Annotated in this window: 46 protein-coding genes and 2 pseudogenes (1 of these 48 only partly in view); 22 read left to right on the forward strand and 26 right to left on the reverse strand. The window is 60.6% G+C overall.

Annotated elements, in window-relative coordinates; genetic code table 11:
- Nucleotides 1–1,837, reverse strand: the 5' portion of a protein-coding gene (gene lon / locus TRP66_RS20215; protein WP_333406447.1) for an endopeptidase La. Its footprint begins 581 nt before the window's first position; the window shows 1,837 of its 2,418 coding nt (coding positions 1–1,837); the start codon lies at nucleotides 1,835–1,837; the stop codon falls past the left edge of the window.
- A gap of 264 nt (nucleotides 1,838–2,101) precedes the next feature.
- On the opposite strand from lon, the gene TRP66_RS20220 reads away from it, so the two are divergent.
- Genes TRP66_RS20220 through TRP66_RS20235 form a run of 4 tightly spaced genes read left to right on the forward strand, consistent with a single transcriptional unit; the run spans nucleotide 2,102 to nucleotide 6,416 of the window.
- Nucleotides 2,102–2,776 carry a methylamine utilization protein gene (locus TRP66_RS20220; protein WP_333406533.1) on the forward strand — a complete coding sequence of 225 codons (675 nt, stop codon included), beginning with the start codon at nucleotides 2,102–2,104 and terminating at the stop codon, nucleotides 2,774–2,776.
- Nucleotides 2,773–5,127: a putative bifunctional diguanylate cyclase/phosphodiesterase gene (locus tag TRP66_RS20225; RefSeq protein ID WP_333406449.1), complete on the forward strand. Its 2,355-nt coding sequence runs from the start codon at nucleotides 2,773–2,775 to the stop codon at nucleotides 5,125–5,127. Before TRP66_RS20220 ends, TRP66_RS20225 begins: the two co-directional genes overlap by 4 nt.
- A 3-nt stretch (nucleotides 5,128–5,130) precedes the next feature.
- On the forward strand, nucleotides 5,131–5,994 hold the full coding sequence (locus TRP66_RS20230) for a DUF3034 family protein (RefSeq protein WP_333406451.1): 864 nt from the start codon (nucleotides 5,131–5,133) through the stop codon (nucleotides 5,992–5,994).
- On the forward strand, nucleotides 5,994–6,416 hold the full coding sequence (locus TRP66_RS20235) for a group I truncated hemoglobin (RefSeq protein WP_442965237.1): 423 nt from the start codon (nucleotides 5,994–5,996) through the stop codon (nucleotides 6,414–6,416). The genes TRP66_RS20230 and TRP66_RS20235 overlap by 1 nt, the downstream gene beginning before the upstream one ends.
- Before the next feature lie 151 nt (nucleotides 6,417–6,567).
- Here the strand turns inward: TRP66_RS20235 and TRP66_RS20240 are convergent, their stop codons facing one another.
- Both TRP66_RS20240 and TRP66_RS20245 read right to left on the reverse strand, forming a co-directional pair.
- Nucleotides 6,568–9,006, reverse strand: a complete 2,439-nt coding sequence (locus TRP66_RS20240) for a glucose/quinate/shikimate family membrane-bound PQQ-dependent dehydrogenase (protein ID WP_333406453.1) — start codon at nucleotides 9,004–9,006, stop codon at nucleotides 6,568–6,570.
- 118 nt (nucleotides 9,007–9,124) lie between these two features.
- Complete coding sequence (locus tag TRP66_RS20245; protein WP_333406455.1) at nucleotides 9,125–10,486, reverse strand: carbohydrate porin; 1,362 nt, start codon at nucleotides 10,484–10,486, stop codon at nucleotides 9,125–9,127.
- 328 nt (nucleotides 10,487–10,814) lie between these two features.
- Between TRP66_RS20245 and TRP66_RS20250 the strand changes: the two genes are divergently transcribed.
- Together TRP66_RS20250 and TRP66_RS20255 are read left to right on the forward strand one after the other, a co-directional pair.
- Nucleotides 10,815–11,042, forward strand: coding sequence for a VF530 family protein (locus TRP66_RS20250; protein WP_333406456.1), 228 nt, complete (start codon nucleotides 10,815–10,817; stop codon nucleotides 11,040–11,042).
- A 67-nt stretch (nucleotides 11,043–11,109) separates the two neighbouring features.
- Nucleotides 11,110–11,769, forward strand: coding sequence for a Pr6Pr family membrane protein (locus tag TRP66_RS20255; protein WP_333406457.1), 660 nt, complete (start codon nucleotides 11,110–11,112; stop codon nucleotides 11,767–11,769).
- 544 nt (nucleotides 11,770–12,313) lie between these two features.
- Here TRP66_RS20255 and TRP66_RS20260 read toward each other — a convergent pair.
- The 4 genes from TRP66_RS20260 to TRP66_RS20275 form a co-directional block, all read right to left on the reverse strand.
- Nucleotides 12,314–13,072 carry a siderophore-interacting protein gene (locus TRP66_RS20260; protein WP_333406459.1) on the reverse strand — a complete coding sequence of 253 codons (759 nt, stop codon included), beginning with the start codon at nucleotides 13,070–13,072 and terminating at the stop codon, nucleotides 12,314–12,316.
- On the reverse strand, nucleotides 13,069–13,638 hold the full coding sequence (locus TRP66_RS20265; protein ID WP_333406536.1) for a PadR family transcriptional regulator: 570 nt from the start codon (nucleotides 13,636–13,638) through the stop codon (nucleotides 13,069–13,071). Before TRP66_RS20265 ends, TRP66_RS20260 begins: the two co-directional genes overlap by 4 nt.
- Nucleotides 13,639–13,732: 94 nt before the next feature.
- On the reverse strand, nucleotides 13,733–16,846 hold the full coding sequence (locus TRP66_RS20270) for a transglycosylase domain-containing protein (protein WP_333406461.1): 3,114 nt from the start codon (nucleotides 16,844–16,846) through the stop codon (nucleotides 13,733–13,735).
- A gap of 114 nt (nucleotides 16,847–16,960) precedes the next feature.
- The gene (locus tag TRP66_RS20275) at nucleotides 16,961–17,674 is read right to left on the reverse strand and encodes a hypothetical protein (RefSeq protein ID WP_333406463.1); all 714 of its coding nucleotides are present in this window, start codon (nucleotides 17,672–17,674) and stop codon (nucleotides 16,961–16,963) included.
- A gap of 208 nt (nucleotides 17,675–17,882) precedes the next feature.
- Here TRP66_RS20275 and TRP66_RS20280 point away from each other — a divergent pair, with 208 nt between their 5' ends.
- Together TRP66_RS20280 and TRP66_RS20285 are read left to right on the forward strand one after the other, a co-directional pair.
- Nucleotides 17,883–18,275: a hypothetical protein gene (locus TRP66_RS20280; protein ID WP_333406465.1), complete on the forward strand. Its 393-nt coding sequence runs from the start codon at nucleotides 17,883–17,885 to the stop codon at nucleotides 18,273–18,275.
- 213 nt (nucleotides 18,276–18,488) lie between these two features.
- Nucleotides 18,489–18,938: a hypothetical protein gene (locus tag TRP66_RS20285; RefSeq protein WP_333406467.1), complete on the forward strand. Its 450-nt coding sequence runs from the start codon at nucleotides 18,489–18,491 to the stop codon at nucleotides 18,936–18,938.
- Between the two features lie 42 nt (nucleotides 18,939–18,980).
- Here TRP66_RS20285 and TRP66_RS20290 read toward each other — a convergent pair whose 3' ends face one another.
- The 3 genes from TRP66_RS20290 to TRP66_RS20300 form a co-directional block, all read right to left on the reverse strand.
- Complete coding sequence (locus tag TRP66_RS20290) at nucleotides 18,981–19,643, reverse strand: hypothetical protein (protein WP_333406469.1); 663 nt, start codon at nucleotides 19,641–19,643, stop codon at nucleotides 18,981–18,983.
- 114 nt (nucleotides 19,644–19,757) lie between these two features.
- Nucleotides 19,758–20,888, reverse strand: coding sequence for an OpgC domain-containing protein (locus TRP66_RS20295; RefSeq protein WP_333406471.1), 1,131 nt, complete (start codon nucleotides 20,886–20,888; stop codon nucleotides 19,758–19,760).
- Nucleotides 20,889–21,090: 202 nt separating this feature from the next.
- On the reverse strand, nucleotides 21,091–21,456 hold the full coding sequence (locus TRP66_RS20300; RefSeq protein WP_333406473.1) for a hypothetical protein: 366 nt from the start codon (nucleotides 21,454–21,456) through the stop codon (nucleotides 21,091–21,093).
- A 342-nt stretch (nucleotides 21,457–21,798) separates the two neighbouring features.
- On the opposite strand from TRP66_RS20300, the gene TRP66_RS20305 reads away from it, so the two are divergent.
- The 3 genes from TRP66_RS20305 (at nucleotide 21,799) to TRP66_RS20315 (ending at nucleotide 23,713) form a co-directional block, all read left to right on the forward strand.
- Nucleotides 21,799–22,080 carry a type B 50S ribosomal protein L31 gene (locus TRP66_RS20305; protein WP_333406475.1) on the forward strand — a complete coding sequence of 94 codons (282 nt, stop codon included), beginning with the start codon at nucleotides 21,799–21,801 and terminating at the stop codon, nucleotides 22,078–22,080.
- A 134-nt stretch (nucleotides 22,081–22,214) separates the two neighbouring features.
- Nucleotides 22,215–23,306 carry a D-alanine--D-alanine ligase gene (gene ddlA, locus TRP66_RS20310; RefSeq protein ID WP_333406478.1) on the forward strand — a complete coding sequence of 364 codons (1,092 nt, stop codon included), beginning with the start codon at nucleotides 22,215–22,217 and terminating at the stop codon, nucleotides 23,304–23,306.
- Nucleotides 23,303–23,713, forward strand: a complete 411-nt coding sequence (locus TRP66_RS20315) for an NUDIX hydrolase (protein WP_333406480.1) — start codon at nucleotides 23,303–23,305, stop codon at nucleotides 23,711–23,713. The genes ddlA and TRP66_RS20315 overlap by 4 nt, the downstream gene beginning before the upstream one ends.
- A gap of 40 nt (nucleotides 23,714–23,753) precedes the next feature.
- Here TRP66_RS20315 and metR read toward each other — a convergent pair whose 3' ends face one another.
- On the reverse strand, nucleotides 23,754–24,671 hold the full coding sequence (metR, locus tag TRP66_RS20320) for a transcriptional regulator MetR (protein WP_333406482.1): 918 nt from the start codon (nucleotides 24,669–24,671) through the stop codon (nucleotides 23,754–23,756).
- Nucleotides 24,672–24,778: 107 nt separating this feature from the next.
- Between metR and TRP66_RS20325 the strand changes: the two are divergent.
- The 3 genes and pseudogenes from TRP66_RS20325 to TRP66_RS20335 all read left to right on the forward strand — a co-directional run.
- Nucleotides 24,779–25,735, forward strand: a pseudogene (locus TRP66_RS20325) (5-methyltetrahydropteroyltriglutamate--homocysteine S-methyltransferase); the annotation flags it as partial.
- Nucleotides 25,736–25,907: 172 nt separating this feature from the next.
- Nucleotides 25,908–26,900: an alpha/beta fold hydrolase gene (locus tag TRP66_RS20330; protein ID WP_333406484.1), complete on the forward strand. Its 993-nt coding sequence runs from the start codon at nucleotides 25,908–25,910 to the stop codon at nucleotides 26,898–26,900.
- 51 nt (nucleotides 26,901–26,951) lie between these two features.
- On the forward strand, nucleotides 26,952–27,599 hold the full coding sequence (locus TRP66_RS20335) for a DsbA family oxidoreductase (protein ID WP_333406486.1): 648 nt from the start codon (nucleotides 26,952–26,954) through the stop codon (nucleotides 27,597–27,599).
- 133 nt (nucleotides 27,600–27,732) lie between these two features.
- On the opposite strand, the gene TRP66_RS20340 is transcribed toward TRP66_RS20335, so the two are convergent.
- The 7 genes from TRP66_RS20340 to TRP66_RS20370 all read right to left on the reverse strand — a co-directional run bounded on the left by TRP66_RS20340 (nucleotide 27,733) and on the right by TRP66_RS20370 (nucleotide 34,600).
- Nucleotides 27,733–28,071, reverse strand: a complete 339-nt coding sequence (locus tag TRP66_RS20340; protein ID WP_333406488.1) for a GlpM family protein — start codon at nucleotides 28,069–28,071, stop codon at nucleotides 27,733–27,735.
- Between the two features lie 32 nt (nucleotides 28,072–28,103).
- Nucleotides 28,104–29,432 (reverse strand): sigma-54-dependent transcriptional regulator, encoded by a 1,329-nt coding sequence (locus TRP66_RS20345; protein ID WP_333406489.1) that lies wholly within the window; start codon nucleotides 29,430–29,432, stop codon nucleotides 28,104–28,106.
- Between the two features lie 10 nt (nucleotides 29,433–29,442).
- Entirely contained in the window at nucleotides 29,443–31,359 is a 1,917-nt protein-coding gene (locus tag TRP66_RS20350; protein WP_333406491.1) for a sensor histidine kinase, read from the reverse strand.
- Nucleotides 31,360–31,422: 63 nt separating this feature from the next.
- Nucleotides 31,423–32,157 carry an amino acid ABC transporter ATP-binding protein gene (locus tag TRP66_RS20355; protein ID WP_333406493.1) on the reverse strand — a complete coding sequence of 245 codons (735 nt, stop codon included), beginning with the start codon at nucleotides 32,155–32,157 and terminating at the stop codon, nucleotides 31,423–31,425.
- Complete coding sequence (locus tag TRP66_RS20360; RefSeq protein ID WP_333406538.1) at nucleotides 32,154–32,822, reverse strand: amino acid ABC transporter permease; 669 nt, start codon at nucleotides 32,820–32,822, stop codon at nucleotides 32,154–32,156. Before TRP66_RS20360 ends, TRP66_RS20355 begins: the two co-directional genes overlap by 4 nt.
- Nucleotides 32,819–33,565 (reverse strand): amino acid ABC transporter permease, encoded by a 747-nt coding sequence (locus TRP66_RS20365; protein WP_333406495.1) that lies wholly within the window; start codon nucleotides 33,563–33,565, stop codon nucleotides 32,819–32,821. The genes TRP66_RS20360 and TRP66_RS20365 overlap by 4 nt, the downstream gene beginning before the upstream one ends.
- Nucleotides 33,566–33,685: 120 nt before the next feature.
- Nucleotides 33,686–34,600, reverse strand: coding sequence for a glutamate/aspartate ABC transporter substrate-binding protein (locus tag TRP66_RS20370; protein ID WP_333406497.1), 915 nt, complete (start codon nucleotides 34,598–34,600; stop codon nucleotides 33,686–33,688).
- A gap of 578 nt (nucleotides 34,601–35,178) precedes the next feature.
- Here TRP66_RS20370 and TRP66_RS20375 point away from each other — a divergent pair.
- The 4 genes from TRP66_RS20375 to dsdA all read left to right on the forward strand — a co-directional run bounded on the left by TRP66_RS20375 (nucleotide 35,179) and on the right by dsdA (nucleotide 40,576).
- A complete protein-coding gene (locus TRP66_RS20375) occupies nucleotides 35,179–36,414 on the forward strand; it encodes an MFS transporter (RefSeq protein WP_333406499.1) in 1,236 nt (411 codons plus the stop codon).
- 206 nt (nucleotides 36,415–36,620) lie between these two features.
- The gene (locus tag TRP66_RS20380) at nucleotides 36,621–37,532 is read left to right on the forward strand and encodes a LysR family transcriptional regulator (RefSeq protein ID WP_333406501.1); all 912 of its coding nucleotides are present in this window, start codon (nucleotides 36,621–36,623) and stop codon (nucleotides 37,530–37,532) included.
- Between the two features lie 110 nt (nucleotides 37,533–37,642).
- A complete protein-coding gene (locus tag TRP66_RS20385; protein WP_333406503.1) occupies nucleotides 37,643–39,175 on the forward strand; it encodes an amidase in 1,533 nt (510 codons plus the stop codon).
- Nucleotides 39,176–39,232: 57 nt separating this feature from the next.
- A complete protein-coding gene (gene dsdA / locus TRP66_RS20390) occupies nucleotides 39,233–40,576 on the forward strand; it encodes a D-serine ammonia-lyase (RefSeq protein ID WP_333406505.1) in 1,344 nt (447 codons plus the stop codon).
- A gap of 97 nt (nucleotides 40,577–40,673) precedes the next feature.
- Here the strand turns inward: dsdA and glpD are convergent, their stop codons facing one another.
- The 4 genes from glpD to TRP66_RS20410 form a co-directional block, all read right to left on the reverse strand.
- Nucleotides 40,674–42,212 (reverse strand): glycerol-3-phosphate dehydrogenase, encoded by a 1,539-nt coding sequence (gene glpD, locus TRP66_RS20395; protein WP_333406507.1) that lies wholly within the window; start codon nucleotides 42,210–42,212, stop codon nucleotides 40,674–40,676.
- Nucleotides 42,213–42,538: 326 nt separating this feature from the next.
- Entirely contained in the window at nucleotides 42,539–43,294 is a 756-nt protein-coding gene (locus tag TRP66_RS20400; protein ID WP_333406509.1) for a DeoR/GlpR family transcriptional regulator, read from the reverse strand.
- Between the two features lie 93 nt (nucleotides 43,295–43,387).
- Complete coding sequence (glpK, locus tag TRP66_RS20405) at nucleotides 43,388–44,893, reverse strand: glycerol kinase GlpK (RefSeq protein ID WP_333406510.1); 1,506 nt, start codon at nucleotides 44,891–44,893, stop codon at nucleotides 43,388–43,390.
- 29 nt (nucleotides 44,894–44,922) lie between these two features.
- Nucleotides 44,923–45,783 carry an MIP/aquaporin family protein gene (locus tag TRP66_RS20410; protein ID WP_333406540.1) on the reverse strand — a complete coding sequence of 287 codons (861 nt, stop codon included), beginning with the start codon at nucleotides 45,781–45,783 and terminating at the stop codon, nucleotides 44,923–44,925.
- 351 nt (nucleotides 45,784–46,134) lie between these two features.
- On the opposite strand from TRP66_RS20410, the gene ybaK reads away from it, so the two are divergent.
- Nucleotides 46,135–46,605 (forward strand): Cys-tRNA(Pro) deacylase, encoded by a 471-nt coding sequence (gene ybaK, locus TRP66_RS20415; RefSeq protein WP_333406513.1) that lies wholly within the window; start codon nucleotides 46,135–46,137, stop codon nucleotides 46,603–46,605.
- A gap of 30 nt (nucleotides 46,606–46,635) precedes the next feature.
- On the opposite strand, the gene TRP66_RS20420 is transcribed toward ybaK, so the two are convergent.
- Nucleotides 46,636–47,706, reverse strand: a complete 1,071-nt coding sequence (locus TRP66_RS20420; protein ID WP_333406515.1) for an ABC transporter ATP-binding protein — start codon at nucleotides 47,704–47,706, stop codon at nucleotides 46,636–46,638.
- Entirely contained in the window at nucleotides 47,703–48,620 is a 918-nt protein-coding gene (argF, locus tag TRP66_RS20425) for an ornithine carbamoyltransferase (RefSeq protein ID WP_333406517.1), read from the reverse strand. The genes TRP66_RS20420 and argF overlap by 4 nt, the downstream gene beginning before the upstream one ends.
- Before the next feature lie 439 nt (nucleotides 48,621–49,059).
- Here argF and TRP66_RS20430 point away from each other — a divergent pair, with 439 nt between their 5' ends.
- The 3 genes from TRP66_RS20430 (at nucleotide 49,060) to grxD (ending at nucleotide 52,023) form a co-directional block, all read left to right on the forward strand.
- A complete protein-coding gene (locus tag TRP66_RS20430; protein WP_333406519.1) occupies nucleotides 49,060–49,353 on the forward strand; it encodes a hypothetical protein in 294 nt (97 codons plus the stop codon).
- Nucleotides 49,354–49,503: 150 nt separating this feature from the next.
- Nucleotides 49,504–51,624, forward strand: coding sequence for a molybdopterin oxidoreductase family protein (locus TRP66_RS20435; protein ID WP_333406521.1), 2,121 nt, complete (start codon nucleotides 49,504–49,506; stop codon nucleotides 51,622–51,624).
- A gap of 75 nt (nucleotides 51,625–51,699) precedes the next feature.
- Nucleotides 51,700–52,023: a Grx4 family monothiol glutaredoxin gene (grxD, locus tag TRP66_RS20440; RefSeq protein ID WP_333406523.1), complete on the forward strand. Its 324-nt coding sequence runs from the start codon at nucleotides 51,700–51,702 to the stop codon at nucleotides 52,021–52,023.
- Nucleotides 52,024–52,117: 94 nt separating this feature from the next.
- Here the strand turns inward: grxD and TRP66_RS20445 are convergent, their stop codons facing one another.
- Nucleotides 52,118–52,855, reverse strand: coding sequence for a hypothetical protein (locus TRP66_RS20445; protein WP_333406525.1), 738 nt, complete (start codon nucleotides 52,853–52,855; stop codon nucleotides 52,118–52,120).
- Nucleotides 52,852–54,304, reverse strand: a pseudogene (locus TRP66_RS20450) (hypothetical protein); the annotation flags it as partial. The pseudogene TRP66_RS20450 and the gene TRP66_RS20445, both read right to left, overlap by 4 nt.

A 54,304-nucleotide genomic window follows, 5' to 3' on the forward strand; every position in this document is an offset into this window, starting at 1 on the left:
AGGCTTCCAGGTCCTTGGGCCCGATCTTGATCACCGATTCCGGTGCGTCGAGCAGCTTCACCACGGCCTTGCGCACCAGTTTGCCCAGCTGCTTTTCAAGCTGCCGGACCCCGGCCTCGCGGGCATAGCCTTCGATCACCGCACGCAGCGCGGCGTCGTTGATCGACAGGCGCGCTTTGGCGACGCCGGCCTTGGCCAATTGCTTGGGCCACAGATGGCGCTTGGCGATCGCCAGTTTTTCCTCGGTGATATAGCCGGACAGACGGATGATTTCCATCCGGTCCAGCAACGGGCCAGGAATGGAGTCCAGGGTGTTGGCGGTGCAGACGAACAGCACTTTCGACAGGTCCAGACGCAGGTCCAGATAATGATCGAGAAACTCGACGTTCTGCTCGGGATCGAGGGTTTCCAGCAGCGCGGACGCGGGATCGCCCTGGTAGCTTTGGCCCATCTTGTCGATTTCATCGAGCATGATGACCGGGTTCATCACCTCGACATCCTTGAGCGCCTGCACCAGCTTGCCCGGCTGGGCGCCGATGTAGGTCCGGCGATGGCCCTTGATCTCGGCTTCGTCGCGCATCCCGCCTACGCTCAGACGATAGAACGGACGGCCGAGCGACTCGGCGATCGAACGGCCGACGCTGGTCTTGCCCACGCCCGGCGGTCCGACCAGCAACACGATCGAGCCACTGATTTCACCTTTGTAGGCACCGACCGCGAGAAATTCCAGAATGCGCGCCTTGATATCGTCCAGACCGGCATGGTGCGCATCCAGCACCTTGCGCGCGTGGCCGAGGTCCAGCTTGTCCTCGCCATACACGCCCCACGGCAGGGAGCTGGCCCAGTCCAGATAGTTGCGGGTCACGGCGTATTCGGGCGAGCCGGTTTCCAGCACCTTGAGCTTGCCGATTTCCTCATCGATTTTCTTGCGAGCCTGGGCAGGCAGGGTCTTGCCTTCCAGACGCTGCTCGAACTGTTCGATGTCGGCGCTGCGATCATCCTTGCTAAGGCCCAGCTCCTGCTGGATGACCTTGAGCTGTTCTTTAAGGAAGAACTGCCGCTGGTGCTCGCCGATCTTGCGATTGACCTCGGCGGAAATCTCTTTCTGCAGGCGCGCGACTTCGACTTCCTTGCGCAGCATCGGCAGGACCTTCTCCATGCGCTTGAGCATCGGCACGCAATCGAGCACTTCCTGGAGCTCCACGCCCGTGGCCGAAGTCAGCGCGGCGGCGAAGTCGGTCAAGGGCGACGGATCGTTGGGACTGAAGCGATTGAGATAATTCTTCAGCTCTTCGCTGTACAGCGGGTTCAGCGGCAGCAACTCCTTGATCGCATTGATCAGCGCCATGCCGTAGGCCTTGACCTCGTCGGTCGGCTCGTTGGGCTGGTGCGGGTATTCGACCTCGACCAGATACGGCGGGCGATGGTGCTTGAGCCAGGTGCGGATGCGCACGCGGCTCAGGCCTTGGGCCACGAACTGCAGGCGGCCGTTTTCGCGACTGGCGTGGTGCACTTTCACCAGCGTCCCGTATTCGGGAAGCGCGCCGGTATCGAAATGACGAGGATCTTCCTGGGGCGTGTCCATGAAGAACAGCGCCAGCGAATGATGCTCGGACTTGCTGACCAGCTCCAGCGTCTCGGCCCAGGGTTCTTCGTTGACGATAACCGGCAGCACCTGCGCCGGGAAGAACGGGCGGTTGTGGATCGGAATGATATAGACCTTGTCCGGCAGGTTCTGGCCGGGCAGGGCGAGCGAGGTGCTGTGGGAGCTCAAGGACCCATCATGCTCGGCGGCATCATGTGGCAAATCTGGCGAGTCAGTCGGCTGGTCGCTCATAGAACACCTGCAAAATTGGACATGGGCTTTAGATGGGGCGGGCGGCCTCAGGTTTCAATGGTTGCGGTCGATAGTCTTGTCAGGAGCGAAAAGGCTCCACGAGGGCAGGGACGGTTTCCAACCTTTCGTCACGATCGACTGACTCGGGCTTACAGCTCGTTCGTTTACCTGTATCGGGGGCGGGCAGGTCGATCCGCGCGCGGGACACATCGCTGCCAGGGCTGGCCTTCAATTACCGGCAGTGCCGTTGTGGATCGAATGAGTATGACTAACCTGGTGTTTCGTACCTGGCTGGCCGGATTGCTGCTGGCAATGACCACCTTTGCCTCGGCGGCAACCTTTACCGCGCAGGTTTTCGACCAGCAGGGCAAGCCCCTGGCGGATGCCGTGGTCACGCTCAAAGGCCCGGCGAACGTTGCGGCGGGAACGCCCAAGGCCGACATGGACCAGCGCGATCAGGAGTTTTCGCCCAGGGTACTGGCGGTACATACCGGCACCCAGGTGAAATTTCCCAACAGCGACAACATTCGTCATCAGGTCTACTCGTTTTCGCCGGCCAAGCGCTTCGAACTCCGGCTGTACGAAGGCACGCCGTCCGAGCCGCTGCTGTTCGACAAACCGGGCGTGGTAGTGCTGGGCTGCAACATTCATGACTGGATGGTCGGCTACATCTACGTGACCGACGAGCCGCTGTTCGGCGTGACCGACAGCAACGGCATGCTCAGGCTCGACCAGGTGCCGGCGGGTCGCTACCAGGCAACGCTCTGGCACCCGCGCAGCGAAGACATGCAGCCAACCGTCGGCGGCAGCATCGAGGTGCCCGCCGCCGGGCTTGAACAGCGCTTTGACCTCGTGGTCCAGCCGAGCGCTGATGATCAACCGGGCAAACCGGCCTTGGGTGGATTTGGCGATGCCTTCCACAAGGCTGTGCATGAATGAATCTCAGGACCAGCTTTCAGGCGCGGATTGCCGGCGTGCTGATCGCTTTGCTGCTGGTGGTGATCGGCGCGGTATACGCGGCGGTCAAAGTGGCGACCGGCGATGCGGTGCACTCCCAGGCTCAGGCGCAGCTGGAAGTGGGCAGCCGGGTGTTCGAGCGTCTGGTGGATCTGCGGGGCAAGCGGCTACGCGACGCCGTGCAGTTGCTCGCGGCCGACTTCGGTTTTCGCGACGCGGTGGCCAGCGCCGATTCGGCGACGATCCGCTCGGTGCTGCTCAACCACGGTAAGCGGATCAACGCCAGCGACATGTTTCTGCTGGGCATGGACGGCACCGTGATCGCCAGCACCGAAGCCGCGGTCGCCGAGGGCTCGCGGTTCATCTATGACCAGGCCTTGCGCACCGCCAAACGCAACAACCAGTCGATGCTGATCGTCCCGGGCGGCGGCATCCCGCATCTGCTGATCGAAAGCGTGGTCTTGGCACCGCTGCCCCTTGGCCGCGTGGTCATGGGTTTTTCCATCGACAGCGATATTGCCCAGGAACTGCGCTCGCTCAGTGGACTGGAGGTCTCGTTTCTGACGGTCGAAAACGGCCGTCCCGGCAAGCTGATCAGCACCCAGCCCCAGACGCTGCACGCCGGTCTGATCGAGTACATGCGCCACGCCAATGGCGAGCAGACCAGTGTTACCGAACAGTCGAACCAGAATTTTCTCAGTCAGTCGTTGATGCTCGCCAATGCCGGTACGGCCAATGGCGGGCAGGTGGTCGCGCTGTTGCAAAGCCCACTGGACGAAGCCATGCGGGCGTTCGCGCCGCTGGATGAGAAGATTTTCTGGATTACCGTGGCCGCCTTGCTCGCTTCGCTGGCCGGCACCCTGGCCCTGGCACGCAGCGTTTCCTTGCCGGTGCGCGCCCTCGCGGTGGCAGCCAAGCGGATCGGCGACGGCGACTATGAAACGCCCGTCGCCATGACGCGCAGCGACGAACTAGGCGTGCTCGCCGACGCAATTAACACCATGCAGCACGGCATATCGGTCCGCGAAAGCCAGCTGGCGCACAACGCCCTGCACGACGCGGTCACCGGCCTGCCCAATCGCGCGCTGGTTATGGAGCGCCTGGGCAGCTCGATCGCGGCCCATCGATCCGTGGCATTGATGTATCTGGGCATCGAGAACCTGTCCGCCATCAACGAAACCTGTGGCGCGGCGGGGGTGGACCAATTGCTCCGCCAGATCGGCCAGCGCTTGCAGCACGGCGTGAAGTCCGGCGACACCGTAGCCCGACTGACCGCCAACGAGTTCCTGTTGCTGCTCGATCACACCACCAGCGACGGCGCCGTGGCGATGGGCGATACCGTGCAAAGACTGCTCGGCGAGCCGCAGCGTATCGACGACCACGCCGTGGTGCTGGACAGCTGTATCGGCATCGCGGTGTATCCGGAGCACGGCGATGAACCGCTGGAGCTCATCAGTCGGGCGGCCATCGCTCGCAAGGATGCTGCTGGCATCCCGGGTCGTCTGCAAATCTACGAGGACGGCCGCGATCTGGCGCACCAGCGCCAGATCCGTCTGATTCGGGACCTGCGTACCGCAGCGAGCAACGGCGAACTGCTGTTGCACTATCAGCCCAAACTGGACGTGCGGCAGGGGCGGGTGCGCCAGGCCGAAGCGCTACTGCGCTGGAATCACCCGCAGTTCGGCAACGTGTCGCCCGCCGAATTCATCGTTCTGGCCGAGCGCACGGGCAGCATTCAGCTGTTGACCGGCTGGGTCATCGAAGAGGCCATGCGCCAGTTGGCCGAATGGAATCAGCGCGGGCTGGTGCTACAGCTGTCGGTCAACATTTCCGCGGACGATCTGCTGGGCGACGATCTGGTCGGCTTCGTGACGCGATTGCTCAACCGGTACGCGGTGCCTGCCGAGCAACTGATTTTCGAGATCACCGAAAGCGCGGTCATGAGCGAGCCGGAGCGGGCGCTGGTGGTGCTGCACCGCCTGCGCGAATGCGGCATCAGCCTGTCCATCGACGATTTCGGGACCGGTTACTCCTCGCTGGCGCACCTCAAGCGCATGCCTGTGCAGGAACTCAAGATCGACCAGTCATTCGTGCGCAATCTCGATGCCACCAGCGAAGACGCGGTGATCGTGCGCTCGACCATCGAAATGAGCCACAACCTGGGGCTCAAAGTCGTCGCCGAAGGCGTCGAGTATCAGCACAGTCTCGACCTGCTGGGACGCTGGCACTGCGACACCGCCCAGGGTTACCTGATCAGCCGGCCGCTGACCGCGGGCGCGTTCGAAACCTGGATCGCTCAATCTTTTTCTTCCCCCAGCCTGACGGTTAACTGAATCATGTCTTTGCGAACTTCATTGTTGTTGGGCGTCCTGCTGGCCATCGCCAGTTCCATTGCGCTGGCCGACAACGGGCGGCTGATCGCCACGGGCGGCGCCAGCAGTATCGAAGGCAGCGCCGGCGGCGGCATCACACCCTGGGCGGTAATCAGCGGCTACGGCGAGCAGGATGAATGGGGCGCGACCGCGTTCGCGACCCACGTCAATCTGCGCAACTACAACCTGGACGTGGCGGGACTGGCGCTCGCCTATGGCAACCGGATCGAACTGTCGTATGCGCACCAGCGTTTCGATATCAGCACGCTGCAACATCGTCTGAGCCTGCCGGACGACAATCTCAGCCAGGACGTGTTCGGCGCCAAGGTGCGGCTGTTCGGTGACCTGATCTACGACAGCCTGCCGCAAGTCTCGCTGGGCATTCAGTACAAGCATCAGAATGACTTCCTCATTCCCAGCCTGGTCGGCGCCGCGCGTGATTCGGACGTCGAAGGCTATCTGACCGCCAGCCGCCTGTTCATGGGCGCGGCCTTCGGCTACAACCTGGTGGTCAACGGCGGGGTGCGCTACAGCCGCGCCAACGAGACCGGACTGCTGGGCTTCGGCGGGGACCGGCGCGACACGCGCAGCCTGCTCAAGGAAGGTTCCATGGCGGTACTGTTCAACCCGCGCTGGGCGATGGGCTTCGAGTACCGGGAAAAGCCGGACAATCTGTCGTTTGCCGGCGAGAGCGACTGGGCGGACGTGTTTCTGGGTTACTTCCCCAACAAACATCTGTCGGTGGTGCTGGCCTATGCCCGGCTAGGCGAAATCGCGACGCTGGAAGATCAGAACGGCACCTATCTTTCGATACAGGGGAGCTTCTGATGATGCGCTCGTTCGCTGTTCTGATGTTCGCCCTGCTGGTGGGCTGCGCGCAGCAGCCGCCAGGCGATGACAGTCTCTACCATGCTCTGGGGGAGCGTGCCGGCATCCAGCGTATCGTCGAAGGCATGCTGCTCAATGTGGCCCGGGACGACCGCATCGTCGAGCATTTTCGCAAGGTCGATATCGAGCGTCTGCGGGACAAGCTGGTCGAGCATCTGTGTGTCGAGGCGGGCGGCCCTTGCCGCTACATCGGCGACAGCATGGAAGAAGCCCATAAAGGCCAGAAGCTCACCCGCAGCGATTTCAACGCGCTGGTGGAAGATTTGATCGCCGCGATGGATGCGCAGCACGTTCCCGTGCCGACGCAGAACCGGCTGATCGCAAGGCTGGCGCCCAAGCGCGGGCAGGTGATCGAGAAGTAGGAGCCAGCTTGCTGGCGATAGCACTGTTGCAGACGCAGAATCTGTGCTGAATCTACCTTTTATCGCCAGCAAGCTGGCTCCTACAGGTCGGGTGGCGACAAAAAAGGCGGCTATCGAAGGATAGCCGCCTTTTTCATGGCTCAGACAACGGTTACTTCGGCAGTTTGAACGCCATGACGTAGTCGCCTTGCTTGGTGCCCAGCGAACCGTGACCACCTGCAACGACCAGCACGTATTGCTGGCCGTCCTTGCCGGTGTAGGTCATCGGAGTGGTCTGGGCACCTGCTGGCAGACGGCCTTCCCACAGCTGCTTGCCGTTACGAACATCGTAGGCGCGCAGGTACTGGTCAAGCGTACCGCTCAGGAACGCCAGGCCGCTGGCGGTGGTAAAGGTGCCGCCCAGGCTTGGAACACCCATGCTCAGTGGGATCGGAACCGGCGAGCTGTCGCGCACGGTGCCGTTCTTGTGCATCCAGATGGTCTTGTGGGTGGTCAGGTCGACCGCTGCCACGTAACCCCACGCTGGCGCCTGGCAAGGCAGGCCCATCGGCGACAGCAACGCTTCGAGGATCACGCCATAAGGCGCGCCCTTGTTCGGCTGCACGCCCTCGGTCTCGCTCTTGCGACCAGGACCGGAAGCGACTTCCTCGGCTGGAACCAGTTTGGAGCGGAACGCCATGTAGCTCGGGTTCACGAATGCGATCTGACGCACCGGGTCGACCGAAATGCCGCCCCAGTCGAACACGCCGAAGTTACCCGGATAGACGATCGAGCCCTGCAGGGATGGAGGCGTGAACGGACCGTCGTAACGCAGCGACTTGAAGTCAATGCGGCACAGCATCTGGTCGAACGGCGTCACACCCCACATGTCGCTTTCCTTGAGCGGAGGCGGCATGAAGTTCAGGTCGGACTTGGGCTGGGTCGGGGACGTCCAGTCACCTTCGACAGCACCTTGCGGCACCGGCACTTCGTTGATCGGCACGATCGGCTGACCGGTGCTGCGGTCCAGCACGTAGATGCTGCCCTGCTTGGTCGAGGCGAGTACGGCCGGCTTCACGCCGTCGGCGGTCTTCATGTCCATGAGGGTCGGCTGACCGCCCACGTCCATATCCCACAGGTCATGATGGGTGAACTGGAAGTCCCAGCGAACGCGGCCGGTGGCGATGTCCAGAGCGACCAGACCCGCGCTGTACTTCTCGGACTCCGGAGTGCGATGGCCGCCGAACTGGTCAGGAGTCTGGTTGCCCATCGGCAGGTAGACCATGCCCAGCTTTTCATCGACGCTGAACATGGACCACATGTTCGGCGAGTTGCGGGTGTAGATCCCGTCGGCGGCGATCGGCGCTGTCGCTTCAGGGTTGCCGCTGTCCCAGTTCCAGACCAGACGACCGGTGTGCACGTCGTACGCACGGATCACGCCGGACGGCTCGTCCATGGACACGTTATCGGTCACGTGGCCGCCAATGATCACCAGGTCCTTGGTCACCGCAGGTGGCGAAGTGGAGTAGTAGCCGCCCGGCGCGAAGGCGCCCATGTTGGCGGTCAGATCCACCGAACCCTTGTTGCCGAAGTCTTCGCACATCTTGCCGGTGTCGGCGTTCAGCGCGATCAGACGGGTGTCGGCGGTCGGGATGAAGATGCGACGCGGGCAGGCGTTGGCGGCCGGAGCTGCCGGAGCGCTGGTGGTCGCATCGGCGGCTGGTGCGGCCGGGCTCTGCGCCGGGGCCTGAGCAGCGTAGGCAGCATCATCGTGATACGAGACGCCGCGGCAGGTCATGTGCGCCCAGCCTTTGAAGTTCTCGGCATTCTGGGTGCTGATCTTCGGATCGAAGCGCCAGATTTCCTTGCCCGAATCCGGGTCCAGAGCGATCACCTGACTGTGTGGGGTACACACGTACAGCATGCCGTTGACCTTGAGCGGGGTGTTTTCCGCCGTGGTCTCGCCCGGATCGTTCGGCCCCGGAATGTCGCCGGTGCGATAGGTCCAGGCCGGCTCCAGCTTGTGCACGTTTTCAGGCGTGATCTGCGCCAGAGGCGAGTAACGGTCGCCGAAACCGGTACGGCCGTAGGACTGCCAGTCACCGTCGGGCATCGCCGGCGCGGTGTTGGTGGTGCCAGCGGTCTCGCGGTCCAGTTGACCTTCGATGCGGCCAGGGTTGGTGAACTGGCTCGCCAGCGCGGCCAGACCAGCCAGCACGACGGCAAAGCCGAGCGCGCCGGTGCCCATGCGCGAAGGCTCGCCACGCAGCAGCGGACGGCGGAACCATGGCAGCAGCAGGACGATACCGAGCGCAAACCACAGTGCCAGGCGCGGCACCAGTTGCCACCAGTCCAGACCCACTTCCCACAATGCCCACACCGTACTCGCGAACAGCAGAGCCGCATACAGACCCAGCGCCGCACGGCGCCCGGTCACCAGCAGCACGCCCGTCACGGAGAAACCGATACCTGCCAGCAGGTAATACAGTGAACCGTCCAGTTGCAGCAGCCGGATACCGCCGGCCAGCAAGGCCAGCCCCATCAACAGGATCACCAGCCCGAGCAACGTCGGTAGCAGGCGATTTCTACTCAAAGCACTATCAGTGCTCATAATGCGAATCTCCGTGAAGAGTGATTGATTGACGTCTCGTTACAGCAAGGCAGTGCTGACGTCATTCGTTGTTACAAATGCTTGGAACGTATTCCCGGCAGTGCGATTCAACCGCCGGTCAGAACGAGAGTTGCAATTTCAGGCCCGCCACCAGCGCGTTGTCCACGCGGTCGACGCCGCCGGGGTGACGCACGTACTGCAAATTCGGCCGTACGGTCAGCCAGTTGGCTGCGTGAATGCCGTAATAGAGTTCAGCGTTGTATTCGGTGTCCTGAAGAGGCATGAAGGCCGGGTCGTCGTAGTCGTAGACCGCTGCTGCGTGGTTTTGTGCATTGGCATTCTTGCGATACGCAGGGTTGACGTGGATGCGTGAAACGCCGAGGCCCAGCGCATCCTGAGGGCGGGCATCGAAGGGGCCTTTGTAGACCATGCCGAGGGAAACATAGTTGTCGACCATATTGGTCTTCTTGTCGTGCAGGGTGCCGTTGGCGAACAGGCTCAGGCCGCGGCTCTGGTCGCTGGCCAGGCTGGTGACCTGCTGACTGAAGTTCAGCCACATGCCGTGCTTGCTCGACGATCCGCGATACGACGTGCCTTCCAGCGCGGCGGAACGGCCGTTGGCGTCCTTGTAGACGTCCTGGCTGTCGGCGCTGCTGTAGTAGTAACCGGCACGGTATTCGCCCGGCAGACCGCCGATTTTCGGTGTCCAGACCAGCTCCACCGGCACGACCGCGCCTTGAGTGCCGCTGCCGCTCAGCTTGAAAGCGTTGTCGTTTTCCAGGTTCGACGGGTTCTGCTCGAACACGCCGATCTGCGCGAACAGCTCCGGATTGAGCTGATACTTGACGCGCATGCCCCACTGGCTGATCGGCCAGTTGTACCAGGTGTCGACGTAGTTGCCGACCTGGGAACCGCACAGCGACAGGTTCTGGAAATCGCAGGGCATGGTGTTGAAGTCTTCGCCTTCGTTGAACCGGCCCAGCTTGATGCTCAGCGCCTGGTCGAAGAACTTCTGTTGATACCAGAGCTGCGTCAGGCGGGTCACGCTGCCGCGACCCCAGACTTCCTGGGACGACGAAATCGTGCCGGTGCGCGGGTCGCCTGTGCGGTCGTTGCCCAGGCTGTCGCCATTGCGGTTGTTCAGCGCCAGCTGGAACTCCGCGTCATGCCAGCCCAACAGCTTCTGCAGATCCAGATGCGCGCTCAAGGTGGTCTGGTCGCTGTAGCGGGTGGCTTTGTCGTGATCGTAACCACCGTGCAGGTTGGCTGCGGTTTCGCTGGTGTAGTCCAGCTTGAAGTCGAAGCCCTGCTGCGACAGTTCGGTACGCTTGCCGCCCCAGTCGCCGAGCATCCAGGGCGAGTCGGAATCGAAGGCAGGCGCGGCCTGCGCGGCGCCGGTCAGGCTGAGCACCGCCAGGCCACAAAGGCCGGCGATGCGAGGGACAGTTACGAAGCAGTGACGCTTGGAATAACTAGGCATGGGAAAAGACATTCTGTTCGAGTTTTTATGGGCGCTGAATGCATAGCCGCCCGCGACCGCATACGCAGACGGACGAAGGCTTTGAAAATGCTGGGAAAATCGATTCAGCAGCGACGGGCGCAATGATAGGGCGCTAACGAGTTTACCACCAGTCACAAAGACGACATTGAGCGTTGCGTTTTTTGCAATAGTGGCAGCTGCGACCTATGCGCACAGTTCTGTGCTCCGTTCATTGGCCCTGTCCGCGACTCTGGCCAACCTGACTCTTCCCGCTGAAGAGCGGCTCGGCTAAGGTGCGCAGCTTCGGTTTTCAGATCTTCGGAGTGACATGACCACGCCCACCCACGATCCCCTGCACGGCGTTACGCTGGAGCAGATTCTCAAGGCCCTCGTCGAGCATTACGAATGGTCCGGCCTTGCCGAGCGCATCGACATTCGCTGCTTCAAGAGCGATCCGAGCATCAAGTCGAGCCTGACATTCCTGCGCAAGACCCCCTGGGCGCGTCAGAAAGTCGAAGCGCTGTACGTCAAGTTGCATCGCAGCAAGGGCTGGTAAGCCAGACTGTCAATTTGCAGAAACCCCGCGTTCAATCGCGGGCGTGTCATTCAAGGACTCATGATCGATGTTCAGCGAACACTCGCGACAGGCGCAGGGATCGCGCTGGTATGCACGGATCGCGGCCTGCCTGGGGTGGGCCGGCCTTGCAATCCAGCTGTATCTGATATTTCTCGGACGTTGGGCCGATCAAGCCAGTCTGCTGGGCGGACTGGTCCGGTTCTTCAGTTTCTTTACGGTACTGACCAACACACTGGTCGCGGTGGCGCTTTCGTGCGCATTGAGTACCGGCCAATCGGCCGGGCATCGTTTTTTCCGAAACCCGGTCATCTGCGGGGGAATCGCCGCAAGCATCGCGCTGGTCGGCATCGCCTACAACGTGCTGTTGCGCCACCTGTGGCAGCCGCAAGGCTGGCAATGGATCGCCGACGAACTGCTGCACGACGTCATGCCGATCCTGTTCGTGCTCTACTGGCTGCTGTTTGTTCCCAAGGGCGCGCTGCGTTTCAGGCATTTGGCGATCTGGATGCTGTATCCGATCATCTACTTCGGATACGTCCTGCTGCGCGGCAGTGTGATCGGCGACTACCTGTATCCGTTCATCGACGTAGGCACCATCGGCTATGCCAAGGCCGTGGTGAATGCCTTGGGTGTGTTGTCGGGCTTCGTGCTGATTGCCTTGCTGGTCATCACCGCGGACAAATCAATCGCCCGCCGCCGACTGTAGGAGCCACCGGGGCGGCGTTCCGCCTTGCTGGCGATGAAGACGACGCGGTGCATCAGTCTGATCGCGTTACGTCCGTCGCGAGCAAGCTCCCTCCCACAGGGTTCGCGCAGGCTGGCTTTTTGGGAGGCAGCTTCACGCAGGATCGGCACAGAGCGCTTTTGTGGGAGCCAGCTTGCTGGCGATAGGCAATGCCTGACACACCGTGTCATCTGGTTTTGCTGCCGCGTTGCGGCAGATCGCTAGCGAGCTAGCTCCTACCACCTTGGGAGCTTGCTGGCGATGAAGACGACGCGGTGCATCAGTCTGATCGCGTTACGTCCGTCGCGAGCAAGCTCCCTCCCACAAGGTTCGCGCAGGCTGGCTTTTTTGGGAGGCAGCTTCCTGCAGGATCGGCACAGGGCGCTTTTGTGGGAGCCAGCTTGCTGGCGATAGGCAATGCCTGACACACCGTGTCATCTGGTTTTGCTGCCGCGTGGCGGCAGATCGCTAGCAAACTAGCTCCTACCACCGTTGGAGCCAGCTTGCTGGCGATTCCCGATCTCTCTTAGCCTTCCCGCTTCCAGTAACCCGCCGCCTTGACGAATTCCTCGTCGAGCCCGAATTCGTCCAGCAGAATCCGCCGCAGCTTGCGCGACAGTCCCGACTCGGTGGCGATCCAGGCGTAAAGCTTGCCTTCCGGCATCTCCAGACGGCGGACGACGTCTTGCAGATCCTGCTCGCCACGCACCACCCAGATCACGTCCACCTGCGCCGCGCTTTCGAAGACCTGCTGCTCCAGCGGGTTGGCGACTTCGGCCACCACCAGCGCCGCCCGGTTGGCCGGCAAGGATTCAAGACGGCGGGCGATGGCGGGAAGGGCGGTTTCATCGCCGATCAGCAGGTAACTGTCGAACATGTCCGGCACCACCATCGACCCACGGGGCCCGGCAATGTGCAGGAACTGCCCCGGCTCGGCCTGCGCCGCCCAGGTCGCCGCCGGGCCTTCACCGTGCAGCACGAAATCGATGTCCAGTTCACCAGTCTGCGGGTCGTAGCGGCGCGGGGTGTAATCGCGCATGGCCGGACGCGGGCCGTCGCTCTCGCTCATCGGTACCCAGTTGTCCAGCGCCTGCTGTTCCTCGGGCGTGCTGGCGAAGAACAGTTTCACGTGATCGTCCGTACCCAGACTGATGAATCCCTCAAGCTCGGGCCCATGCAAGGTGATCCGGCGCATCAGAGGCGTAACGCTGGTCACGCGCAGCACTTCGAGCCTGCGGCGTTTGATTTCGTGCATGACGCGATGAATGGACAGTTGTGAAGTCATTGGGCATTTCCTGAAGAGTGGGCAGGGCCGTCGACGATGGCTTTGGCCGTGTCATTGAGGAGGTCGCGAACCCGCAGGATTTCTTCCGGGCTCCAGCGGCCGTGGTGCAAGTGCAGGGCATGGCGCAGGTTATGAATCGCTTCGTGGATCTCGGGCGGACGATCATGCCCGCGCAGCGATCGCTTGCTGACGTCGATGCGCATCCGCACGCCGTCCAGGGCGACGGCTTGTTCCCCCAGCCAGGCAAGGCCGGCCGGGGTGACGCGGTACAGCTTCTTGCCCGCTTGGGCGTCGCCTGTGATCAGTTCGCTTTCTTCGAGGAATGTCAGGGTCGGGTAAATCACGCCGGGACTGGGGCTGTAGGCGCCGTCGAACATGCCCTCGATCTGACGGATCAGGTCATAACCGTGGCAGGGCTGCTCGGCGATGAGCGCCGGCAACAACAGCTTGAGATCGCCAGGGGCAAATACCCGGGGGCCGCGTCCACCGCGCTCGCGGCCGGGACGTTTTTCGAAGCCGTCGCCGTACTCGCGCAGCGTCGGCGGGTGATGAGGGGTGTCACGCATCGTCATGATCTCTCGTGCCAAGTTAGATATACCGTAAGATATATCTTAATGACTTATCAAGTGATCAGGACGAACGGTTCTCATTTGTGATCGATCACATTCGGTTAGCGACGGCTGGCGAGGGTCCGCTGCACATGGCCGTACCCGCGTGTTCCAGGTAAGGCGTAAGGATCGGCGCCATGCCTTTGAGCACCTGGACCGGCAGGGCGGACGTGAACCGGAACCCTTCCGCAGCCCGCCCCGGCACATAGGCAGTCAGGGTGCCGAAATGGCGCTCGCCGATATAGAACACGAAGGTGGCTGTCCGGTTGATGGCCTTGGAACTGATGATGCGTCCGCCCGCGCCCACGCTTTCGATCCGGTTATCGCCGGTGCCGGTCTTGCCGCCCATGGTCAGCGTTGTGCCGTCCTGCAACTTGAAGGAGCCCTGGACCCGCTTGGCCGTACCGCCCTCGACCACTTGCGACAGGGCTTCACGCAGCGCGGCGGCGACCTCCGAAGGCAATACCCGCTTGCCCAGATCAGGGTTGATGGTGAACAGCGTTTCGTAGGGGGTATTCGCCGCGAAATGCAGACTGTCGATACGCACGGCGGGCAGGCGGATGCCATCGTTCTGGATGATGCCGATCAGTTCCGCCAGCGCGGCAGGCCGGTCGCCCGAACTGCCGATGGCGGTCGCCAGCGACGGCACCAGGTGATCGAAGGGGTAGCCGACCTTCTGCCAGCGTTGCTCGATATCCAGAAACGCTTCGACTTCCATCATGGTGCGAATGCGGCTGTCACGCGCGCTCTTGTGCCGGCTCTTGAACAGCCAGCTGTAAACCTCCTGGCGCTCATGGCGGCTGGCGGTGACGGCCTCCTTGAACTGCGCATCGGGGTTTTGCAGCAGATAGCCCACCAGCCACAATTCCAGCGGATGCACTCGGGCGATGTAGCCTTGATCCGGCAGGTCGTAGGCGCCCGGTCCGTAACTGCGATAAAGCTCTTCCAGACGCTTCTCCGTCAGCTTGCCGCGCGGGGTGCTGTCGCTCAAGTGAGTGCGAACGAAGCTGTCGAATTCCTCTCGCTGCGCGCTGGGCCACAGATAGCGGTGAACGGCGGCGAGTCTGGAAGCGGTCGGGCGAATGCCGTCGAGAAAGGTTTCCAGTCTCTGTTCGGTGGTCTTGTCGCGGTAGCGCTTCCAGAACCGCAGCAGAAAAACACGGCCTTCGCGGTCGGCGAACTCGCTCAGGTATTCCTGGCGACGGGGGTTTCGGTCATCCTTGAGCAAAGCCGCGCTGTTGCTGCCCTGATAGGTGCTGTAGCGCACCACGTCGCGCATCAGACGGATGAACGGCAGGTTGATCGATTCGCGCAGTGATTCGCGCAAGGTCGGGATGCGGGAGTCGTCTTCACGACGAAAGTTGTTGAAGCGATGCAGGCCGCCGCCGGTGAAAAAGCTCTCGGCGGGACTCGCCGAATACTTGCGGTCCAACGCAGCCGAAAGCATTTTCGACAGATCGCGGTCCTTGTTCTGCAGCAGGTAATCCACCGCCCAGCGGGTCAGCCGGTCCGGCGTTTCGACGGGAGCCTTGCGCAACTGCGCGTTGCTCAGGCCCGCGTAGCGGTCATGCAGCTCAGCGATGATCTCAAGATAGGTGGTCAACACCCGCAGCTTGGCAGTCGAGCCCAGTTCCAGCTTGCTACCCTCGTTGATATCGAATGGCTGGTCAGTGTTGTCGGTCTGCACCCGCACCCGCGAGCCGTCGTCACCACGTTCGAACAGCGTAAAGCTATACCGCACTTGCGCCGTACTGGCCGGGGTGAGCAAACGTTCGCCCAGCAAACCGATGCTGGCCGCGAACTCAGGGTTCGCCAGGTCCCGAAGGTATTGACTGACCTTGGTCTGCAACTCCCCTTGCAAGGTGCTGGTCGCCGACAGATCGAGGCGGTCAAGATCATAGAAAGGCCGGTCCAGCAGGGCCGAGAGCCGACTGCGCGCGACGCTGATGCCTTTGTTGGTCTCGTTGGGCTGAACCGTCGGCTGCTGCGCCCAGTCCCGGTAGGCGAGGGGAGCGGTCAGCGCGGCATCGGCCAGCGGCCTGTCGATGATGCCGGCCTGAGCCAGCAAGCGAATGTGACTGTCGGTGAGATCGGCCAGCTCCAGCCGGCCTTTGGACAGATAATGCGAAGGCCGCCGCTGGGCTATGACCAGTGACAGTACCTCGCGCAGCGCCAGCGCCTTGGCCTTGATGCCTTCAGGGTCCACGGGCTCGGAGGCGAGGATTTCATTGGTTTTCGCAAAGTCCGCGCCGAACCAGACGCGCAAGCCTTCCGCCAGCCCGTGCACTTCGCCGTGGCCCGGCACCGCCGACAGCGGCACGCTGTTGAGGTAATCGCGCACGACCTGCTGACGCACGTCGAGCGTCTCGATACCGGGCTGATAGGCGCGCACGCTGGCGGAAATCATCTGCCGCAACTTCTCGACCCCGGACTGCGTCAGCCCGTCGGGCGAGTGGCGATACTTCTCCAGCTGCGTCGCCAGTGTGCTACCTCCCGCCGACTGTCCCGGCAGCGCCAGCATCCGGGCAAACTGCGACCAGGCCGCCTTGACGAAGCGGGGCCAGTCGACTGCCGGATTGGCCAGCGGCTGGTCCGGGTCCAGCAGGTTTCGATTCTCGATGAACAACAGACTGTGGACCACCACCGGCGGAATGGCGGCGAAATCCGGATAAAGCTGCTGGGGGTAGCGAAACTCGTACAGCGGCGCGCCTTGGCAATCGGTGAGCGAAAGGCCGGCCTGGGACTTTTCCTGATAAGGCACGAAAAAACCGCGCTGGCTGTAGCGCAGCAACTCCGGCGAAAAACGCGACTGGCGGGTGATCAGATAATCACGCTTGAGCAGCCGCGGCACGAAATCATCCAGCGCCGAATAACCGAGGCGTTTATCGAATGGCCCGTCCCCGGGGTACACCACGGCGTCGCTGGGGCCAGGCTCCACTGAATAACGCAGACTGGCCGCGAAGCGGTTGAACTCATGCGCCTGGAGTCTGGAACTGCGACTCTCCACCGCAACGGCCGCGCCCAGCGCCACGCCGCCCACTGCCACCACCACCCAGAACACCCGCCATGCATGGCGCCGGCGATGCCGGCGCGGCGCGTTCGGTTGATCCTGACGATCCGCGGGAACTGCATCTTTGTCGATATCGGAATGCCGTAATACGCCCATGATCGAAGCCCGGTAATCCTGCGAAACGCACCTGACACAAGCTTAGTCGCTCGCTGCGCTTGCGGCACAAATTGTCCGGGCGGCTGCGGGCCTTGCACAGGCCCGCGTCACGATTCAGGCATGCACGGCGACGATCGAATCCGGTTTCTTCTCTTCGATCTTCTCGGCATTGCGCTCCAGTTGATAGTTGAGGGTCTTGATGAAGCTGCCAATATTGTTGCGGGCGAACAGCTGACCGTAGTCGATGATCTTGCTGAAATTTTCCAGATTGATCTTGTAACGGTCCGGGAACCGCACCCGGTCATGGTCAACTTGCTCCATCAGCAGACGCGCATGATCTACCAGCGTCTCGCGAAACCCCGCGCGGTTGTTCAACTGCTCAGTCAGAAAGGCCGCCTCCACCGGCGTCAGCACACCGTCGGGGTCGGTGATCTTGACCTGCTGATCGAAGCCCAGGGTAAAACCGAAGTACTTCTTTGCGAGCTCGGGGTTGGTGTAGGAGAGCTGGCTTTTGAGGCTGTAGTAGGAGTCGAACATTTTGCGTAGGTCTTCAGCAGCCTCCTTTTGGAGTCGATTGAGATACTCGTCTCGTATTTCATTGAGTTTCTCTTCCGATAAACCTCTGTAGTACGGATGGATTTCTCCAGTAGCCGTCTTGGCTAGCCAAGGCGTTTCTACGCGGCGATAGAACTCAGCATTGGGATCGCGTTGTTTTGGTGCGTCTGTCTTCTCTGCCGGCTTGAGGGCCGCTACTTCAGACTCAATGAATTGAGGCTTCTTCGCGACCGAGGGTTGCAAGGCGGGAATCTGCATTGTGCCAATTTTCATCGGGTGTTCCTTTTTTAGTCAGTACCGTAAACGCTAACGGCTGATATCGGCAAAACATTGCCTGAAAAGTGCGTAGGAAATTTCTGTTTTGGTACTGCTATGTAGGATTTTTCTGTAATTTTTTCCCGCCTATTGACGCGGTTTTCATACTTCTATTAGTTCGTCTCAAAGGTTGCAGGGTGCAGCCTTAAAACAAAAAGAGATGAGTATGAAAAAATCAAAAAAATGGTTATCTGCACAGTCAGTGGTTTTGGCTTTGAGTATGACAGGGTTGGGGTGGGCTCAAGATATTAGTCAGATCAACGCTGGAGACGAAAAAAGCAATCCTATAAATGAGAACCGGCAAGAGTCAGCGCCGAATTCCTCTCAAAGACCGGAATCCTCAATTCCGTTGGAAGCACTTGATGAACAAGGACAGGCAGTGCATCAACCTGAAAATTTAGTCCAGAGGCAAAACGATTTGCCTGCTAGCCCAGCTGATGTAGAAGAGGTCGCGCAGCCGCTGTTTACGGTCATTGAGGATGGGGTCCACCTCATAAAGAATGCCATTAGCGTGAAGTATCCGGTTCATTATTACGGCTTCGTAGTCCAGAGAGGGTAGGATGTTCTTATAGGCTTGCCTAATGGCGAGCCGGAAGTTGAGGCCTGGAAGGTGGAATACACTGTGAGTGGGGAGTGGGCGCCGCTTAATTTTCGGAATAAAGTGCTCAAGGATCTACAGGTGGGGGATAACGTATTTATTCGGGTTTCCCCAAGGTCTAATACGCTAGCTAACGAAATTCCGTATACTGTCAGTTTTGGCTCGTATCCTGTAATGAAGAAATACGATCTACTAGATGAGCCTGGGGTGCTGCGAATTCCGTCCGGCTATACGGTGCCCGATTGGCTTGCCACACAGATCTACAAGGAGGCTGTCTTGAACGTGGAGTTTTCGGACACCAAAGGTGCTCCACTGAAAGGCGGGGTCGCGGTGTTTGAACTCAGCTTTGGCAAAAACGAAAAGTCAGAAACTCGAGTACTGATAAGCGGCGCTGATGGTACTGCATCAGAGCGTATCCATTTGGGAGCATGTTATGGCGGCTACGAAGCTAACGAGTTTACAGATAAGAACAGAGGCTTCAATACGTGGAAAAGCTGGTACAGAGTGGGCGGGTACCATGTGAGGAATATTCTGCTGGAAACCGCCCCTCCCAAGCCACGTCTATTTTATCTCGGCCATATCTGCACGCAGAAAGTGCAGAGAACCGTGGCTCCCCGCAGCTAAAGCCAAGGCTGCCAGGCAAGCGTATGCTGGCTGGCAGCCTCGTTACACCTCGGTAGAAATATACGTAGATTCTGTACGGGGCGCATAGCTCCTCACCTGGCGCACCCATTCCCCCTGCATGCCGTCAAGACAGTTGCTGAGCACCTTATGGTAGTCAACCATCTCGTGAAAATTATGCAGCCCTATATCACGAGCAGGACCGAACGTCTCATGATCATGTTGGGCAAGAATTATTACAGTCTTCGCATGTGCCTGAATTCTCTCCTTCAAATCCTCGAACCCGTTCAGCAACTCGGTCACGGTAGACCGTTCCGCTTCTGTCAATGCATTCGAATAGTTGATTATCTTCAGGTTTGCATCCGGGCCGAGAGTAAAGCCAAATCCTTTTTTCGCAAGGTCCGGATAGGTGCTTTCCAGGTGGTCTTGAAAACGATGGTAGGTGATTTGCACCAATGCCAGTTCGATGCGATCCATTGATTTCTTGCGATCGATATACTCTTCCAGGCTTGTCACATCCTCATAGCCCGGATCCGCCAGCCATGGTTCTTTCTGGTAGGTGTAAAAGCTTTCGATTGGCGATAGGGAGGATCGTACCTGCTGCTGCGGCTCCAGTGCCGATGTCAGGTCCGACTCGCGTAAAGGCAAGCGCGGATCAGGGGTCCCAGGGACACTGTTCGGCAGGCACGAAACATTAGAAATTTGCATGAAACACCCTCTCTGTTTGATCCATTCCCCATCCGTAACGGCCAACGCCCGCAAACCTTGGCCTGATAACTCTGTGGGAAACTTCCGAGAAGGCGTTTCACTGAGAAGGGGTTCTCAAGTCGGGATCGGCTGGGCGCTTCTGCCGAGTCTTTTATTCAGTTCCAGCCCGTTCGCCATCAGTACCATCAGCCCAAGTCCGAGGATGGCGGTTGTGAAGCGCATCGACCAGGTGTCGCCGGCCAGGGCGTTGGCCATGTCGGCCAATGGCGCGAGCAGGACGCCGAGGCAGAAGATTTCGAGCGAGTAGCGGCCCATGCGCTGTACTTGGCGGGCGGGCCAGTTGTCCAGCCAGCGTTGATCGGCGGGGAGCAGTCTGGCGACGACGTAGACCAGCGCCAGGAAGTGCAGAAGGCGCGCGGGGGCGAGGTCGGTCTTGCTGATCGGGTAAAGCGGTTCCAGATGCAGGATCGATACGAGCGCGGCATGCATGCTGGGCCACTTTTCGCTGAATGTGAGGATGCCGGCGACGACGACATACAGCGCGGCGGCGATGAACAGGGGTTGCTGGCCCAGCGGACGTTGTACGGACGCCGGCGCTGCCTGCGAGCGCAGCGCACAGGCGCCACCCAGCACGAACAGCAATTGCCATGCAATCGGGTTGAAGTACCAGACGCCTCCGCCTTCGTAGGCGCGCAGGTTCCATCCGTAGAGCGGGACCATCAGGTAGAGCGCGAACGACAGGCCCACAGCGATTTCCAGCCTGCGCAGCATCAGCGGCAGGATCAGCGGCAAGGCCAGCAGCAAGACAATGTAGAGCGGCAACGGGTCGGTGAGGTTGGGTTTGAAACGCAGCAGCAATTCGTCGGCGAGCGCTTGCTGCGGATTGCCGACGAAGTATTCCAGGCCCATCTGCTGGACCATGTCGCGGGTTTCCACGTGATTGTTGGCAACGAAGACGATGCCCATCAGCAGTGTCAGCAGAAAGATGTGCACCACGTACAGCACCCAGGTCCGTCGCAGGATCCGCACATTGGCGACCAGCAGTCCGTCGCGCTGGGCGATGCGCCCATAGGCCAGGATGGCGGCGTAGCCTGCCAGAAACACGAAGATTTCCGCGGCGTCGCTGAAACCGAAGTTGCGCACCGTCAGCTGCGCCAGAGGATTGTCCGGTACGTGGTCCCAGAAAATGAAGATCAGTGCCAGACCGCGGAAAAAGTCGATTCTGAGATCGCGTCCGTTACTCATAACGGTGTGCTCTTGAAGTGTCGTCAATGAAAGAAGATCGCGGGTGGGCCCGCATGGTTCCGCCCCGCCTGCCGCTGGGCTGCGGCGCGGCAGGGTGGACTGTCCGGGGGAGAAAAGCAAAGTCGCGGTATTACAGAATGTCTCTGCTTCAGGATTGCGACAGCAAGCGAGCCGGGTGCACCGTCGAACCCGCGGGCGCCTGTCAGGGCTCCATGACCCAGGGTTTGAGGTAGCGCAGGCGCTCTGCCAGCGCGTAGACGTCTTCGCGTCCCTCAAGGCTGGTCCAGCGCAAATGCTGGATCATCGTCTGTTCCTTCGGATTGAGCGCGACGAAGCCGAGCTCGTCCGCCTTGTCCATGAAGGTTTCACGCGGCTTCGCCGGACGGGTCGCGACGATGACCTCCTGCAATGCGTCCTGCAACAACGACACATAATCCGCCAGCATGGAAGGGTTGCACAGCACGTCAGTCTTGTTGACGTACCCGTCGAGCAGGCGAAGCGAGTCACGGGCTTCGATCAAACGTTCATAGGCGGATTCAGGGAGGTTGTAGCAGCGGGTGTCAGGCATGAAGAGTCCTACGGGCTTTTTGTTATGTCATCCCCGATCCTGACCTGCCATCAGACGGGTCCGCGGGTAGCCTGACAAGCGGCGGACGTCTGTGAGCCTTGCGGCGAGATACTGCAATGCTCCGGTGCCGAAACGCTGGTCGCCTGGAGCCTGAAGACGCCATGCGTCGAAATCGCGTGACCGCCCGGACGTGCGCTCATCCGGCAGGAAAGGGCGAACCATAGCCGCAAGCGGCGGGACGATCAAGTTCGTCAATGAGCAGATTCATCAACTGTGATAGCAGCAATGGCGCTTCATTATGTTATGGTATAACAAATCTGATAGAGGTCATCTGGAGGCATCATGAAACCTGGCATTCACCCGGCGTATCGCACCGTTCTGTTCCACGACACCGCTGCGGACGCATTCTTCCTGATCGGTTCCACCGTCGATACTGATCGCACTTACGAACATACCGACGGCAATACCTATCCTTATGTCGCGCTCGATGTGTCCAGCGCCTCCCACCCGATGTACACCGGGCTGCAGCGCAAGGCCACGACCGAAGGTCGGATCGCGGGCTTCAACAAGCGCTTCGCGACGTTCGGCTCCAGCGTGAAAAAAGACAGCGGCGCCGCTCAGTAAGCGCCTCATGATCCCGGCTCGCAGCAATGCGGCCGGGATTTTTCTTTTTGCCAGACGCGCACGACCGCTTGTGCACTGGACTGGACCCTGCAATTGCTTTTATCTTCGCGGCCTGAAAAACAGGAGAACCCGCTTTGAAAAAATCAGTTGCTATCGTTTTCGGTGGGCAATCCAGCGAGCATGAGGTTTCGTTGCAATCGGCACGCAACGTGATCAACGCCATCGACCGTGACAGCCATGAGCTGGTGCTGATCGGCATCGACAAGTCGGGCCGCTGGTTGCGATTCGAGGAAAGCGACTATCTGCTCAACCCGACCGACCCCGCCAGAATCTCCTTGAGCACGGCCGGCAAGGTTCTTGCGCTGTTGCCGGGAGATGCCGGCGCTCAATTCATGGAAATCGAGTCGGGCAAGCGGCTGGCCCGGGTCGACGTGGTTTTCCCGCTCATTCATGGCGCCTACGGTGAAGACGGCGCCCTTCAGGGCCTGCTGCGCTTTGTGGCGACGCCTTGTGTCGGACCTGATGTGCTGGCCTCGGCTGCCTGCATGGACAAGGACGTCACCAAGCGTCTGCTGCGCGATGCGGGTATCGCGGTCGCGCCGTTCGTGGTGCTGACTCGCGGTCAGACTGCCGAGTTCGATGAGCTTGCCACCCAGTTGGGTCTGCCGATGTTCGTCAAACCAGCCAACCAGGGGTCGTCGGTCGGCGTAAGCAAGGTCACCGATGAGGCGGGCCTGAATGCCGCAGTGGCGCTGGCGTTCGAATACGACCACAAAGTGCTGATCGAGCAGGGCATCGTCGGCCATGAGGTGGAATGCGCGGTGCTGGGCAACCATGAGCCGCAGGTCAGCGTATGCGGTGAAGTCGTGGCCAATGATGAGTTCTACGCCTACGACACCAAATACCTGAACGATGGTCAGGCGCGCATTGCCATTCCCGCCGACATGCCGGCACAGCTCAGCGATCAGGTGCGTGACGTTGCGCTCCAGGCGTATCGAGTACTGGGTTGCGCAGGCCTGTCACGGGTGGATTTCTTCGTCACCGATGATCATCGGATCATCATCAACGAGGTCAATACCATGCCGGGCTTTACCTCGATCAGCATGTACCCCAAGCTGTGGCAAGCCAGCGGCCTGACCTATCCGGCACTGATTGATCGTCTGATCACGCTGGCACTGGAACGCGCGGACGAATCGCGCCTGCTGAAGACGGAGATTTTCGAATGAATGTGATTCACATCGCCGCGGCATTGCTGATCGGCCCGGACGGTCGGACGCTGCTGGTCCGCAAGCGCGGCACCGAGGCGTTCATGCAGCCCGGCGGCAAGATCGAGCCCGGGGAGCCGGCGCTGCAAGCGTTGGCCCGTGAACTGGACGAGGAACTGGGCCTTGCCATCGATCCGCTGCAGGCCGAATTCCTCGGCGAGTTCAGCGCTCCCGCGGTCCATGAAGCCGGATTCGAAGTGCTCTGCCAACTGTTCCGGATCCAGACAGACGATGCCGTGGTTGCCGGCGCCGAGATCGAAGAAGTGGTCTGGGTGGGCGCGGATACTCATCCGCAACTGGACCTCGCGCCCCTGACCCGTGACGTCATCCTGCCGCTGTATCGCCAGCGTCTCGCCGAAACCATCTGACGTTACAGGTTCATCCCGCTGCGTCGGGATGAACCTGATCTCAGCGAACCGCGCTCACTCCGTCCAGCGTCGAGAACGACGTGTCCTTGGCCGTCAACAGGAAGTCGCGCATGAAGGGTGCGTCGAGCATGTCGGCGCGAATCGCCGCGTAGAGTGTCGCGAACAGCCCTTTCTCTCCCAGCCGCTTGCCCCTCACGTAGCCTCGCGAACTGTATTCGTGCAGCGCCCAGTGAGGCATTCCGCACACGCCGCGTCCGCTGGCGACCAGTTGCATCATCATCACCGTCAGTTCAGAGGTGCGGATCTGGGCCGGTTCGACGTCCGCCGGTTCGAGAAATCGGGTAAAGATATCCAGACGGTCGCGTTCTACCGGATAAGTGATCAGGGTTTCGGTCAGCAGGTCCTCAGGCACTATGTACGGCCGGTTTGCCAGCGCATGCTGGTTGGCAACCGCCAGCATCGCTTCGTAGGTGAACAAGGGCACATAGGTAATGCCAGGCAACTCAAGCGGATCGGACGTCACCACCAGATCCAGATCGCCGCGCGCCAGGGCGGGCAGGGGAGCGAAGGAGAACCCTGAAGTCAGATCAAGCTCGACCTCAGGCCAGGCGTCGCGAAACTGATCGATGGTTGGCATCAGCCACTGAAAGCAACTGTGGCATTCGATTGCCATGTGCAGGCGCCCGGCCGTGCCGCCCGCCAGCCGAGCGATGTCACGCTCGGCGCCGCGTAGTTGCGGCAGTATCGAGTCGGCCAGTTGCAGCAGGCGCAGGCCGGCGCTGGTGAAACGAACCGGCTTGGTCTTGCGCACGAAGAGCGGCATGCCCAGGCGTTCTTCCAGCTCCTTGAATTGATGCGACAGCGCCGATTGGGTCAGATGCAGACGCTCGGCGGCTTCTACGAGTGAATCGGCTTCGCGCAACGCATGCAGCGTCTTGAGATGGCGTATCTCCAGCAACGTCGGGGCTCCATGAAATAAATTTGAGATCAACACGAAAAGAATGAGTTTGTCTCATGGGCTGGTCGCTGTCGACAATACCCGCCTGATTTTATGGAGACTGCAACATGACCCTGATTCACAATCCCGGAATTTCCGCCGCCCACATCGAGCGTGAGCTGGGAACCGCATTGGACGCCTGCCGGCGTGGCGAGCTGGGTCAGCAAGCGTTGCGCTCGATTGACCGGCAGCTGCGGGCGGCCCATTGGCAGGCGCAAAAAGAGTCGGGGATCGAACTGGTCGCGGCGGGAGATCTTGCGTGGTACGACCGGGTTCTCGTGCAATCCCTGACATTCGGCGTCATTCCTGAAGGGCTCATCGATACCACTTTGCAATCCGGTCTGCCGACCCTCGACACACTGTTCGGCGCCGCGCGGGTCGAACGAGCCCGCTGGTTCGACAGCGATGCTCGCTATTGCGTCCCGGAATTCACCTGCGACCAGCGCTTTCGCCTGAGCTGGGAGCAATTGTTCGAAGACGTTGAACAGGCCCATGCGCTGGGTCACAAGGTCAAGCCGGTGTTGATCGGCCCGCTGACGTACCTGTGGCTGGGCAAGGCGAAAGATGAAAGTTTCGACCGGCTCGAGCTGCTGGACCGCCTGTTGCCGGTCTATGGCGAGGTCCTGGGACGTCTCGCTGGCCTGGGGGTGGAGTGGATTCAGATCGACGAGCCGATTCTGGGCCTCGATCTGCCGCAAGCCTGGAAGACCGGCTTCGAGCGTGCCTACCACAGTCTCCAGTATTCGCCGCTCAAGAAACTCATCGCCGCGCAGTTCGGTGTCGTACCGGAAAACCTCGGGCTGGTGGCGTCGCTGCCAGTGGCCGGGCTGCACCTCGATCCGGTGCTGACGCCCGAGCAACTGACCCACGTCCTGGATCGCCTTCCGGCGTACAAGGTTCTCTCGCTGGGCATCGCCAACGCCGGCGACACCTGGACGCAGGATCAGAGTGCCGCGCTGGCAGTACTCGACCTGGCGCAGGAGCGCTTCGGGGAAAACCTCTGGTTCGCGGGGTCATGTTCGCTGCCGAGTGAGCACACGGGTGAGGAGGTGCCGGAAACATTGGACGCCTGATGGATAGACCGTCGGGCGACCGCTGATCCCCATTCATCAAACTGTCACCGAAGTGTGGCAGCGCGCTGTAAAAAACATCATCAGACTCGTCGCTCACTGGGGATCTGTTTGTTGGTGTTTTTCAATGCGGGTTTTTATCTTTCTGGCCGCGCTCTTGTGCGGCTTGCCGTCTTTTGCGGCCTCTCGATGCAGCGTCGATGTGCCCACTCAAACCGCCGAAGTCGAACATGTACGGCTGGCCTATCAGAGCATCGGCAGCGAGTCCGACCCGGCGCTGTTGCTGGTCATGGGGCTGGGCGGGCAGCTGATTCACTGGCCGGACGAAGTGGTGGTCGCCTTATGCGAGCAGGGTTACCGGGTGCTGCGTTACGACAACCGTGATGTCGGCTTGTCCACGTGGGTGCAGCCGCCTGCCGATGCCAACCTCACCTATGAAGTCTTGCGCTACAAGCTCGGCCTGCCGGTTGCGGCGCCTTATTCGCTGACCGACATGGCGGATGACGCACTGGGCCTGATGGATGCTCTGCGGATTCGCCGCTTCCACGTATTGGGCGCCAGCATGGGCGGGATGATTGCCCAGCATCTGGCAGACATGGCGCCGCAACGGGTCGAAAGTCTGACATTGATCATGACAAGTTCCGGCGCGCAAGGCTTGCCGATGCCCTCCAGCGCGCTGATGCAGTTGCTGGCACGTCGCGGGGCGGCGAGCCGCGAACTGGCGCTCGAACAACAGGCCGATCTGCTGGCCGCCCTGGGCAGCCCGCAGGTCAAGGACGATCGCCAACAGTTGTTGCATCAGGCGGCGCTGTCCTACGACCGGGCTTTCAACCCGGAAGGCGTTAAGCGGCAGATCCTGGCGATCCTGGCCGAGCCCAGCCGGGTCGAGCTGCTCAATCGTCTGCGCCTGCCGGTGCTGGTGGTGCACGGCACGGCGGACCCGCTGTTGCCGGTGATGCATGGCGTACATGTAGCGGCGCACATTCGCGGCAGCCAGCTCAAGCTTATTCCGGGGCTGGCCCATCGTTTTCAGGAAGCCTTCAAGGCGCCGCTGCTGGGAGCGGTACTGCCGTATCTCAAGGCGCAGCACGAAGACGATCGTCACGTCGCGCGGTTGTAAGGCATAGGGAGGGGTGTATGGTGGAGTCTTTGCCAGACGAGCGAGGACTCCATGACTACCGCCTTGAAAATCGATTTTGTGTCCGACGTCTCTTGCCCGTGGTGCGTAGTCGGCTTGCGTGCCTTGAATGACGCGCTGGAGGTGCTGGGCGACGAAGTCCGGGCGCAGATCCACATTCAGCCTTTTGAGCTGAATCCTCAGATGCCGGCCGAAGGCCAGGACATCATCGAACACATCGCCGAGAAATACGGCTCCACCCCGGAGCAGATCCAGGCCAACCAGGACGTCATTCGTGCGCGTGGCGCGGAGTCCGGATTCGAATTCGCCAAGGGCGAACGGCGGATCTACAACACCTTCGATGCACACCGGCTGCTGCACTGGGCCGGGCTCGAAGGCCGCCAGCCCGCGCTGAAGGAGGCACTGTTCAAGGCCTACTTTACCGATCTCAAGGACCCCTCCGACCGCCGTACCCTGGCTGACGTGGCGCAGAGCGTCGGGCTGGACCGAATGCGCGCGCAGGAGGTTCTCGACTCCGACGAGTTCGCGTCCGACGTGCGGGAGGCGGAACAGCTATGGGTTTCGCGTGGCGTGAGCTCGGTGCCGACCATCGTCTTCAACGATCAGTACGCTGTATCGGGCGGCCAGCCGGTCGACGTCTTCGTCGGCGCGATTCGCCAGGTCATTGCCGAAGCGAAGTGATCAGGCGTTTTCCGAGGTCGGGCATGCGCTCTTCGTAGGAGCTGGCTTGCCAGCGATCCGCCGCGGTGTGTCAATCAGATCGCGTCAGGACCCATCGCCAGCAAGCTGGCTCCTACACGCTGCGGGCAGGATTTCAGGCGTGCACTCGCGTCCAGACCGTCACCAGAATGAAGGCCGCCACCAGCCAGGCCAGTACGGCCAGGGCGAGGGAGGTTTCCAGGCGCAGGCGATCGACCAGCAGGTAAAGCGTGGCGAGGTACAGGAAGTAGGGAATGATCGACCACATGCCGAACAGGACGGTGGCTTTGAGGTCTTCCACCGACCGGCCCCGACCGATGATGTAGTGCGCGATCAGGGCGAAGGTCGGAAACAGCGGCACCAGCCCGGCGATGTAATAGTTTCGGGTTTTGGCGAGCATGGACATGATCACCACGACCGCTCCGCCCAACAGGGCCTTCAAGACTAAATCCACAAAGCAACTCCGAGTCTATTGAGGGCGGCCAGTCACAGGCCGTACTTCTTGACCTTGTCGAACAAGGTGGTCTTGGCCATGCCCAGCTCTTGGCTGGCCTGGCTGAGATTACCGCCGCTGCGTTGCAGGGCTTCGCCGAGCAGATTGCGTTCGAAGGCCTCGACCGCTTCGGCAAATCCCAGGCTTGCGCTTTCCTGGCCGCTTGCAGATTGCTTGAACGCCGGGAGTCCCAAGGCATAGCGTTCGGCGACGTTGCGCAATTCGCGCACGTTGCCCGGCCAGTCATGACTCATCAACTGCGATTGGGTCTGGCGATCCAGCATCGGCGGCTCACGGTCGAAGCGCAGCGACGACAATTGCAGAAAGTGCTCAAACAGTTGCAGGATGTCTTCGCGTCGCTCCCGCAGCGGCGGCAGTTCCAGCGTGACCACGTTGAGCCGGTAGTTCAGGTCGCTGCGGAACTGCCCCGTCTTGCTCAGCTCGTTCAGATCGGACTTGGTGGCGGCAATGACCCGGCAGTCGACCTCCACGCTCTGGTTCGAGCCCAGTCGCTCCAGGGTGCGTTCCTGTAAAACCCGCAGCAGCTTGACCTGCAGATTGATCGGCATGCTTTCCACTTCGTCGAGAAACAGCGTGCCCTTGTGCGCATGCTCGATCTTGCCGATGCGTCGCTTGCCGGCACCCGTGAACGCATTGGCCTCATGGCCGAAGATTTCCGATTCGAACAGGCTTTCGGCCAGCCCGCCGCAATTGAGCGCCACGAACTGACTGCCGCTGCGGCGGCTGAAATCGTGCAGACAACGCGCGACTAGCTCCTTGCCGGTGCCGGTTTCGCCTTCGATCAGTACGTTGGCCGAGGTATCCGCGACGTTGGCGATCAGCGCCCGCAGGTTCTGCATGGCCGGGGAGCGGCCGATGATTCTGCCCTGCAATGAATCGCGCTCGGCCAGCTGTCTGCGCAATGCCCAGACTTCCCGCGCCAGACCGCGCTGTTCCAGTGCCCGGCGTGTGACATCCACCAGTCGCTCCGGCGAGAACGGCTTTTCCATGAAGTCATAGGCGCCGTCGCGCATCGCGTTGACCGCCATCGAGATGTCGCCATGGCCGGTGATCAAGACCACCGGCAGGCTCTTGTCCCGGGCCTTGAGGCGGCTGAGCAATTCCAGGCCATCGATGCCTGGCAATCGAATGTCGCTGATGACGATGCCTGCGAAGTTGTCGTCGACCCGCTGGAGCGCTTCTTCGGCGCTGGTGACACCTTCGCTGGCAATGTCCTCAAGCGCCAGCGCCTGCTGGCAGCCCAGCAATACGTGGGGATCGTCTTCGACGATCAGAACGGTGAGGTCGCTGTTGATACTCATGGGTAACGCCTCATGTCGGCTCGGCCAGGCCGGGCCGGGAAGGAGAAGGATCGACGAACGGCAGGGTGAGCACGAACACGCAGCCGCCCTGGTCCGGATGTTCGGCGTTGAGACTGCCGCCGGCCGCCGCGGCAAGGCTGGCGGACAGTGTCAGCCCCAGTCCCAGCCCTTGTTGACCTGGCTTGGTCGTGAAGAAAGGTTCGAACAGCTGCTTGCGCGCTTCGCTGTCGATGCCATGCCCGTTGTCGCGCACCAGCAATTGGTAACGTCCCTCGACGCTGGCGCCCTCCAGACTCAGTTGTGGAAGCGGCTGCGCGGCCATGGCGTCCAGCGCGTTGCCGATCAGGTTGACCAGAATCTGTTCCAGGCGGGTCTGGTCAATGCCCAGCATTGCATCGGCAAAGTCCTGATGAAGCGTGACCGCCGATTGCTCCAGTCTGACCGCCAGCAACTGCAGCGCTGCCTCGACCGCCTTGCTCAGTTGCGCTTGCCCCCGGTCGTCGCCACGTCGCGCGAAGGCGCGCAGGCTGGCCGTGATGCGGCCCATGCGGTCAACCAGATCATTGATCGTGCGCAAGTTGGTAGTGGCGACATCCAGGGCGCCGCGCTCGATGAAGCGCACGGTATTGCCGGACAAGGTCCGCAAGGCCGCCAGCGGCTGGTTGAGCTCATGGGCGATGCTGGTGGACATTTGCCCGATGGCGGCCAGCTTGCCCGCCTGAACCAGTTCGTCCTGCGCCTTGCGCAACGTGTCCTCGGCCTGCCGTCTCTCGCGGATCTGCGCCTTGAGTCTTTCGTTGCTGGCGCGCAGGTGCTCGGTGCGCTCGGCGATCTTGCGTTCCAGCTCATCGTTGGCAGCCTGCAACGCCTCGCGGGCTGCCAAGCGGGTGGAAAGCACCTTGCGTCGCTCGTTCCAGGCAATCAGCAAAAACGCCACCAATGCGCAGGCAACGGCCACCAGCATACCCTGGCTTGCCGCCTCGCGGCGCAGGTCTTCGAGCGGCGTGAGAAGGGTCAGGTGCCAGGGCGTATCGCTCAGCTGGCGGGTCTGGGCCAGATAACTGACTTGCGTGTGCTCCCGGTCGACGCTGACATTGGCCGGAAAGGTCAGCTTTTCCACGCCTTCGGCCAGGGTTTCACGTTCCAGCGGCACCAGTTCGTTGAGCGGCCACCAGTAGTACTGGAGGCTGCGGGCCAGGCGTTCGCGGATGTCATCGGTCAGCGGCCGGACCGACTTGAGGCGCCGCGCCGGATCGCTGGAAAGAATGATGATGCCGTTCTCGTCACTGACGAAGGCTTCGAGGCGGGCGCGCTGCCAGCGCTCTTCCAGCGCTTCGAGGCGTACCTTGATCACCGCGACGCCGATGATCCGGCCTTTGTCTTCCAGACCATGGGCAAGGTAGTAGCCGGACTCGCCGGTCGTGGTGCCGATGCCGTAGAAACGGCCGGGCTGGCCGCGGACCGCGTCCTGAAAGTAGGCGCGGAAGGACAAATCTTCACCCTGATAACTGTCGGCATCACGCCAGTTGCTGGTGGCGAGCACGCGGCCAGTGGTGTCGAGCACGTAGATGGCCCGGCTGCGGCTGCGGCGATTCAGGCCCTCAAGGTAGCTGTTGACCTCGCGCTGCAACTCGGGACCGGGGGAATTGAGCAGCTGCGAGACGCTGGACTCCAGCTCCAGCACGCTCGGCAGATAGGTGTATTTGTTGATCTCGCTTTCGACCGTGCGGGCGTGCAGCTCCAGCTGTCGTTCGCCGTTTTCGCCCAGGGTCTTGATCCCGGTGCGCTCGCTGACCAGATACGCGGCATAGCCCAGGCCGATCATCAACATGAGGATCAGCGGCGGCAGGAACAATTGGCGGATCAGACGGGGTTTCACGGCAAGTGATGGCGGCGCGGCGCGATAGAGAGAGGGGTCGCATTTCATCACAGTCGTCCTAAGCAGAACAGCTACCCGCATCCTGCGAGTAGCTTTCAGATGTAGCTCTGTTTAGTGCTGCAGAATCTTGGCGAGGAACTGCTGGGCACGTTCGGAGCGGGCGCTCACGTCGCCGAAGAATTCTTCCTTGGCGCAGTCTTCGACGATCTGTCCCTTGTCCATGAAGATGACGCGGTTGGCGACCTTGCGCGCGAAGCCCATTTCGTGGGTCACGCACATCATCGTCATGCCTTCATGGGCCAGCTGCACCATCACGTCGAGCACTTCGTTGACCATTTCCGGGTCGAGCGCCGAAGTCGGTTCGTCGAACAGCATCACCACCGGGTCCATCGCCAGGGCGCGAGCGATCGCCACGCGCTGTTGCTGGCCACCCGAGAGCTGGCCCGGATGCTTGTTGGCGTGGGCCGACAGGCCGACCCGATCCAGCAGTTGCAAGCCTTTTTTGGTGGCTTCTTCCTTGCTGCGGCCCAGTACCTTGATCTGCGCGATGGTCAGGTTCTCGACGATGCTAAGGTGCGGGAACAGTTCGAAATGCTGGAACACCATGCCGACCCGCGAGCGCAGTTTCGGCAGGTTGGTCTTGGAGTCGGAGATCGAGGTGCCGTCGACCACGATGTCGCCTTTCTGGAAGGGCTCGAGCGCGTTCACGCATTTGATCAGCGTCGACTTGCCGGAACCGGACGGACCGCAGACCACGACCACTTCGCCTTTGCTGACCTCGGTGCTGCAATCGGTCAGTACCTGGAAGTCCCCATACCACTTGTTGACGTTTTTGATGGAAATCATACGGCGAACCTTTTTTGCAAACGCTTCACCAGCAGCGAGGCGGCAAAGCTGATCGTGAAATAGACCAGACCGGCGACGATCAGGAACTCGTTGGCGCGACCGATGATGTCGCCACTGGCGCGCGAGGCGTTGAGGAAGTCGACCAGACCCACGGTGTAGACCAGCGAGGTGTCCTGGAACAGGATGATGCTCTGCTGCAGCAGCAGCGGGGTCATCTTGCGGAACGCCTGAGGCAGGATGATCAGACGCATCATCTGACCGTAGGTCATGCCCAGCGCCTGGGCGGCACCCATCTGCCCTCTGGAGATCGACTGCACACCGGCGCGCACGATTTCGCAGAAGTAGGCGGCTTCGAACATCATGAACGCCACAACGCATGAGGTGAACGCACCGACCGGCGTGTCCTCACCGGTGATCCAGCGCAGCACGAAGGGCACCGCCAGGTAGAACCAGGTGATGACCAGCAGCAGCGGGATCGAACGGAAGTAGTTCACGTAGGCGCCGGCGATATTGGCCAGCAGCTTGTTCGAAGACAGGCGCATCAGTGCCAGGATGGTGCCGAGGACGAGACCGCCGATCACACCCATCGCCATCAGCTTGAGGGTCATGACCATGCCGTTCCACAGGCCGGGAATGGCCGGGACGATTCCTGAGAAGTCCATTATTTACCTCCCACGGAGATGAGTCCGGGCACTGCGACTTTCTTCTCGACCAGGCGCATGAGCAACATCAGGCTCATGTTCAGCGTGAAGTAGATCAGGGTGGCCAGGGTGAAGGCTTCGAACAGGTTTGCGGAGAATTCCGCAGTCTGTTTGGTCTGTGCCAGCAGTTCCATCAGGCCGATCAGCGAAGCCACGGACGAGTTCTTGAACACGTTCAGGAATTCGGAGGTGAGCGGCGGAATGATGATCCGGTACGCTTGCGGCAACAGCACGTTCCAGTAGATCTGCGGCAGGCGGAAGCCCATGGCGCGGGCGGCCGACTCCTGACCTTTGGGCAGCGCCTGGATGCCGGTGCGCACTTGCTCGCAGACACGCGCGGCAGTGAACAGGCCCAGGCACACCACGACGCTCAGGAATGCCGAGGTCGTCGGGTTGAGGTCTTGCTTGTACCACTCCTGCAGGTTCTCGGGCAGCAGATCCGGCACCAGGAAGTACCAGATGAACAGCTGCACCAGCAGCGGTACATTTCGGAAAATTTCCACGTAAACCGTGGCGATACCCGCGATCAGGCGGCTCGGCATGGTGCGCATGACGCCGAGCACCGAGCCCAGTATCAACGCAATGATCCAGGCGACGACCGCAATGGCGATGGTCCAGCCCAGACCGGAAATGAACCAGTCCAGATAGGTCTCGCTGCCGACACCGGTGGACTTGAAGAACACGCCCCAGTCCCAGTTGTAATTCATCAGGGTCTCCCCCTCTTGTTGTATCGAAATGCTTGCACGGTCGGTCGACTGCGTCGTGGAGTGTCCGGACGAGGCGGGCTCGTCCGGACTCCATCAGTTCAGCCGATGAGGCTTCCTGGATCAGGCTTTCTTGTCGGGAGCCGGCTTGTCGGTAGGCTCGGCGATCAGCTTCTTGAGCTCGTCGCTCATCGGGAACTGCAGGTTCAGGCCTTTCGGTGGGATCGGCGACTGGAACCACTTGTTGTAGATGGTATTGATTTCGCCAGACTTGTAGGTCGCAACGATGGCGTCGTCCACGGCTTTCTTGAAGGCTTCGTCGCCCTTGCGGACCATGCAGCCATAGATTTCATAGGACTGCGCGGTGCCGGTCACGGCCCAGTCGTCCGGCTTCTTGGCCTTGGCCATTTCACCCGCCAGCAGCGCGTCGTCCATCATGAACGCCACGGCGCGGCCGGATTCCAGCATCTGGAAGGATTCGCCGTGATCCTTTGCGGAAATCACGTTCATGCCCATCTGCTTGTCGGCGTTCATCGCCTTGATGATGCGCTCGGACGTGGTGCCTGCGGTGGTCACGACGTTCTTGCCCTTGAGGTCGTCGAAGTCCTTGTAGCTGGAGTCCTTCTTGGACAGCAGGCGAGTACCGATTTCGAAGATGCCGACCGAGAAGTCGACCTGCTGGGCGCGCTCGGCGTTGTTGGTGGTGGAGCCGCACTCGACGTCGACGGTGCCGTTCTGTACCAGCGGGATGCGGGTCTGGGAGGTCACCAGGTTGTAGCGGACGTTCAGCTCAGGCATGTCGAGCTGCTTTTTGATGGCTTCGACGATCTTCAGCTGGATGTCGTGGGAGTAGCCGACCGGCTTGCCGGAAGCATCCGCGATGTAGGAGAAGGGGATCGAAGCGTCCCGATGGCCGAGGGTGATGGTGCCGGACTCTTTGATCTTCTTCAGTGTGCCGGTCAGTTCTTCAGCGATAACTGGAGTGCTAATCAGAGCGGCAGCGATTGCTGCGCCCAACAACTGGGGAACGATGCGCATCGATGAATCCTCGATTTTCATTTTTTATTTATCTGGCCGCCATCGGACGGACCACTGCGTAACGCTTCAACGGCGGCCTCACCAGACACGCGCTGGTGTTGAAGCTGTCGACGACAGTGTAGAGCAGAAGTCGTGCCAGGCTCTCTGATATCACCAGGCCATTGATTTTCAAGGGATTCTGTCTGCCGACGGGGGGTTGCAGACAGGTTGCGCGTCCGGGAAGCCGAATATCCGGCGCCCGGTCGTTCGGAAAACCGAATGCCATGAGCAGGCTGTTGGTAGTCACCGGCGCGATCGAGATCGGCACCTCTTCTGATGCGCCCGCGAGCGCTCATGAAAAAAAGTTCGGGTACGGATCATTGCGTTTATGAAGCGGCTGCGCTCGAAAATCTGCACCAATATATGTCGTGGGGACGGTATTCATTGGCGTTCAGGCGCCCTTATAAGGTGCCTTCGCACCATTGGCGTGCTGTGATTATTAAGCAACTCAGCACTCTGAAATTGTCACTTGTTAGCCCCGCGCGTGCTCACCAACATGGATTGCAAGAAGAGCCTTTCCATCATTCAGAGCACACGAAATGAAGGTAAAAAGTTTTCTGGGCAGTCCGACGTTTGTCTTTACCCTGCTGTATCTCGGGTACATGATTTCCTATATCGACCGCACCGCGATTTCGCTGGCGCTCGCGCATATCGGTAAAGACTTCAATGTCGGCCCTGCGGAACTGGGCGTCGTGCTCAGCGCGTTTTACCTTGGCTATGCCGCGATGCAGATCCCCGGCGGCTGGCTGGCCGACAAGTACGGCAGCAAGAAGGTCATCGTCATTTCCATCGGCCTCTGGTCGTTGTTCACGGTCATGACCGGTCTGGCCTGGTCGCTGGCATCGCTGCTCATCATTCGCTTTCTGTTCGGCCTTGGCGAGGGCAGCTACCCGTCGTCGGCGATGAAAGGCGTCGCGGAGATCTACCCGCGTGAGCAACGCCCGAAAATGGCCGGGCTGATGATCTCCTCCAACTATGTGGGCAGCTTCGTCGCTCCGCTGATCATCGCGCCGCTGATCCTGTGGCTGGGCTGGCGCGACGTGTTCCTGGCCATCGGACTGGCGGGCATCGTGTTCGCGGTGTTCTATGCCCTGACCGTGCGCCGCAGCGTCATGGTGGTCGACGAGAAGCCCAAGGCCACCGACCTCAAGGCCAAGGTCAGCGTCAAGGAGCTGTTGAGCATGCCGACGCTGTGGAAGATCGTGATCGTCTGGTTCTGCCTGAGCCTGGTCAACAAAGGCCTGGACGCCTGGATGCCGATGTACCTGCTGACCGCCCGCGGCCTGGATCTCAAGACCGTCGGCATGCTGGTGCCGTTGCCGTTCATTGCTGCCAGCGTCGCGACCGCGATGGGTGGCTGGCTGATGACACGCTTTTTCGACGGCAAGGAGAAATTCCTGATGATGGGCAGCTGCGTGCTCACCGGGGTGTTCCTCTACGGTATGTACCAGGGCCAGAGCACGACCCAGGTCATCGTCTACCAGACGGCTGCCTACTTCTTCAAATCCTTTGTCTTCGCCACGGCCTTTGCGCTACCGACCAAGATCCTTTCCCAGCGCCTGGTGGGCACGGGCATCGGCATGGTGAACTTCGGCGGGCAGGCGGCGGGTTTCGTGTCGCCCATGGTGATCGGCTTTCTGGTGTCGTACTACGACAGCTACGACTCGGCCTTCCTTTTCCTGCTGGGCGCCGTGGCGGTTTCGACCCTGGTCAGCCTGACCATCAGCGCTCGCAAGATCCGCGACGTGCAACTGGCCAACGCGCACGAAGCCTGAGGGGAGCTAACAGCGACTTGACACGCTACACGATTCGCCAGGCCGAACGCGTTTTCGTTTATCGCCAGCAAGCTGGCTCCTACAACTCACGCGCCGTGGGAGCCAGCTTGCTGGCGATCTGCCGCAGCGCGGCAGCAGAAGGGGGAAATATGCACCGGACGGTTCGACTAAAATGCGATCTTTCGTATCCAGAGAGCCATTCGCCCATGAGCGCCCGTATCCTCAGTGAGACCGCTGTCCGTTACTTCCTCCAGGTGGTCAACAGCGGGTCCATCAGTGAAGCGGCGGCCAGGCTGCATGTCGTCCCTTCGGCCATCAGCCGGCAGATCAGCAGGCTGGAAAGCGAACTGCAAGCGCCGTTGTTCGAACGCCAGTCGCGGGGCGTTGCGCTGACCGCCGCCGGTGAGCTGCTTGCCGGCTACGCTCGCCGGACCTTGCTGGATGCCGAGCTGGTCACCAACGAGATCAAGGCGCTGCAACAGGACTCCGAGTCCCTGATCAAACTGGCGTGCACCCAGGGATTCGCGTCCCATTGTCTGCCGGATGCCATCGCCCGATTCCAGGCTGCGGGCATACAGGGCAGCTTTCGAATTCAGGTGGCATCCGCCCGGGAAGTTACCCGGCTGGTACGCGAAGCGCAGGTCGACATCGGCTTCTGCTTCAGCCTCGGCGCGGTCAAGGACATCAACGTGGTCTACAGCCAGCCGGCACCCTTGCTGGCGCTGGTCGCGCCGGACCACCCGCTGGCCAACCGGCGCAACGTGTCGTTGAGTGACGTTGTCGCTTACCCGCTCGCGCTGCCGGGCCCTTCCTCCACGTTGCGCGAACTGCTCGACATCTATTGCAGCCGGGCGGGGCTGGTCTACAAGACCGTACTGGACACCGAGAACCTGGAAACCCTGGTGCAGTTCGCGATTTCCGGCACCGCCGTGACTTTTACTGGCGAACTGTTCGTACGGCATCGCCTGAAGGCCAATGAACTCAAGGCGCTGGAACTCTCGGAAATCGCCGAGACCGACAGGGCCATCGAAATCCAGACCCTGGCGCGCCGGCAACTTTCACCGGCGATGACCGCCTTCATCGAACATATGAAAACGATACTTTCGGCCAGCGCTTAGTTGAACTGACTGTTCTTCAAACGGCATGGCTGCTTTCTAAATAAGTTGGTTGTGACCCCCGGTCGCGCCTTCTTACTATTTCGTCAACTTTTCTGCGCGAGATCGAAGTCATGCACAGCCCCAACGAACTGGCCGATAAAGGCGCGGTGGAACTTAAGTCACTTCTGGACTCACGCGAGGTTTCACCGGTTGAAGTCCTCGAAGCGTGCATCTCGCGCATCGAAACGTACAACCCGAAGATCAACGCATTCTGCGCCACCTCGTTCGAGCGTGCCCGGGAAGAAGCGCGTGCCGTCGAGAAGGCGATCCTGCGCGGCGAGGAGCGGGGCATGCTCAGCGGCCTGCCGATCGGCATCAAGGATCTCGAAGAAACCGAAGGCGTGCTGACGACCTATGGCTCGCCGCTGTTTCGCTCCAACGTGCCGACTCAGGACAATGAGCTAGTGCGGCGTCTGCGCGCGGCCGGCGCGATCGTGGTCGGCAAGACCAACGTGCCGGAGATGGGCGCGGGCGCCAACACGCGCAACCCGGTCTGGGGCGCGACCGGCAACCCGTTCAACCCACGGCTCAATGCCGGTGGCTCGTCCGGCGGAGCGGCAGCCGCGCTGGCCGCCAACATGGTGCCGCTGTGCAGTGGCTCCGACACCGGCGGCTCGCTGCGCATTCCCGCGGCCAAGTGCGGGATCGTCGGGCTGCGCACCTCGCCGGGTCTGGTGCCGAGCGAGCGCAAACTGCTGGGCTGGACGCCGATCTCGGTAGTCGGTCCCATGGGCCGCGACGTCGCCGATACCTGGCTGCAACTGGCCGCGACCGCCGGGGTCGCCCCGAACGATCCGCTCAGTTACGACTTTGCGATGCCCGCGTCCATGGGCGGCAGCGCGCCGGTCGACTTGTCGCGCCTGCGGGTGGGCTACACCGAAGACTTCGGCGTGTGTGACGTCGACGACGACATTCGCCGGGTGTTCCGTAACAAGATCGCCAGCCTCAAGGGTGTCTTCGCCAGCTGCGAAGAAATCGAAGTGGATATGCAGCACGCTCATCGTTGCTTCGACGTGGTTCGGGCCGAAGCCTTCGTCGGCAGTTTGCAGGCTGCCTACGAGAAGGATCCGGACTCCCTCGGGCCGAACCCTCGCGCCAACTACGAAATGGGCGCGCGCATGTCCCTCAAGGATTGCGTATGGGCCGGGGGTGAGCAGACGCGTATTTTCCGCCGCTTCCAGAAGCTGTTCGGCCAATACGACCTCATCCTGTCTCCGACCACGCCGGTGTCGGCTTTCCCTTGGGAACAGCCGTATTTGGAAAGCGTGAACGGCGTGGCGCTGGAGAACTACTACCGCTGGCTGGCGCTGACCTATGTCGTAACCCTGGCGACCAATCCGGCCTTGTCGATGCCGATGGGTGTCGACCATCTGGATATGCCGTTCGGCATGCAGGTGATCGGTAAATTCCGCGGCGACCTGGAGTTGCTGCTTGCCGCGCGGGCTATCGAATCGCACTGCGAAACGAGCGATGAGCTGCGCCGTCCGCGTCCGGACATGGCTGCGCTTGCCCGTAGCGAAGTCGACTTGTGGACCCCGGTGACTCATCCGCCGCTCAGTCCCGACCACTACGCCAGTGTGACCGACGGCCGCCCGGCAGTCTGATCGCATCGCCATCAGTCTTTGCGCGGCTCGTTTGCGGGCCGCTTCTGGAGAAACCCTATGTCCCACTCCGTCCATGGCAAAAGCCTGACCGAATGGACCCACGAATTCCCGCTACTGGGGCCTGTGCTGCAAGGCACGGAAGTCAGCTGGTTCAACCCGCAGATCGCCCCTCTGGCCGATGCTTTGAATGACATCGAACTGACTGCCGGGGATGTCCACTATGCCAGCGAGCGCTTGAAACGTTTTGCGCCTTTTTTGGCAGAGGCGTTTCCAGAAGTTGCCGCCAGCCAGGGCATCATCGAATCCGAGCTGGTGGACGTGCCACGATTTGCCGAGGCGCTGAGGCATCGCTACAGCGTCAATACGCCGGTGCGGCTGATGCTGAAAAAGGACAGCCACTTGCCGATCTCCGGTTCGGTGAAAGCCCGCGGTGGGATCTATGAAGTGCTGTTCCATGCCGAGCAACTGGCAATCCGTCACGGCTTGCTGAAAGAGTCGGACGACTATCGCCTCCTTGCGCAGGAGCCCTGCCAGGCGTTGTTTCGTGCACACAAGATCGCCGTAGGCAGTACCGGCAATCTGGGCATGTCCATCGGTATCGCGGGTGCGCGTCTGGGCTTCGCTACTACAGTGCACATGTCGGCCGATGCGCGTCAGTGGAAGAAGGATAAGTTGCGGGCTCACGGCGTCACCGTGATCGAGTACGCCGGCGACTATGGCCAGGCGGTGGAGCAGGGCAGGGAGCAAGCCAGTCACGACCCGACCTGCCACTTCGTCGACGATGAAAACTCAAAAACGCTGTTCCTGGGTTACGCGGTTGCCGGTGAACGTCTGAAAGCCCAGTTCGCCGAACAGGGGCTGGTGGTCGACGCGCAGCATCCACTGTTCGTCTATCTGCCTTGCGGCGTGGGTGGCGGTCCCGGCGGCATTGCATTCGGACTGAAACTGGCGTTTGGCGATCACGTCCACTGCATCTTCGCCGAACCGACCCAATCACCGTGCATGCTGATGGGCGTGTACACCGGCCTGCACGACGGGCTGGCGGTTCAGGACTTCGGCATCAGCAACCAGACCGCCGCGGATGGTCTGGCCGTCGGGCGGCCCTCAGGATTCGTGGGACGCTCGATGCAGCGGATGCTCGATGGTTTCTACACAGTCACAGACGCTGAGTTGTTCAGCCTGCTCCAGCTGCTGAATCAGACCGAGGGCTTGAAGCTTGAACCCTCGGCCCTGGCAGGCGCGCCGGGATTTGCACGAGTGCTGCAGGAGAGCCAGGGCTATCGCCACCGGCTGGGCATGCCGCGCGGATTGCCCGAGGGCGCGATTCATTTGATCTGGGGCACTGGTGGGGGGATGGTGCCGGAAGCTGAGATGGACGCTTATCTCAATACCAAAGCGTGATCGTTTTATCGCCAGCAAGCTGGCTCCTACAGCGAGGTGAACCTGTAGGAGCCAGCTTGCTGGCGATGCGTCCGAATGACGATTGCGGTGCCTCGGATCAAGCCGCCTGAAACGCCGCCTTGTTACGCACGACGGTATCCAGATAGGTCTGCAACGCCGCCTGTTCGTCTGCGGTCATGAACAGACCCAGCTTGGTACGACGCCAGAGAATGTCCTCGGCAGTGGTCGCCCACTCCGTCTCGCACAGGTAATCGACCTCGCGGGTGTACAGCCCGCCACCCAGCGGCTGGCCCATATCTTCCAGGCTCTGCACCCCGTCCAGCAGACGATGCGTGCGGTTGCCGTAGGTGATCGCCCAGCGCTTCGCGAGTGCTGGCGGCAACCAGCCGTGACGGCGGGTCAGTTCGGCCACCAGATCCGCAGGCGTGGTCATGTCCTCGCCGCCTGGCAGCGGCTTGATCGCAGTCCAGCTTGGCTTCATATGCTTGAAGAACGGTGCCAGTTGCGACATCGCTGATTCGGCCAGCTTACGGTAGGTCGTCAGTTTGCCGCCGAACACGGACAGAATCGGCGCCTCGTCGCCGGTTCCCGACAGCGACAGGGTGTAGTCGCGGGTGATTGCAGACGGATTATCGGACTCGTCGTTGCACAACGGTCGCACGCCGGAGTAGGTGTGCAGTACATCATCGCGTGTCAGCTGCTTCTTGAAGTGATCATTGGCGACCTTGAGCACGTAATCCATCTCGCCATCCGTGATCTTCACCTTGGCCGGATCGCCCTGATATTCACGGTCGGTAGTGCCGATGATGGTGAAATGTTCCAGATAAGGGATGGTGAACACGATCCGCTTGTCTTCGTTCTGCAGGATGAATGCGTTTTCGCCTTCATACAGCTTGGGCACGATCAGGTGGCTGCCCTGAATCAGGCGAATGCCGTAGGGCGAATCAAGCTTGAGGTCTTCGCGAATGAACTTGGCAACCCAGGGGCCAGCTGCGTTGACCAGTGCCTTGGCATGCACTGAAAACAGACTGCCATCGGCCCGCTCCATATGCAGATGCCACATGCCCTTGACCCGACGTGCGCTCAGGCAGCGGGTGCGGGTGTGAATATGCGCGCCGTTCTCGCGAGCCGCCATGGCATTGAGCACCACCAGGCGGGCGTCGTCGACCCAGCAGTCCGAATATTCGAAACCCTGCTTGATTACAGGTTTGAGCGGGCTGTTGTCCCCAAACTTGACAGTCCGTGACGCAGGCAGCTTCTCGCGCTTGCCCAGATTGTCATACAGGAACATGCCTGCGCGGATCATCCACGCCGGACGCAGATGCGGACGGTGCGGGAGGATGAAACGCATCGGCTTCACGATGTGCGGCGCTTTCGCCAGCAACACTTCGCGCTCGGCAAGCGCCTCGCGCACCAGGCGGAATTCGTAATGCTCCAGGTAACGCAGCCCGCCGTGGATCAGCTTGCTGCTGGCCGAGGAGGTGTGGCTGGCCAGGTCATCTTTTTCACACAGGAACACGGACAGGCCGCGCCCCGATGCATCCGCCGCGATCCCGACACCATTGATGCCACCGCCGATGACGGCGATGTCGTAAACCTCGGAAAGGGGTGGCGTTGGCACGTTGGCTTGGGGCATCTGGTGGGCCTCCTGGACTGATTGAGCCTGCTCGAAAGGCGAATTCGAACATTTATGTTCATTTCCGAAAATAATAGCCCAATAAAAATCAGCCCGCCAGCCAGCATTGATTGAAAATACTGATGAAGGAAAGATAAAACAACAAAAGTGAACATTTTCGATCAGTGGCTGTCCCAGCCGCACAGATGCCGTAGGAGCCAGCTCGCTGTGGGCGGCATTCCGACGATCTGCCGCAAAGCGGCAGCCATTCAGCCCACGCGTGGTTTCAGAACAAGCGAGGTATCTTCCATCGCCAGCAAGCTGGGTCCTACGGGGAGCGCGCGGCTTTACACCACTTCCAGCCGAATCTTGTTCTGAGCCAGCAGGTTCTGCAGGGCAGGGACCGGCGCCTGGTCGGTGACCAGACAGTCGATCAGCGTGATAGGTCCGAGACGCACCATGGCGTTACGGCCGAATTTGCTGGAGTCCGCAGCCAGTATCACTTGGCGAGCATTGGCGATGATCGCCTGGGAAACGCGGATTTCCTGATAATCGAAGTCCAGCAGGCTGCCGTCTTCGTCGATGCCGCTGATGCCTACCAGCGCGAAGTCGACCTTGAACTGGGTGATGAAATCCACGCTCGCCTGACCGATGACGCCACCATCGCGCCTGACCACACCGCCTGCCAGCAGCACTTCGAAATCGTCCTTGGTGCTCAGGATCGAAGCGACATGCAGGTTGTTGGTGATGATCTTGAGATTGTTGTGATTGAGCAGGGCGCGGGCGATGGACTCGGTCGTGGTGCCGATATTGATGAACAGCGAAGCCTGATCCGGAATCTGCGCGGCCACCGCTTCGGCGATGCGCTGCTTTTCGTCGCGCATCTGGTCGGCACGCATGGCGTAGGCCGTGTTCTCGATGCTGGAGTCGTAGGCGGCGCCGCCGTGGTAGCGACGCAGCAGATTCATTTCCGCAAGCTGGTTGATATCGCGGCGAATCGTCTGGGGGGTCACGACGAACAGCGTCGCCATTTCCTCGATGCTGACGTAACCACGGTCACGGACCAGTTCGAGGATCTGTTGTTGGCGGGGAGGCAGGTTCATTGTCTTTCCTTGGGGACCCTCTGCAAAGGGCACCCATGATGCCGCAGGACCCGTTGGCTGTCAGCCCGAATCCTGCGCCTGCCCGTTCCTGAATCACTGGTCGTTTTCGTGAGGCTCCCAATCCCGGGTGCGTTCCACCGCGCGCTGCCAGCCGGCGTAGAGCTTTTCTTTCTCGACGTCGCCGCACTGCGGTTCGAACACCCGCTCGATCACTGCCTTGTCACGCAGTTCGTCCAGGCTGCTCCAGAAACCGATCGCCAGACCGGCCAGGTAAGCCGCGCCCAGTGCTGTGGTTTCGCGCATCTGCGGCCGCTCCACGTGAGTACCCAGGATGTCGGCCTGGAACTGCATGAGGAAGTTGTTGGCGACCGCGCCACCGTCCACCCGCAGCGATTTGAGCCGTTCGCCGGAGTCCTGCTGCATGGCGTCCAGTACGTCGCGGGTCTGGTAGGCGATGGATTCCAGCGCGGCGCGGATGATGTGGTCGACTTTCACGCCACGGGTCAGGCCGAACAGCGCGCCACGGGCGTAGGGGTCCCAGTAGGGCGCGCCCAGACCAGTGAACGCCGGCACCAGGTACACACCATTGCTGTTCTTGACCTTGGTGGCAAAGTATTCGGTGTCCAGGGCGTCATTGACAATTTTCAGTTCGTCGCGAAGCCACTGGACGGTGGAACCACCGTTGAAAACCGCGCCTTCCAGAGCGTAGGCAACTTCGCCGCGAGGCCCGCAGCCGATGGTGGTCAGCATGCCGTGCGCGGAAGTGACGGCTTTCTTGCCGGTGTTCATCAGCAGGAAGCAACCGGTGCCGTAGGTGTTCTTCGCCTGGCCTGGCTCCACGCACATCTGGCCGAACAACGCCGCCTGCTGGTCCCCGGCGATGCCGGCAATTGGAATGCCGCTCTTGCTGTGGCCGTACACCTCGGATGAGGCTTTCACTTCTGGCAGGAGTTCACGTGGGACATCGAGGATGTCCAACATGCGCTGATCCCATTCCAGGGTGTGGATGTTGAACAGCATGGTGCGCGAGGCGTTGGTGTAGTCGGTCACATGGACCTTGCCGCCGGTGAATTTCCAGATCAGCCAGGTATCGATGGTGCCAAACATCAGTTCGCCTTTGCGGGCGCGCTCCCGGCTGCCTTCGACATTGTCGAGGATCCACTTGACTTTGGAGCCGGAGAAATACGGGTCGATGACCAGACCGGTGGTGTCCTTGATGTACTGCTCGTGACCGTCGCGCTTGAGCTGCTGACAAATCTCGGTACTACGACGGCACTGCCAGACGATGGCGTTGTAGATCGGGCGGCCGGTTTCCCGCTCCCAGATGACCGTGGTTTCGCGCTGGTTGGTAATGCCAATGGCGGCGATCTGGTTGTGGTGCAGGTCTGCCTGGGCCAGCGCCTTGGTCATGCACGCGGTCTGGGTGGCGAAGATCTCCATCGGATCATGTTCGACCCAGCCAGCCTGCGGGTAATGCTGGACGAACTCACTCTGCGCCGTGCTGACAACATTGGCGTCGCGGTCGAAAATGATGGCTCGCGAACTGGTGGTGCCCTGGTCAAGGGCAATGATGTAGTTCTTGTTCTGAGTGTCTGTCATGTCGATTGCCTTGCTCGAAAAGGGTGGATTCAGGATGAAGCCGAAACTTTGCCGCGGGTAACCTCGGCGCTGTCTTCATTTTCAACCGCCGCAGCGGCATGTGGCAGGTGCTTGGCGAGCAGGATGCGATAGCCCGCCGCGCCTAGGCATGCGCCCAGTACCGGAGCAATGACCGGCACCAGGAAATAAGGTATGTCACGGCCGCCGGTAAAGGCGATTTCGCCCCAGCCGGCCATGAACGTCATCAATTTTGGCCCGAAATCACGGGCCGGATTCATCGCGAAGCCCGTCAGCGGCCCCATGGCGCTGCCGATGACCGCCACCAGCAGACCGATCAGCAAGGGCGCGAGCGCGCCGCGTGGCAGACCGTTCTTGTCGTCGCCCAGAGCCATGATGACCGCCATCAGAATGGTCGTGATGACCACTTCCACCAGGAACGCCTGGCCCACTGTGATCGCAGGATTAGGATAGGTCGAGAACACAGCCGCCAGTTCCAGGCTTTCGACACTGCCGCGGATCATCTGGTGCGCATGTTCGAACTCGAAAAACAGGCTGATGTAGAGGACGTACACAAGGCCTGCGCCGCAGAAGGCGCCGGCGACCTGGGAAGCCATGTAGAACGGAAGTTTTCTCTTTTCGAAGCCGGAAAACAGGCTCAGGGCAATACTCACGGCAGGATTGAGATGGGCTCCCGAAACGCCGGCACTGAGATAAATGCCCATGCTGACCGCCATGCCCCAGATGATGCTGATCTCCCAGAGACCGAACGAGGCACCCGCGACCTTGAGCGCCGCAACGCATCCGGTACCGAAGAAAATCATCAGGGCCGTGCCCAGAAACTCAGCCAGGCATTGGCCGCCCAGCGTCGGTTGTCGTACTGCAATACTCATGAAGACCTCGATTTTTGTATTTCTTTTTTTTTCGGCACCGGCTGCATGACTGGCGCTCGTTGTCCGCATCGGGAAAACCCCATTCCCGAGCGATTGTAAGACTGTCGCTGAAAGGCTTTGTTTCAGCCTGATCTTCGTAAACGAAAAAATATAGACATGAAACAAACCTGTCAAAGGTCGAAACTGAACGGCGAGGCATATTCTGACCATATCGGCGCAACCCGTCTCGGATGTTGTGTAAGAAAACTTCTTTTCCCCAGGCGACCGCCCCGTATCCATAGCCGACAGGAGTCGGACATCTCACACCGGCATCGCGTAAAGTAGCGGCCGCTTCGTTACTCGAGACCTGCCATGACACCTGCACTGGACCTGCTGAAAAAAGCCCGCGCCGGACACCGTGTTCACAGTTATGAACATGATCCCAAAGCCGCCTCGTACGGCCTTGAGGCTGTTGAAAAGCTTGGCTTGCAGGCTGACCGGGTATTCAAGACATTGCTGGCGGCGTCGGAAAAGGGGGAGCTGCTGGTGGCGGTAGTTCCTGTGGCAGGCACCCTGGATCTCAAGGCCTTGGCGCAAGCTGCGGGCGTGAAGAAGGTAGAAATGGCCGATCCTGCCGCCGCGCAGCGTTCGACCGGCTACCTGCTGGGCGGCATCAGCCCGCTGGGGCAGAAGAAGCGCCTGCGCACCTTCATCGACGAAACCGCGCGACCGTTCCAAACCGTGTTCGTCAGTGCCGGCAGAAGAGGGCTGGAAGTGGAACTGGCGGCGTCAGTATTGGCGGAACATACCAACGCAGCTTTCGCCCCGATTGGACGCGCATGAGCGAAAGGTTCATCGCGGATAAAGCGGCAGTCAAACATTATGCGCCGCGACACTGCCCGCAGCCGGAAACAGCACCAGGTGGTCAGCCGCCACGCGAATCCCCACTTCTTCTCCCGCCATATGATCGGCATGGCTGGGCAAGATGGCTTCCAGCTCGGTGCCGGTCGCAAGCTGGAGACGGTAGAGGGTCGCCGCGCCCTGGAACGTGCGGCCCAGCACCCGTGCTTTCAGGTCGCTGTCCGGGGCATGCACGATGTCGTCGGGACGCAGCAGCACGTCCACCGGACTTCCTTGAACGCCTGGATAGGCTCGGTTGCCTCGCAGCACGCCCACCTCGGTCTGTACCGATTCATGATCCAGCATCTGGCCGCGTATGAAATACCCCTGACCGACGAAGCTGGCCACGAACGGAGTCAGCGGTTCGTGATAGAGGTTGTAGGGCGTGTCCCACTGCTCCAGCCGACCCTCTTTGAATACCCCCACGTGGTCACTGACCGCGAAGGCTTCTTCCTGATCGTGAGTAACCAGGATGGCGCTGGTGCCGCGTGCCTTGAGAATGGCACGAACCTCATGGCTCAGGCGTCGGCGCAGTTCGCCGTCGAGGTTGGAGAACGGCTCGTCGAGCAGCAAAAGACGGGGCTCCGGAGCCAGCGCCCGGGCAAGCGCTACGCGCTGTTGCTGCCCGCCTGACAGCTCATGAGGATAACGCTGACCCAGCGCGCCGAGGTTGACCAGCTCCAGAAGCTCGTCGATGACCTGGCGCAGCCGCGGATGCTGGCGAATGCCGAAGCCGATGTTCTCGGCAACCGTGAGATGAGGGAAGAGTGCGTAGTCCTGGAACACCATGCCGATCCGGCGTTTTTCCGGTGCGAGCGTATAGCCGGGGCGGGAAATGACTTCCCCGGCCAGGGTGATATCGCCTTCATGCACCGGCTCGAAACCGGCAATGGCGCGCAGCGTGGTGGTCTTGCCGCAGCCTGACGAACCCAGCAGGCAACCGATGTCGCCTGCATTGAGGTGCAGATTCAGATCCTGCACCACGCGCTGGTCCTGATAGCCGCAGGCCAGATTACGCAGGTTGAGCAACAACGACTGGGTCATGCCGGCGTGCTGGGCGCAACGAGAAATTCCAGCAGCGCTTTCTGTGCATGCAGTCGGTTCTCGGCCTGATCCCAGGCGACCGAGCGAGGGTCGTCCAGCACGTCCGCGCTGATTTCTTCGCCACGGTGAGCGGGCAGGCAATGCATGAACAATACGTCCTCGGCAGCCAGATCGAGCAGGGCGCGAGTCACCTGGAAGGGCGCGAACAACGCCATGCGCTTGGCGGTTTCGTCTTCCTGGCCCATCGAAGTCCAGACGTCAGTGCTGACCAGATGCGCGCCGGCGACCGCTGCCTTGGGATCGCGCACGACGGTCACGCGGTCACCGGCCAGGGCCATGAATTCCGGATTCGGTTCGTAACCCAGCGGGCAGGCGACGCGCAACTGGAAGTCGAACTGGATCGCCGCTTCTATATAGCTGTTGCACATGTTGTTGCCATCGCCGATCCAGGCCACGGTCTTGCCTTTGATCGAGCCTCGGTGTTCGAGATAAGTCTGCATGTCGGCCAGCAGTTGGCACGGATGCAAATCGTCCGACAGGCCGTTGATGACCGGGACGCGGGAATTGGCGGCAAACTCGATGAGATTGGCGTGGGCGTAGGTTCTGATCATGACCGCGTCGAGCATGCGCGACATCACTTTCGCGCTGTCGGAAATCGGCTCGCCACGGCCCAGTTGAGTATCGCGATGCGACAGGAAAATCGCTTGGCCGCCCAGATGGATCATGCCGGCTTCGAAAGAAAGTCGGGTACGTGTCGATGATTTTTCAAAGATCATCCCCAGCACCCGGTTCTTCAAGGGTTCAAACAGCACGCCGCGATTTCGCAGGTCTTTGAGCTCTACGCCACGACGGATCAAGCCCAGCAGTTCGTCCGGGGTGTAATCCATCATCGAGAGAAAGTGCCTGGCGTTCATGATTAACTACCTTTTCTGCAACAGACCACAGGTTCTGAAAGCCGTTTTTTATCCGGAAACGGGCTTGACCTGCGGCGAAAGCCGCACGGAGCGACGAATAGGGAAGGCGCGATAGTATAAAAAAATGTCGCGTCCTACCAATACATGCTTGTTTGCACAGATACTGCGCTGGAGGGGGCACTAGCTCGAAAGGCTTGTGATTCCGGTCGGTGCGAAGCGTATCGGCTCTCCCAGGGCAGGTCACATTCTATTGCCCGGCGAACCGAAGCGAACATTTGTACACTGCCCCCGCCACCGTTGGCAATTAGTGCCTGGCGTGCAACAGTTCATCGGATGATGCGAAACAGCGCACGTTGATGGCACATTGACCATCGCTTTCCCGATGGTCATGGGTTATAAAAGCGGGACAGGTATTACTCATTGACCGAGGGCTGTGCGAATGGATTCTAAAGAACGTCAGTTAACGGAGCTGCTCGGGCTGACCGCCCGCACGCTTACGCATCTCACTGCGTCGATCACCTCGATGTCGTTCGAGCTGTTGCGTAGCGAGGATGAAGTCACACGCTCTGCCGGTCGGCGCATGATCGACCGCATGGCGACCATCAGTTCCGGGCTTGACGAGCACTGGCGTCTGATCGGCGACCTGACCGGGGTGGACATGGCCCAGGAAGAAATCGAAACGGTCACCGAGATTCAGTTGCAGCCAAAGGTCGTGCGTTCCATCACTGGCTGAATCCTCAGCGTCGATTGGGCAAATCGCTCGATCCGCCCGTGTGATGCCCCTCGATTCACGTGACGAACGTCTCTGGCGCCGCTTATCGCGCCGAACCATAGTCTTGACTCCGCAATCCCCGTGATTGCCCCGACCGGAGTCAAGACTGCAATGTCCACGACCCACCATTACCGCGCGTGTCATCTGTGCGAGGCCATCTGCGGCCTGACCATAGACACTGTCGTAGCACCCGACGACGGCTTGCGGATCGTTTCGATCAAGGGTGATCCTCAGGATCCCTTCAGTCGTGGGCACATTTGCCCGAAGGCCGTTGCGCTGCAGGACATCCAGGGCGATCCGGACCGGTTGCGAAGCCCGATGCGGCGTGTGGGGTCACAGTGGCAGGCGATCGCCTGGCAGGACGCTTTCGAACTGATCGCCGAAAAGCTCCATTCCATCCAGCAGCGGTACGGGCAAGACGCGGTTGCGGTCTATCAGGGCAACCCCAGCGTGCACAACTACGGGCTGATGACCCACAGCAACTATTTCCTGAGTCAGTTGAAGACGCGCAACCGGTATTCCGCCACTTCGGTTGATCAGCTGCCGCAGCACCTGACCAGCTACCTGATGTACGGCCACGGCATGCTGCTGCCGATTCCGGACATTGATCACACCGACTTCATGCTGATTCTGGGGGGCAATCCTCTGGCCTCCAATGGCAGCATCATGACGGTTCCCGACGTCGAGAAACGGCTCAAGGCAATCCAGGCCAGAGGCGGCAAAATCGTAGTGGTCGATCCGCGACGCAGCGAAACCGCAGCCATCGCGAACGAACATGTGTTCGTGCGTCCCGGCGGCGATGCGGCGTTGTTGGCCGGTCTTCTCAACACCCTGTTCGAAGAACGCCTGGCGCGGGGCTCGCACCTGCCGGTCAACGGGCTGGAACGCGTCAGGGCGGCCGTGGCTCCACTGACCGCCGAAATCATGGCTGAATACTGCGGCGTAACCGCAACCCGGATACGTCAACTGGCGCGGGATTTCGCGGCGGCCGACAAGGCGGTGTGCTACGGGCGCATGGGCGTCTCGACGCAACGCTTCGGCACGCTTTGCCATTGGCTGGTGCAACTGATCAATCTGGTGACCGGCAATCTTGACCGGGCCGGCGGGAGCTTGTGCACCGAGCCGGCGCTGGATCTGACGGCCACGCTGTCGAGCGGGCATTTCAACCGCTGGCAGAGCCGTGTATCGGGGCTGCCCGAGTACGGTGGCGAGCTTCCCGTCGCCGCTCTGGCGGAGGAAATGCTCACGCCGGGGGAAGGGCAGATACGGGCGCTGGTCACCGTGGCCGGTAACCCGGTGTTGTCCACGCCCAACGGCGCCCGGCTGGAGCAGGCTCTGCAGGGGCTGGATTTCATGGTGAGCGTCGATCTGTACATCAACGAGACTACGCGCCATGCCGATCTGATCCTGCCGTCCACCACCGCATTGGAGAACGATCACTACGACACGACCTTCAACGCCCTGGCAGTGCGCAACATCACCCGCTTCAACCGGGCAATCTTACCCAAGCCGGAAGGCGCGCTGCATGACTGGGAAATATTCGTCGGCCTGGCCAAAGCCTTTGCGGCGCGTACCGGCAAGGAGCTGAAGCCGACGCTGCCCCCGGCACAGATGATCGACATGGGTTTGCGCCGCGGGCGTTACGGGGAAGGCACGGCGCACGATCTGAGTCTGGCGACTCTGAATCGCCATCCTCATGGTCTGGACCTCGGGCCGTTGCAGGCGAGCCTTGCTGGCAGATTGAAGGCGGCGGACGGCTGCGTGCAGGCCGCACCCGAAGTGATCCTTGCGGATCTCGCGCGCATCACGGCGATGCCAAAGCCAGCCGGCGACGAGCTTCTGCTGATCGGCCGGCGTCACGTGCGCAGCAATAATTCCTGGATGCACAACTATCATCGTCTGGTCAAAGGGAAGCCGCGGCATCAGTTGCTCATGGAGCCTCAGGACATGGCGGCGCGCGGCCTGATCGATGGTCAGTGGGTCAATGTGCGCTCGCGCGTGGGCGAGGTGCTCGTGCAGGTGCTGGGCAGCGCGGACCTGATGCCGGGGGTGGTCAGTCTGCCCCACGGTTGGGGACATGGCCGCGCGGGCGTGCGCCTGGGTATCGCGCAAACGCAGCCGGGCGTCAGCGCCAATGATCTCACTGACGAGCACGAGCTTGATGCTGTGTCGGGCAACGCTGTGCTCAATGGAGTCCCCGTGAGGGTCGAGGCGGTATCTGCTCGGGACTGAGCGTAGCGAAGCGTATTCCGTTACAATGCGCCACCGTGCCGACGAATGCGTCGGAAAGTTCAGCCGAGGTGCTCCATGGATATCATCGAAACGATCAAAGAGCAGATTGCCAACAACACCATTCTGCTTTACATGAAAGGCGCTCCGAATGCCCCGCAGTGCGGCTTTTCGGCCAAGGCGTCCCAGGCATTGATGCAGTGCGGCGAGAAATTCGCTTACGTCGACATCCTGCAGAACCCTGAAATCCGCGCCAACCTGCCCAAGTACGCCAACTGGCCGACCTTCCCGCAACTTTGGGTGGCCGGTGAACTGGTAGGCGGCAGCGACATCATCACCGAAATGATGGCTGACGGTTCACTCCAGGAACTGATCAAGTCGGCAGCGGCCAAGGCGCAATAAGCGCGCTGGCAGCGACTTTGCAGCTCGCGTCTCTACCTCGCGAGCTGCGCTCCCCGCCGCCTGGGTTGGGCGAGTATTTTTGATTTCCCCCGGATCAAATCAGCGAGAGATTCCACTTCTTCTCCGTGAATTGCGCGGTGGGTGGCAGTACGCTGCGTAAGAACGTCAGGTACTGTTCCATCAGTTCATCGTTTGGGAGGCGGGCTTCGAAGCCCAATGTATCGTCATCGATATGGGTAATGACAAAGCGGCGTTTGCGGTCGACGGTGACGAAGTTGTACTCGTCCCAAGGGGCGCTCCACCGACGCTTTCTCGGGACTTTCATGTTCAGCAATCTCAAGGCTGCGAAAATTGCTACCCCGCCGGGCCCCGCGAAAATCAGAAACGATCCGCTGATGATTCCGATGATAAAAGCGCAGCAGAGGCCGAAAACCGCAAAGCCTTTACAGAACGTGCCAGCGTGCCTGGGGATCTTCAGGCAATAGGCGAGACGTGCATGGGTGTTGAACACTCGATACCGGTAAATCACCTTTGTTTCTCTCGCGGCAGCGGCGGAACCGCAAATAGTTCCTAAAACCAAAGCGTTGGTAAGGATGAAACCCTCATTTCCCTCTATTCCCCAAAGAAACGTCATAAACCCCCAAATTGCCAGCGCGACGCTCGCTGCGAAATATCGGTAAAGCAATGCGTCTCGGGGTGATCCGGAGACGCGGGTGGTAGACCACTGCATTTTGAGTTCAGGATTTTTTGATCTGGAGTGATAGTCGGAAAACAACTGTTTGTAGTGATCGGAAAGTTTAATATATTTGACGCCTGAATAGTTTGAACTCATTCCGGTATTTCCAATTTCAGTGCTCTTTCTCTCGGTTGGGATTTCACCTCAAGTTCCAAGGGCAATAGCCCCTCCACGGCGGTTTCCCCTTGGCTATTCAACTCGATTTGATACAGGTAGCCCACGTCTTGTTTGCTTGGTGCAACGATATGTTTTGGGTACCAGATCTGCAGTTCAATGAAGTCGGCTTCAGGTGGAAGCGGCACCCAGGTGCGCCACACGATGTCTTCCCCTCCTGGAGGTACCGGCGGAAAACATAAAGAGTTGTCTTTAGAGGGCGTTTGAGTGGTGATTGACCCGAAAGACGCGACGCCTTCAAAAAAGCCTGTGGTTATGAACGGTTCCATGATGGACCGTTCGCTTTTGCGAACCTCCATCATGGGCCATGTCCGCTCGCTGCTGATGGCAAAGAAGTCTATCGACTGGCCGCGCAAATGGCCGGGGAGCTGGATCTGTACCCAGGCACCCGTTTGTTTTTCCACGGGGTGGTAGCCGTTTCGACCTGTCCATTCCATCTGGGTCGACGAAGTCCGTTTCACCAGAATTTTGGGGCTAAGCATTATTTCAGTCAGACGATTCCTTTCTTCAGCTATCCCTGCCAGGGTTTCAGGAAATAGGTTGTCATGAGAGCGTGACCAGCAACACTTTTTCAGCCACATCCCCACACTGTCCTGCTTCAAGTAATTAAGCAGCATGGTGATGAAGAGATACGCGAGGCCGGCGACCAATAGAAACCCAGCCATAATCCCGCTCATGGCGAAGGCAGCCAGCGCTTTGGGGAATATCACAGCTCCAATATTCAAAGCGGCGCCTGCACCCATTGCGCCTACCGCAACAGCTTTAAGTACCAGCAAGGTCTTCTCTTGCGCGGTGTTAGCACTTTTATGGTCTTGATAGATATCAATCAGCTCAAGCGCGGCCCCCGCCAGACCCAGGATTCCCATAGCAAGCAATCCCACTCTGAAACTTCGCACCGCATCTGCCCAGACCTTGTTTCCCTGTGCAGCCCAATAAGAGGCCGAGCGCTCCAGGATACCGACGGCTTCCGCTTGGACCATTGCCGACCCCGCCGACTTGATCACCGCCCAGGGCGCCGCCACATAAATCCCCATCAACAAACTGCCCGTATACGCCAGCCCATAACTGACCTTGATCATGTCCTGCGGTCCGAAGTCGCCGTCGCGGGTCAGGTCTGCCATGAGAAAGGCGGTGCTGATGAAGTTGATCATGACCACGCCCCAGGTGATGCCTGTGGCGGCGCCGGTGAGCAGGCGTCCGGACCAGGCTTCGGCGCGGGGTTGCCAGTGCTCCAGGGACAGGTCGGCGTCCAGGAAGGCGCGCATTTCGTTGTGGATCAGGCGGCTGTAGTGCTTGTCCTGAAAATCCAGCAGCTCGGGGATGCGCAGGTGGTGCTGACGTAGATCAGCCTGAAGTGTCTGCAGGTGGCGC

The sequence above is a fragment of the Pseudomonas sp. JDS28PS106 genome, from assembly GCF_036706555.1.
Classification (GTDB): domain Bacteria; phylum Pseudomonadota; class Gammaproteobacteria; order Pseudomonadales; family Pseudomonadaceae; genus Aquipseudomonas.

What these genes read in the sequence shown, in the direction of transcription:
- TRP66_RS20220 (WP_333406533.1), top strand. Translation starts at nt 2,102, where the DNA reads ATGACTAACCTGGTGTTTCGTACCTGGCTGGCCGGATTGCTGCTGGCA.
- TRP66_RS20225 (WP_333406449.1), top strand. Translation starts at nt 2,773, where the DNA reads ATGAATCTCAGGACCAGCTTTCAGGCGCGGATTGCCGGCGTGCTGATC.
- TRP66_RS20230 (WP_333406451.1), top strand. Translation starts at nt 5,131, where the DNA reads ATGTCTTTGCGAACTTCATTGTTGTTGGGCGTCCTGCTGGCCATCGCC.
- TRP66_RS20235 (WP_442965237.1), top strand. Translation starts at nt 5,994, where the DNA reads ATGATGCGCTCGTTCGCTGTTCTGATGTTCGCCCTGCTGGTGGGCTGC.
- TRP66_RS20240 (WP_333406453.1), bottom strand. Translation starts at nt 9,006, where the DNA reads ATGAGCACTGATAGTGCTTTGAGTAGAAATCGCCTGCTACCGACGTTG.
- TRP66_RS20245 (WP_333406455.1), bottom strand. Translation starts at nt 10,486, where the DNA reads ATGCCTAGTTATTCCAAGCGTCACTGCTTCGTAACTGTCCCTCGCATC.
- TRP66_RS20250 (WP_333406456.1), top strand. Translation starts at nt 10,815, where the DNA reads ATGACCACGCCCACCCACGATCCCCTGCACGGCGTTACGCTGGAGCAG.
- TRP66_RS20255 (WP_333406457.1), top strand. Translation starts at nt 11,110, where the DNA reads ATGTTCAGCGAACACTCGCGACAGGCGCAGGGATCGCGCTGGTATGCA.
- TRP66_RS20260 (WP_333406459.1), bottom strand. Translation starts at nt 13,072, where the DNA reads ATGACTTCACAACTGTCCATTCATCGCGTCATGCACGAAATCAAACGC.
- TRP66_RS20265 (WP_333406536.1), bottom strand. Translation starts at nt 13,638, where the DNA reads ATGCGTGACACCCCTCATCACCCGCCGACGCTGCGCGAGTACGGCGAC.
- TRP66_RS20270 (WP_333406461.1), bottom strand. Translation starts at nt 16,846, where the DNA reads ATGGGCGTATTACGGCATTCCGATATCGACAAAGATGCAGTTCCCGCG.
- TRP66_RS20275 (WP_333406463.1), bottom strand. Translation starts at nt 17,674, where the DNA reads ATGAAAATTGGCACAATGCAGATTCCCGCCTTGCAACCCTCGGTCGCG.
- TRP66_RS20280 (WP_333406465.1), top strand. Translation starts at nt 17,883, where the DNA reads ATGAAAAAATCAAAAAAATGGTTATCTGCACAGTCAGTGGTTTTGGCT.
- TRP66_RS20285 (WP_333406467.1), top strand. Translation starts at nt 18,489, where the DNA reads ATGAAGAAATACGATCTACTAGATGAGCCTGGGGTGCTGCGAATTCCG.
- TRP66_RS20290 (WP_333406469.1), bottom strand. Translation starts at nt 19,643, where the DNA reads ATGCAAATTTCTAATGTTTCGTGCCTGCCGAACAGTGTCCCTGGGACC.
- TRP66_RS20295 (WP_333406471.1), bottom strand. Translation starts at nt 20,888, where the DNA reads ATGAGTAACGGACGCGATCTCAGAATCGACTTTTTCCGCGGTCTGGCA.
- TRP66_RS20300 (WP_333406473.1), bottom strand. Translation starts at nt 21,456, where the DNA reads ATGCCTGACACCCGCTGCTACAACCTCCCTGAATCCGCCTATGAACGT.
- TRP66_RS20305 (WP_333406475.1), top strand. Translation starts at nt 21,799, where the DNA reads ATGAAACCTGGCATTCACCCGGCGTATCGCACCGTTCTGTTCCACGAC.
- TRP66_RS20315 (WP_333406480.1), top strand. Translation starts at nt 23,303, where the DNA reads ATGAATGTGATTCACATCGCCGCGGCATTGCTGATCGGCCCGGACGGT.
- TRP66_RS20330 (WP_333406484.1), top strand. Translation starts at nt 25,908, where the DNA reads ATGCGGGTTTTTATCTTTCTGGCCGCGCTCTTGTGCGGCTTGCCGTCT.
- TRP66_RS20335 (WP_333406486.1), top strand. Translation starts at nt 26,952, where the DNA reads ATGACTACCGCCTTGAAAATCGATTTTGTGTCCGACGTCTCTTGCCCG.
- TRP66_RS20345 (WP_333406489.1), bottom strand. Translation starts at nt 29,432, where the DNA reads ATGAGTATCAACAGCGACCTCACCGTTCTGATCGTCGAAGACGATCCC.
- TRP66_RS20350 (WP_333406491.1), bottom strand. Translation starts at nt 31,359, where the DNA reads ATGAAATGCGACCCCTCTCTCTATCGCGCCGCGCCGCCATCACTTGCC.
- TRP66_RS20355 (WP_333406493.1), bottom strand. Translation starts at nt 32,157, where the DNA reads ATGATTTCCATCAAAAACGTCAACAAGTGGTATGGGGACTTCCAGGTA.
- TRP66_RS20365 (WP_333406495.1), bottom strand. Translation starts at nt 33,565, where the DNA reads ATGAATTACAACTGGGACTGGGGCGTGTTCTTCAAGTCCACCGGTGTC.
- TRP66_RS20370 (WP_333406497.1), bottom strand. Translation starts at nt 34,600, where the DNA reads ATGCGCATCGTTCCCCAGTTGTTGGGCGCAGCAATCGCTGCCGCTCTG.
- TRP66_RS20375 (WP_333406499.1), top strand. Translation starts at nt 35,179, where the DNA reads ATGAAGGTAAAAAGTTTTCTGGGCAGTCCGACGTTTGTCTTTACCCTG.
- TRP66_RS20380 (WP_333406501.1), top strand. Translation starts at nt 36,621, where the DNA reads ATGAGCGCCCGTATCCTCAGTGAGACCGCTGTCCGTTACTTCCTCCAG.
- TRP66_RS20385 (WP_333406503.1), top strand. Translation starts at nt 37,643, where the DNA reads ATGCACAGCCCCAACGAACTGGCCGATAAAGGCGCGGTGGAACTTAAG.
- dsdA (WP_333406505.1), top strand. Translation starts at nt 39,233, where the DNA reads ATGTCCCACTCCGTCCATGGCAAAAGCCTGACCGAATGGACCCACGAA.
- glpD (WP_333406507.1), bottom strand. Translation starts at nt 42,212, where the DNA reads ATGCCCCAAGCCAACGTGCCAACGCCACCCCTTTCCGAGGTTTACGAC.
- TRP66_RS20400 (WP_333406509.1), bottom strand. Translation starts at nt 43,294, where the DNA reads ATGAACCTGCCTCCCCGCCAACAACAGATCCTCGAACTGGTCCGTGAC.
- glpK (WP_333406510.1), bottom strand. Translation starts at nt 44,893, where the DNA reads ATGACAGACACTCAGAACAAGAACTACATCATTGCCCTTGACCAGGGC.
- TRP66_RS20410 (WP_333406540.1), bottom strand. Translation starts at nt 45,783, where the DNA reads ATGAGTATTGCAGTACGACAACCGACGCTGGGCGGCCAATGCCTGGCT.
- ybaK (WP_333406513.1), top strand. Translation starts at nt 46,135, where the DNA reads ATGACACCTGCACTGGACCTGCTGAAAAAAGCCCGCGCCGGACACCGT.
- TRP66_RS20420 (WP_333406515.1), bottom strand. Translation starts at nt 47,706, where the DNA reads ATGACCCAGTCGTTGTTGCTCAACCTGCGTAATCTGGCCTGCGGCTAT.
- argF (WP_333406517.1), bottom strand. Translation starts at nt 48,620, where the DNA reads ATGAACGCCAGGCACTTTCTCTCGATGATGGATTACACCCCGGACGAA.
- TRP66_RS20430 (WP_333406519.1), top strand. Translation starts at nt 49,060, where the DNA reads ATGGATTCTAAAGAACGTCAGTTAACGGAGCTGCTCGGGCTGACCGCC.
- TRP66_RS20435 (WP_333406521.1), top strand. Translation starts at nt 49,504, where the DNA reads ATGTCCACGACCCACCATTACCGCGCGTGTCATCTGTGCGAGGCCATC.
- grxD (WP_333406523.1), top strand. Translation starts at nt 51,700, where the DNA reads ATGGATATCATCGAAACGATCAAAGAGCAGATTGCCAACAACACCATT.
- TRP66_RS20445 (WP_333406525.1), bottom strand. Translation starts at nt 52,855, where the DNA reads ATGAGTTCAAACTATTCAGGCGTCAAATATATTAAACTTTCCGATCAC.